Origin of the sequence: Flavobacterium notoginsengisoli (genome assembly GCF_042686225.1) — a bacterium.
GTDB classification, from domain to species: Bacteria; Bacteroidota; Bacteroidia; order Flavobacteriales; family Flavobacteriaceae; genus Flavobacterium; species Flavobacterium notoginsengisoli.
In genome coordinates, this window is the sequence record NZ_JBHUOT010000009.1 from 173,015 (window position 1) to 230,685 (window position 57,671).

Annotated in this window: 50 protein-coding genes and 1 tRNA gene (2 of these 51 running past the window's edge); 21 read left to right on the forward strand and 30 right to left on the reverse strand. The window is 32.0% G+C overall.

What is annotated here, in order from left to right:
• A protein-coding gene (gene trpS / locus ACFS3A_RS19565) for a tryptophan--tRNA ligase (protein ID WP_379827247.1) crosses the window boundary here: on the forward strand, positions 1 to 385 show its 3' end. It extends 590 nt beyond the left edge of the window; only the last 385 of its 975 coding nucleotides appear in the window; its start codon lies beyond the left edge, outside the window; it ends in the stop codon at positions 383 to 385.
• Between the two features lie 23 nt (positions 386 to 408).
• Positions 409 to 813 (forward strand): hypothetical protein, encoded by a 405-nt coding sequence (locus ACFS3A_RS19570; protein WP_379827248.1) that lies wholly within the window; start codon positions 409 to 411, stop codon positions 811 to 813.
• A 241-nt stretch (positions 814 to 1,054) separates the two neighbouring features.
• On the opposite strand, the gene dprA is transcribed toward ACFS3A_RS19570, so the two are convergent.
• Positions 1,055 to 2,155 (reverse strand): DNA-processing protein DprA, encoded by a 1,101-nt coding sequence (dprA, locus tag ACFS3A_RS19575; RefSeq protein WP_379827249.1) that lies wholly within the window; start codon positions 2,153 to 2,155, stop codon positions 1,055 to 1,057.
• 238 nt (positions 2,156 to 2,393) lie between these two features.
• On the opposite strand from dprA, the gene ACFS3A_RS19580 reads away from it, so the two are divergent.
• Positions 2,394 to 3,365 carry an HU domain-containing protein gene (locus ACFS3A_RS19580; RefSeq protein ID WP_379827251.1) on the forward strand — a complete coding sequence of 324 codons (972 nt, stop codon included), beginning with the start codon at positions 2,394 to 2,396 and terminating at the stop codon, positions 3,363 to 3,365.
• 161 nt (positions 3,366 to 3,526) lie between these two features.
• On the opposite strand, the gene ACFS3A_RS19585 is transcribed toward ACFS3A_RS19580, so the two are convergent.
• The 8 genes from ACFS3A_RS19585 to ACFS3A_RS19620 all read right to left on the reverse strand — a co-directional run bounded on the left by ACFS3A_RS19585 (position 3,527) and on the right by ACFS3A_RS19620 (position 15,397).
• Positions 3,527 to 4,288 (reverse strand): hypothetical protein, encoded by a 762-nt coding sequence (locus ACFS3A_RS19585; RefSeq protein ID WP_379827253.1) that lies wholly within the window; start codon positions 4,286 to 4,288, stop codon positions 3,527 to 3,529.
• Positions 4,289 to 4,366: 78 nt separating this feature from the next.
• Positions 4,367 to 6,646, reverse strand: a complete 2,280-nt coding sequence (locus ACFS3A_RS19590; protein ID WP_379827254.1) for a helix-turn-helix domain-containing protein — start codon at positions 6,644 to 6,646, stop codon at positions 4,367 to 4,369.
• Between the two features lie 103 nt (positions 6,647 to 6,749).
• On the reverse strand, positions 6,750 to 7,334 hold the full coding sequence (locus tag ACFS3A_RS19595) for an OmpH family outer membrane protein (protein ID WP_379827256.1): 585 nt from the start codon (positions 7,332 to 7,334) through the stop codon (positions 6,750 to 6,752).
• Between the two features lie 227 nt (positions 7,335 to 7,561).
• The gene (locus tag ACFS3A_RS19600; RefSeq protein WP_379827257.1) at positions 7,562 to 8,410 is read right to left on the reverse strand and encodes a class I SAM-dependent methyltransferase; all 849 of its coding nucleotides are present in this window, start codon (positions 8,408 to 8,410) and stop codon (positions 7,562 to 7,564) included.
• 85 nt (positions 8,411 to 8,495) lie between these two features.
• On the reverse strand, positions 8,496 to 8,966 hold the full coding sequence (locus ACFS3A_RS19605; protein WP_379827258.1) for a hypothetical protein: 471 nt from the start codon (positions 8,964 to 8,966) through the stop codon (positions 8,496 to 8,498).
• Between the two features lie 112 nt (positions 8,967 to 9,078).
• Positions 9,079 to 10,950, reverse strand: coding sequence for a tRNA uridine-5-carboxymethylaminomethyl(34) synthesis enzyme MnmG (gene mnmG / locus ACFS3A_RS19610; protein WP_379827259.1), 1,872 nt, complete (start codon positions 10,948 to 10,950; stop codon positions 9,079 to 9,081).
• Between the two features lie 629 nt (positions 10,951 to 11,579).
• Positions 11,580 to 11,999 (reverse strand): rRNA maturation RNase YbeY, encoded by a 420-nt coding sequence (ybeY, locus tag ACFS3A_RS19615; protein ID WP_379827260.1) that lies wholly within the window; start codon positions 11,997 to 11,999, stop codon positions 11,580 to 11,582.
• Positions 11,996 to 15,397, reverse strand: coding sequence for a hypothetical protein (locus ACFS3A_RS19620; RefSeq protein WP_379827261.1), 3,402 nt, complete (start codon positions 15,395 to 15,397; stop codon positions 11,996 to 11,998). Before ACFS3A_RS19620 ends, ybeY begins: the two co-directional genes overlap by 4 nt.
• A gap of 177 nt (positions 15,398 to 15,574) precedes the next feature.
• On the opposite strand from ACFS3A_RS19620, the gene gltX reads away from it, so the two are divergent.
• Positions 15,575 to 17,080: a glutamate--tRNA ligase gene (gltX, locus tag ACFS3A_RS19625; protein ID WP_379827262.1), complete on the forward strand. Its 1,506-nt coding sequence runs from the start codon at positions 15,575 to 15,577 to the stop codon at positions 17,078 to 17,080.
• A gap of 134 nt (positions 17,081 to 17,214) precedes the next feature.
• Positions 17,215 to 18,195 (forward strand): SPFH domain-containing protein, encoded by a 981-nt coding sequence (locus ACFS3A_RS19630; protein WP_289663972.1) that lies wholly within the window; start codon positions 17,215 to 17,217, stop codon positions 18,193 to 18,195.
• Between the two features lie 23 nt (positions 18,196 to 18,218).
• On the opposite strand, the gene ACFS3A_RS19635 is transcribed toward ACFS3A_RS19630, so the two are convergent.
• The 5 genes from ACFS3A_RS19635 to ACFS3A_RS19655 all read right to left on the reverse strand — a co-directional run bounded on the left by ACFS3A_RS19635 (position 18,219) and on the right by ACFS3A_RS19655 (position 23,135).
• On the reverse strand, positions 18,219 to 18,473 hold the full coding sequence (locus ACFS3A_RS19635) for a DUF6327 family protein (RefSeq protein WP_379827263.1): 255 nt from the start codon (positions 18,471 to 18,473) through the stop codon (positions 18,219 to 18,221).
• A 5-nt stretch (positions 18,474 to 18,478) separates the two neighbouring features.
• The gene (locus ACFS3A_RS19640) at positions 18,479 to 18,829 is read right to left on the reverse strand and encodes a competence protein (protein ID WP_379827264.1); all 351 of its coding nucleotides are present in this window, start codon (positions 18,827 to 18,829) and stop codon (positions 18,479 to 18,481) included.
• Between the two features lie 76 nt (positions 18,830 to 18,905).
• Complete coding sequence (locus ACFS3A_RS19645) at positions 18,906 to 19,232, reverse strand: YtxH domain-containing protein (protein ID WP_289663976.1); 327 nt, start codon at positions 19,230 to 19,232, stop codon at positions 18,906 to 18,908.
• Between the two features lie 93 nt (positions 19,233 to 19,325).
• Positions 19,326 to 19,805: a hypothetical protein gene (locus ACFS3A_RS19650; protein WP_379827265.1), complete on the reverse strand. Its 480-nt coding sequence runs from the start codon at positions 19,803 to 19,805 to the stop codon at positions 19,326 to 19,328.
• Between the two features lie 1,212 nt (positions 19,806 to 21,017).
• Positions 21,018 to 23,135, reverse strand: coding sequence for a glutamine--tRNA ligase/YqeY domain fusion protein (locus ACFS3A_RS19655; protein ID WP_379827267.1), 2,118 nt, complete (start codon positions 23,133 to 23,135; stop codon positions 21,018 to 21,020).
• Positions 23,136 to 23,286: 151 nt separating this feature from the next.
• Between ACFS3A_RS19655 and ACFS3A_RS19660 the strand changes: the two genes are divergently transcribed.
• The 4 genes from ACFS3A_RS19660 (at position 23,287) to ACFS3A_RS19675 (ending at position 24,331) form a co-directional block, all read left to right on the forward strand.
• Positions 23,287 to 23,508, forward strand: coding sequence for a hypothetical protein (locus ACFS3A_RS19660; protein WP_379827268.1), 222 nt, complete (start codon positions 23,287 to 23,289; stop codon positions 23,506 to 23,508).
• Positions 23,508 to 23,804, forward strand: a complete 297-nt coding sequence (locus ACFS3A_RS19665) for a hypothetical protein (protein ID WP_379684174.1) — start codon at positions 23,508 to 23,510, stop codon at positions 23,802 to 23,804. The genes ACFS3A_RS19660 and ACFS3A_RS19665 overlap by 1 nt, the downstream gene beginning before the upstream one ends.
• A gap of 2 nt (positions 23,805 to 23,806) precedes the next feature.
• Positions 23,807 to 24,166, forward strand: coding sequence for a dihydroneopterin aldolase (gene folB / locus ACFS3A_RS19670; protein ID WP_379827269.1), 360 nt, complete (start codon positions 23,807 to 23,809; stop codon positions 24,164 to 24,166).
• 94 nt (positions 24,167 to 24,260) lie between these two features.
• A tRNA-Cys gene (locus ACFS3A_RS19675) sits at positions 24,261 to 24,331 on the forward strand.
• 228 nt (positions 24,332 to 24,559) lie between these two features.
• Here ACFS3A_RS19675 and ACFS3A_RS19680 read toward each other — a convergent pair.
• From ACFS3A_RS19680 to rnr, 3 genes are read right to left on the reverse strand one after another with little or no spacing between them, the layout of a single operon-like run.
• Positions 24,560 to 25,237 (reverse strand): LysE family translocator, encoded by a 678-nt coding sequence (locus ACFS3A_RS19680; protein WP_379827270.1) that lies wholly within the window; start codon positions 25,235 to 25,237, stop codon positions 24,560 to 24,562.
• A gap of 15 nt (positions 25,238 to 25,252) precedes the next feature.
• The gene (locus ACFS3A_RS19685) at positions 25,253 to 25,921 is read right to left on the reverse strand and encodes a head GIN domain-containing protein (RefSeq protein ID WP_379827271.1); all 669 of its coding nucleotides are present in this window, start codon (positions 25,919 to 25,921) and stop codon (positions 25,253 to 25,255) included.
• Between the two features lie 25 nt (positions 25,922 to 25,946).
• Positions 25,947 to 28,127: a ribonuclease R gene (gene rnr, locus ACFS3A_RS19690; RefSeq protein ID WP_379827272.1), complete on the reverse strand. Its 2,181-nt coding sequence runs from the start codon at positions 28,125 to 28,127 to the stop codon at positions 25,947 to 25,949.
• A gap of 110 nt (positions 28,128 to 28,237) precedes the next feature.
• On the opposite strand from rnr, the gene ACFS3A_RS19695 reads away from it, so the two are divergent.
• Positions 28,238 to 28,471: a putative signal transducing protein gene (locus ACFS3A_RS19695; RefSeq protein ID WP_109191198.1), complete on the forward strand. Its 234-nt coding sequence runs from the start codon at positions 28,238 to 28,240 to the stop codon at positions 28,469 to 28,471.
• Between the two features lie 269 nt (positions 28,472 to 28,740).
• Here ACFS3A_RS19695 and ACFS3A_RS19700 read toward each other — a convergent pair whose 3' ends face one another.
• Complete coding sequence (locus tag ACFS3A_RS19700; RefSeq protein WP_379827273.1) at positions 28,741 to 28,875, reverse strand: hypothetical protein; 135 nt, start codon at positions 28,873 to 28,875, stop codon at positions 28,741 to 28,743.
• 400 nt (positions 28,876 to 29,275) lie between these two features.
• Here ACFS3A_RS19700 and rpiB point away from each other — a divergent pair, with 400 nt between their 5' ends.
• A complete protein-coding gene (gene rpiB / locus ACFS3A_RS19705) occupies positions 29,276 to 29,707 on the forward strand; it encodes a ribose 5-phosphate isomerase B (protein WP_091490132.1) in 432 nt (143 codons plus the stop codon).
• 142 nt (positions 29,708 to 29,849) lie between these two features.
• Here the strand turns inward: rpiB and ACFS3A_RS19710 are convergent, their stop codons facing one another.
• On the reverse strand, positions 29,850 to 30,119 hold the full coding sequence (locus tag ACFS3A_RS19710; protein ID WP_379827274.1) for a DUF1294 domain-containing protein: 270 nt from the start codon (positions 30,117 to 30,119) through the stop codon (positions 29,850 to 29,852).
• 114 nt (positions 30,120 to 30,233) lie between these two features.
• Between ACFS3A_RS19710 and ACFS3A_RS19715 the strand changes: the two genes are divergently transcribed.
• From ACFS3A_RS19715 to ACFS3A_RS19725, 3 genes are read left to right on the forward strand one after another with little or no spacing between them, the layout of a single operon-like run.
• Entirely contained in the window at positions 30,234 to 32,102 is a 1,869-nt protein-coding gene (locus ACFS3A_RS19715; RefSeq protein ID WP_379827275.1) for a DUF3857 domain-containing protein, read from the forward strand.
• Positions 32,102 to 34,024, forward strand: coding sequence for a DUF3857 domain-containing protein (locus ACFS3A_RS19720; RefSeq protein WP_379827276.1), 1,923 nt, complete (start codon positions 32,102 to 32,104; stop codon positions 34,022 to 34,024). Before ACFS3A_RS19715 ends, ACFS3A_RS19720 begins: the two co-directional genes overlap by 1 nt.
• A complete protein-coding gene (locus ACFS3A_RS19725; RefSeq protein ID WP_379827277.1) occupies positions 34,024 to 36,147 on the forward strand; it encodes a Tex family protein in 2,124 nt (707 codons plus the stop codon). The genes ACFS3A_RS19720 and ACFS3A_RS19725 overlap by 1 nt, the downstream gene beginning before the upstream one ends.
• A 107-nt stretch (positions 36,148 to 36,254) precedes the next feature.
• Here ACFS3A_RS19725 and ACFS3A_RS19730 read toward each other — a convergent pair whose 3' ends face one another.
• From ACFS3A_RS19730 to ACFS3A_RS19775, 10 genes are all read right to left on the reverse strand, one after another.
• Complete coding sequence (locus ACFS3A_RS19730) at positions 36,255 to 38,846, reverse strand: T9SS type A sorting domain-containing protein (RefSeq protein ID WP_379827278.1); 2,592 nt, start codon at positions 38,844 to 38,846, stop codon at positions 36,255 to 36,257.
• Between the two features lie 113 nt (positions 38,847 to 38,959).
• Positions 38,960 to 40,357: a glycosyl hydrolase family 8 gene (locus tag ACFS3A_RS19735; protein ID WP_379827279.1), complete on the reverse strand. Its 1,398-nt coding sequence runs from the start codon at positions 40,355 to 40,357 to the stop codon at positions 38,960 to 38,962.
• Positions 40,358 to 40,459: 102 nt separating this feature from the next.
• A complete protein-coding gene (locus ACFS3A_RS19740; RefSeq protein ID WP_379827280.1) occupies positions 40,460 to 45,979 on the reverse strand; it encodes an Ig-like domain-containing protein in 5,520 nt (1,839 codons plus the stop codon).
• Positions 45,980 to 46,003: 24 nt separating this feature from the next.
• The gene (locus ACFS3A_RS19745; protein WP_379827281.1) at positions 46,004 to 46,303 is read right to left on the reverse strand and encodes a DUF6916 family protein; all 300 of its coding nucleotides are present in this window, start codon (positions 46,301 to 46,303) and stop codon (positions 46,004 to 46,006) included.
• Between the two features lie 21 nt (positions 46,304 to 46,324).
• On the reverse strand, positions 46,325 to 46,822 hold the full coding sequence (locus tag ACFS3A_RS19750; protein WP_379827282.1) for a GNAT family N-acetyltransferase: 498 nt from the start codon (positions 46,820 to 46,822) through the stop codon (positions 46,325 to 46,327).
• Positions 46,823 to 46,834: 12 nt separating this feature from the next.
• Positions 46,835 to 47,350 carry a phage tail protein gene (locus tag ACFS3A_RS19755; protein ID WP_379827283.1) on the reverse strand — a complete coding sequence of 172 codons (516 nt, stop codon included), beginning with the start codon at positions 47,348 to 47,350 and terminating at the stop codon, positions 46,835 to 46,837.
• 48 nt (positions 47,351 to 47,398) lie between these two features.
• Positions 47,399 to 47,905: a phage tail protein gene (locus ACFS3A_RS19760; protein WP_379827284.1), complete on the reverse strand. Its 507-nt coding sequence runs from the start codon at positions 47,903 to 47,905 to the stop codon at positions 47,399 to 47,401.
• 23 nt (positions 47,906 to 47,928) lie between these two features.
• Positions 47,929 to 48,438 (reverse strand): phage tail protein, encoded by a 510-nt coding sequence (locus ACFS3A_RS19765; protein ID WP_379827285.1) that lies wholly within the window; start codon positions 48,436 to 48,438, stop codon positions 47,929 to 47,931.
• A gap of 33 nt (positions 48,439 to 48,471) precedes the next feature.
• A complete protein-coding gene (locus ACFS3A_RS19770) occupies positions 48,472 to 49,137 on the reverse strand; it encodes a hypothetical protein (protein WP_379827286.1) in 666 nt (221 codons plus the stop codon).
• Between the two features lie 226 nt (positions 49,138 to 49,363).
• Entirely contained in the window at positions 49,364 to 49,543 is a 180-nt protein-coding gene (locus ACFS3A_RS19775; RefSeq protein ID WP_008465789.1) for a Sec-independent protein translocase subunit TatA/TatB, read from the reverse strand.
• A 214-nt stretch (positions 49,544 to 49,757) separates the two neighbouring features.
• Between ACFS3A_RS19775 and ACFS3A_RS19780 the strand changes: the two genes are divergently transcribed.
• The 7 genes from ACFS3A_RS19780 to ACFS3A_RS19810 all read left to right on the forward strand — a co-directional run bounded on the left by ACFS3A_RS19780 (position 49,758) and on the right by ACFS3A_RS19810 (position 56,950).
• Entirely contained in the window at positions 49,758 to 50,261 is a 504-nt protein-coding gene (locus ACFS3A_RS19780) for a peptidase (RefSeq protein ID WP_379827287.1), read from the forward strand.
• Between the two features lie 11 nt (positions 50,262 to 50,272).
• Positions 50,273 to 51,757, forward strand: a complete 1,485-nt coding sequence (locus tag ACFS3A_RS19785) for a GH3 auxin-responsive promoter family protein (RefSeq protein ID WP_379827288.1) — start codon at positions 50,273 to 50,275, stop codon at positions 51,755 to 51,757.
• Between the two features lie 74 nt (positions 51,758 to 51,831).
• A complete protein-coding gene (locus ACFS3A_RS19790; protein ID WP_379827289.1) occupies positions 51,832 to 52,422 on the forward strand; it encodes a transposase in 591 nt (196 codons plus the stop codon).
• A 76-nt stretch (positions 52,423 to 52,498) separates the two neighbouring features.
• The gene (locus ACFS3A_RS19795) at positions 52,499 to 54,178 is read left to right on the forward strand and encodes a DUF6909 family protein (RefSeq protein ID WP_379827290.1); all 1,680 of its coding nucleotides are present in this window, start codon (positions 52,499 to 52,501) and stop codon (positions 54,176 to 54,178) included.
• Between the two features lie 7 nt (positions 54,179 to 54,185).
• A complete protein-coding gene (locus ACFS3A_RS19800) occupies positions 54,186 to 55,181 on the forward strand; it encodes a hypothetical protein (RefSeq protein WP_379827291.1) in 996 nt (331 codons plus the stop codon).
• A gap of 15 nt (positions 55,182 to 55,196) precedes the next feature.
• Positions 55,197 to 55,712, forward strand: coding sequence for a hypothetical protein (locus ACFS3A_RS19805; protein ID WP_379827292.1), 516 nt, complete (start codon positions 55,197 to 55,199; stop codon positions 55,710 to 55,712).
• Positions 55,713 to 55,744: 32 nt separating this feature from the next.
• The gene (locus ACFS3A_RS19810; protein WP_379827293.1) at positions 55,745 to 56,950 is read left to right on the forward strand and encodes an O-antigen ligase family protein; all 1,206 of its coding nucleotides are present in this window, start codon (positions 55,745 to 55,747) and stop codon (positions 56,948 to 56,950) included.
• Here the strand turns inward: ACFS3A_RS19810 and ACFS3A_RS19815 are convergent.
• On the reverse strand, positions 56,876 to 57,671 hold the 3' portion of the coding sequence (locus tag ACFS3A_RS19815; protein ID WP_379827294.1) for an O-antigen ligase family protein. It continues 413 nt past the right edge of the window; the window shows 796 of its 1,209 coding nt (coding positions 414-1,209); its start codon lies off the right edge, out of view; the stop codon is at positions 56,876 to 56,878. The two genes, ACFS3A_RS19810 and ACFS3A_RS19815, sit on opposite strands and share 75 nt — an antisense overlap.

Genomic DNA, 57,671 nt, shown 5'->3' on the forward strand with positions numbered 1-57,671 from the left:
TAATAATATTATCAATATATTTCTGGATGACAAAGCGTTACGCAAACAGGTAATGAGCATTGAAACAGACTCAACACCACTTGAAGATCCTAAAAACCCAGATACTTGTAATGCATTTGCCATCTATTCACTTTTAGCAAATGAAGAAGAAACTGCGCAGATGAGAGCCAATTACCTTGGCGGAAATTATGGTTACGGACATGCGAAACAAGCTTTATTTGAATTGATTACAGAAAAATTCAAAGACGAAAGAGAGAAATATAATTACTACATTAATAACCTTGAAGAAGTAGATGCATTACTGAAAAAAGGCGCTTCAAAAGCTTCTGTTATTGCTGATGGTGTTTTGGCAAAAGTGAGAGAAGTGTTGGGATTTGAGAAATAATAACAAATCACAAATTTATCTAGATGACGAAAGAAGATGCAATTGAAGAACTAATGTACCAAAGTGGTAATCATGAAAATAGTGAAAATGAAAGATGGCAAAATGGATTTCTAGGACAATTACGTCCATTTAAAGGAATTTTACATGAAGAAAACTATCACTTAATTATGAAATCTTTAAAGTTTCTTGCTCCAGAGATGGAAAAAGGTTCTGTCGATAAAAGAATAATTAATTCTCTTTGGGGAATATGTCATTTAGGCAGAATGTGGGCCGTACAACCAGAAGGAATGTTAAGAAGAAATAATTTGATTACAGAAGATCAAATCCAACAAATTGATAATTGGCTTACAGATATTTCATATACAGTGAGTTGTCTTTTAGATGGAGCTGGTACAGGAGAAGCTTTTTTTGAGTATAAAGAAAACTAATATAAAAGCCGTTAATTAATATAGTTAACGGTTTTTTTTATAAAGCCTATTTAATTTATTTTTTTGTAACTTCATATAAATTAATCCTTTAAATAAAAAAATATGGATAAATATGTTGAAGACTACGATGTACCTCCTTACTTATTTCAAGTATTAAACATAATATTTGGGTTATTGCTGATTTTCATTTTGTACAAATTATACAAACATTTTAAAAATAAATAAAATAGGGTTTTCTGCGTTAAATTGTTTCAAAAAGTTTTCCGGGAAGAGGTCTTATAACACCTTTTAATTCCATATTAACTAAAATAGAAGAAATTCTAAAAATTGGAAAATCACATTGAAGAGCAATAATATCCATCAATTCTTTTCCGTTTACCTGAAGAAAATCATATACTTTTTGTTCCTCCGGTTCTAACTCTACAAACAATTGCTTTTGAATTGCTTTAGGTTTTTCTTTAATATCCCAGTTAAGCATATAAACTAAATCAGCAGCATTAGTTAAAACATTTGCTTTCTGAGTCTTAATTAAAGTATTACAACCTTGACTGTATTTATCAGTTACTCTTCCCGGCACAGCAAATACATCACGGTTATACTCGTTTGCCATATTTGCTGTAATAAGCGAACCGCCTCTGTCTGCAGATTCTATTACAATAGTAGCTTCAGTCATTCCGGCAACAATGCGATTTCGACGAACAAATTTTTCTTTATCCGGATTAGAATCGCTCCAAAACTCTGTAATAAATCCGCCGTTTTCTTCCATTTTAGCCATGTACCTTTTATGCGACCTTGGATAAATCTGATTGAGTCCGTGAGCCAGCACTCCAATCGTTTGTAAATTATGATCCAATGCTGCCTGATGAGCTACTATATCAACTCCATAAGCAAAGCCGCTGACAATAACAGGATCTAGAGGTGCCAAATCTTCAATCAATTTTCTGCAAAATTCTGTTCCGTAAGAAGTAATCTGGCGCGTACCTACAATGCTAATTATTCTCTTGTTTTTAAAATCGATATTTCCGGCTGTAAAAATTAAAACAGGTCCATCGATACAATGTTTCAGACGCTCAGGATAACTTTCGTCCTGAAAAAAGGAAACTTTTATATTGTTATTGTTTATAAAAAATAATTCTTTCTCTGCTTTTTCAAAGACACTTTTATCTTTTAGATTTTTCAATAAAACTGCTCCAACTCCATCAATCCCAGCAAGCTGGCTGCTTTTTGCCTTAAAAATAGATGCTGCATCACCAAACGAATGAAGTAATTTTTTTCCCATTATATCTCCTACTCCTTCAACTTTAAGTAAAGCCAATAAATAAAATAATTCGTGATCGTTCATATTTTTAAAACATTATGTAAAATAGAAAAAATATTTTTACAATTTTGGAATCACAAATATCACTAAAACAAAGTAAATTCCTAATAAAATAAAAAATAAAAATAGTTCAGGATTTGTAATTCATCCTAAACATTGACCTAATTATTTGAAAACGAATTGTATAAAAATAAAACCTAATTGTTAATAAAAATTGTGAATAAAATTTTGATAACTATAAGCGATGCATAACTTTGTTACTATGAAAATCGAAGTATATATATCACAGTTATTGTATCGTTATCAGTGTGTAACGGTTCCAGGATTTGGTGCGTTTTTAACCGAAATTCATTCGGCACAGCTTAATCAAACCACTAATTCGTTTTTTCCACCAAAAAAAACTATTTCTTTCAACAGTCGTTTAAAAAATAATGACGGATTGTTGGCAAATCATATCGCACAGGCAGAAAAAACTTCTTATGGTTTTGCAGTAAGTGCTATTGCCTTTGAGGTTTTAAACTGGAAAAAAACATTAGAAGAAAATGGCGTAATTCTTTTAAAGAATATCGGAGAACTGCGTTTAAACTCTGAAAGTAATATCATTTTCACACCAAATGACCAGACTAATTATCTGGCAACTTCATTTGGATTAAGTCCTTTTGTTTCTCCGATGGTGAAAAAAGAAGTTTTCGAGAAAAAAATCGAAAAAATCGCTGCAAAAGAAAAAGATGCTGTTTTATTATACGAAAATGAAGAACAAACTAAATCTTCAAACCCATTCCTGAGATATGCTGCAATTTTAGTTTTAGGACTTGGAATTACTGGAAGTATTGGTTACCCATTATATCAAAATCAGATTGATAATCAAACACTTGTTGTAGAACAAGCAGTTCAGAAAAAAGTACAGAACAAAATTCAGGAAGCAACTTTTTTTATCAAAAGTCCTCTTCCGGCTGTAACGCTTGCGGTAGATTCTGCTAAGGTAGAAACTGCTGAAGCAACAATGCCTTATCACATTATGGCCGGTGCTTTTAGAAGCGAAGCAAATGCCAGAAAAGCTTACAACCAATTAATTAAAGATGGCTTCAAAGCCAGAATGCTTGGCGAAAACAAACATGGTTTATTTCCTGTTCTTTATGGAAGTTATGCCACAATGAAAGAAGCCGAACAAGCTCAGAAAGAAATTCAAAAAGGCGAAAATCCAGATGCCTGGATCTTAGTCGAAAATTTATAGAAAACTAAAAAATCCTGTTCAGAAGAACAGGATTTTTTTTGCCTTATTATCTTCATTTAAATTCACAACTTTACTTTTAGATTCTGATTAAGAAATAACTAGCTCCATAATTCATGACATTAAAAAAGCTGAATTTAATTTGAATTCAGCTTTTTTAATGTTTATCGTGAAACAATTGTCGCATCCTGTTGAAGAATTTTTTTATCAGACTGAAATACGAATAGCATCGCAGGCGGAGTTCCTTTTTCTCCCAAAACTATAAAATGACATTCGTATCTGTAATTTCCTTTTTTGAATTCGTAATGATGATTCCCTCCCGTTCCGTCAGCATGAAAGACTCCGTTTTCAATTACCAAATCTGGTTTCTCCGTCATTTTTTGTTTAGCAGACCAGGAAGCGTAACGATAATTGTCATTTCCTAGATCATCAATTCTGATTCTGAATTTTGAAGTCTCCAAAATAGCAACAGGTTCTTTAAAATTTGAAAGTGAAGCATTTACTTGTTTTTTCTGCGCTTCGATTAATTCTTTTTTCATTTTCAGTTCTTCATCAGATTGATGATTTATACTGATAATTCTTCCATCGGTATCAATCCACAAATCACCTCTGTTCAGCATAATTCCTCTCCAACCTACTTCTGACCAATCTTTTGCTGGATCTGATTTTGTTATTTTATCGATCAAAACTTTATCAAAAATTTGGTTGTATCTTTTTATAAAATCTGATTTGTCTTTTACTGACGGAATTGGGTATTCCCGTTTAAAAGGAAATTTAAAATGTTTCGAAACTGCTTCTTTATCATTATTTTTCACTTCCAAAATAAACTTCGAAATGAATTTTTGATATTCCGGTTTCAAATCTTGTGCGTTTGCAACTGAAGAATACAAGATTAAAAACATTAGTAATATTTTAATTTTTATCATATCAAAAATAGTTTAATACATTTAAAATTAGATTTTTAAAACCAAAAAAGAAGTGTTTCACGTGGGACGTTCAAAAATTTAATTAATGCTCGCTTTGAACATTTTTAATTCATCCCAGGTAAATTCATCTCCATGTTTTTCTTTTAAACCACTTAACGATTCTTCCTGGTAAAATTGAAATGCTTCTCTTAGTGCTAAAATTTTATCGTATGGCAAAACATCTGTAATTTCAATCTTTTTGGCTTGAATCAATCTGATCAAATGTCCTTCGATGGTTTGAACATTCAATTTACGCATTCTCGCAATATCTTCTACAGAATTTTTCTCGATCCACAAATCGTACGTTTCTTCAACTGTCGTTTTTTTAGCTGTTTTAAGCTCACTTTTCTCCGCTTTAGTTGATTTGTATCGAACAACGGGTTCTTCTGTCCTAAAAATGTCTGTATTTGTCGTTTTCAGCTCTTCCCGGATTCTTTCCGCTTTGTTGATTTTATAATTTCGAATAACTGGCGATGATAATTTTTCTTTGGAGATTGCTTCGCCGGAAACCACCACTTCAATCAGTAATTTGGCTTTCATCAGTCGTAAAACAGCTTTGGTCTGCAGGTCCTCCAAAAAATTAAGTTCTTCATAGAACTCCTTTACTTTTTTAAACTTCTGAATTTCATTTATTTTATAAATCAAATCATCAACCAACTTGTCCATCGGCTTGAAAAAATAATCGTAGGCCGCTTCTACCCTTTCTTTCACAAAAAACAAATCAACAGTTTCTTTGCTGAAAATTTTGTTGAGCTGTACAATGAATTTCTGCGAAGGTTCTAAAAGCTGTTCGATTGTATCCAAACGTTTATGCGCCCAAACGGAATGTTTTGATTTTTCGGAACCAGCTGCATTTTCGTTATAGCTGAAACGATGATTTCGCCATTCCTGCGCTAATTCGCTCCAATTAAAACTGTTTATCAAATAGTTATGGATAAAATTTTTGGTTTCAAAGTGAAGCGAGCTTTTCAAAACGTCTTCCGTCGCTCTGTTCAAAGCATAATCCATCACATCCTGGTCGTTTGAAATGCCATTCATCTGCATCGGAGAAAGCAAAATAAGCCCATTTAACGAACGCAAACGTGAAAGTGCTACATAGGCCTGTCCGGGCAGAAAAACTTGCGATACATCAAGCGCAGCTTTGTCGAAAGTTAAACCCTGGCTTTTGTGTACTGTAATCGCCCAAGCCAGCTTGATTGGATAATGCGCAAAAGTTCCTAAAACCTCTTCTTCGATATCTTTAGTTTGTTCGTTTACTTTGTATCTAATATTCTTCCATTCGTACTTCTCCACTTCGAGTGTCATGTTCTCTTCCGGAAAGTGAATAAAGATTTCTTCATCAGAAAGCGATTTCACAACTCCCATTTTTCCGTTGAAATATCTCTTTTCAAAAGATAAGTCATTCTTAACAAACATGATCTGAGCTCCAACCTTCAATTTCAGTTCTTCTTCAACTGGGAAAATCTTCTCCGGAAAGTCTCCCACTACAAAGGGCGTGTAAATATATTCTTTACCATCTAAATCATTGATTGACTGATTGTTAATAGAATCAGCCTTAGCATTATGTGTTGTAAGCGTGATATAACCTTTGTTTTCTTTGAAATCAAAATCCGGCTTAACGTATTGATTTAGAATGGCTATGTCCTGTGGAGTGATTTCGTTATTTCGCAGATTGTTCAAAACAGAAATAAAAGCATCATCTGTCTGGCGGTAAATTTTAGACAATTCGATATAAATCGGCGGATACTGCTGGAGTACATGAGAATGAAAAAAGAATTTCCCGCGATAGTAGTTTTTCAAAGTTCTCCATTCTTCATCACGAATAACTGGCGGTAATTGCAGTAAATCTCCAATAAACAAAACCTGAACTCCTCCAAAAGGTTGTGTATTTCTTCGAACGGTCTGCATCATGAAATCCACCGCATCGAGCAAATCGGCTCGCATCATACTTACTTCATCAATAACCAGAAGCTCCATGTTTTTGATTACATTTCGTTTGACGTTATTCATTTTGAAATGACGACGAAGTGATTCTTTATTTTCAAACTTCACCGTTTCAGTAAATTGTGCACTTGCTTCGTAAGAAGGAATAAATGCAGAAAACGGAAGCTGAAACATAGAGTGAATCGTGACACCACCCGCATTTAAAGCCGCAATTCCGGTTGGCGCAACAACCACAGTATTTTTGTGAGTTGTTGCAATAATTTCACGCAAAAGTGTAGTTTTTCCTGTTCCTGCTTTACCTGTGAGGAAAATAGATTTCTGCGTCTGATTGATGAATTGTAAAGTGTAAGCTGCCGCTTCTGAAACGTTTTGCATTGGGCCTGTATTAAAAAATGAAATTACCGCATTTTTATAAAAAGAAAAAACCTAAATCTTAGTGGATTTAGGTTTTCAGTAATTTAGTTAGTTTGGTAGTTTTTTATTTTTTTGCTTCACCTTCTTTAGTTTCAGCTGCTGGTTTTGCATCTGTTTTCGGTGCCGCTTTGTACTTATCGTTTAATTCTTTGATAATCTCTTTTGTGATATCGTATTTTTCTTCAGCATACAAAACTGTTGCAGCATCTCCAGTTCCGTAGATGTAAGAGTAACCGTTTTTCTTTCCGTATTCTTTGATGAATTTTTTAACTCCACTAACAAGAGAATCCATTTCAACTCCGCTTTCTTGCTGTAATTGTTGAGCTAATGCTTGTTGAGCATATCCTAACTGCTGCTCTCTTTTTTGTAATTCTGCACCTCTTTGCTGCGCCCAAGCCTGACCATTTGCTTGTGCCTGACTTTGAAAGTTAGCAGCGTCTTGTTTAAAACGTGAAATTTCAGCTTGTAATTGTCTCCCTTTTTCTTCCGCTTGAGCTTTATACTTTGCCTCTAGATCTTTTGCCTCAGTGTATTCTTTCATCAAAACCGAAGTATCCACGTAAGCTGTTTTTACTTCCTTTACCTCTGCTGTTTTGTTACAAGAAACTGCGAAAACTGAAAGTGCGATAATAACTAATGCTTTTTTCATTTTTTTTAATTCTAATTTTTTTAAGTGATTGAAGACAAAAATATAAAAAAATCAATAGCATCAGCATAAACTTTAAAAAATGCGTAAATTTTATCATATTGTTTTTATTTATAGAAAGAAAAATAACTATAAACCAACACTATTATTATAAAATTGATGTTTTTTGATCTTTTTTCTAATACCAAAAGCCATTTCATCCTTTTTGGAAAAATAGCTTTTAGATATTTTTATTTATTTTTTAAAACGTAAATATGTGACGAATATTCTTTTGTTCTTTTAGCTTTCCAGTTTGATTTTAATCCAACAAAAAAAGCTTTGATGTAATTCATTTTTCCTGTTTTGTATTTTTCTGATAAAAGACTCACATAAAAAGAATCAAACTTCATTGGAAGTATTTTTTCCAATTTCATCTCTACTTTTTCAAAAAGCAACTGAATTGATTTTTTAGAGAAATGCCAAAAGTGAATTGGCACATCATAAGCTGCCCAAAACGCTTCATAATGATTTGCATCAAACGATTTGTAATTTGGAACCGCAATAATTAATGTTCCAGTTGGTTTCAATAAACGCTTCAATTCATGGATCTGATGTTCCAAATTTGGAACGTGTTCCAAAACATGCCACATGGTAATTACATCCAAAGAATTATTTTCTAAACTGCTGATTTCTTCTACAAATGAAATTCCTTTTTGTTTGGCACTATTTTTTGCTCTTTCACTTGGTTCTACTCCAATGGTCTCCCAACCGTTATTTTTCGCCGTTAAAAGAAAATCTCCCGTTCCGGCTCCAATATCCAGCAATTTACCTTTTTGTGGTTGTTCGCTATTAATTAAATTCAATTTATTCTGAAGCGCTATATTTTTCACAAAATGATAGGCTTTTTCAAATAAGGAACGTTTGTTGTCTGTGTGCGAAATATAATCTTCGCTTTCGTAGTATTTACCTAAATTTTGAAGTTCAGGTTGTGGTGAAGTAATTAGCATATCTAATTCTTCATCATAATATAAATCGAAAATTTCTTTTGAAACAGAATGGTCTTTTACCGTAAGAAAGTGTTTTTTGTTTAAAACGTCCATTTTTAAAATTATAGATATTTGGGTTTAATTTATAGCAAATCCTAAAAACGAAATTTCATCATTTTTAGGATTTTTTTAATTTTTGTTATTTATTGTTTTTCCAATTGATCTTGACAGCCGATATTTTTTCATTTTCTAATCTGATATCATTCAAAACAGCAAAACCATTTAGAAGATAAAATTCCAATGGTGATTTGTATTTTTCATTATTTCGTTTAATATCTTTTTCATGATCGATTACCCAACCATTCAAATTCTGATTAATCTTTTTTATTTCTTCTAATAAAATTTTACCGTAACCTTTTCCCTGAATTTGATAATTCAACATAATTGCAAACCAAATTTCGCTATCGCGAAAAAAAGTATAAGCCCAGCCTTGAATCTCATTTTTTGAATCAATCAAAAGATAATTATCCATTTCTGAAATCGAATTTATATAAGCATCGAATTCCTGAAAAGTTTCATGACCAAATTGAATTGGATATTCATTATTTCGAAGTTGCCACAATGTTTCTTTTTCATTCTCTGAAAAACTATTTTGATGTACAACTTTCATTTTTTGGCTACTTTTTATTAAAAACGTTTCACGTGGAACATTTGTTTAGTAATCAGTCTCAGCTTTCAGTCTCAGTAAAACTGAAAACTAAATACTGAGACTGCTAACTCTTTTATCTTCCCATATAAATCAAAAGTACGGAAATATCACTTGGTGACACTCCGCTTATTCTTGAAGCTTGCGAAATGGTTACAGGACGAATCTTGCTTAATTTCTGTTTAGCTTCAATCGACATGGACTTGATTTTATTATAATCAAAATTGTCTGGAATTTTCACTTCTTCCAAACGATTTAATTTATCTGCATTATTTCTTTCTTTTTCGATATAACCAGAATACTTAACCTGAATTACGGCTTGCTCCACAATTTCTTCATCCAAATTATTTTCTTCGATATAGCTAGAAACTTTTTCAAATTTCAACATATCTTCCAATTCAATCTGTGGACGAGAGAAAATCTTAAACATTTTATCTCCCTGTAAAATCGGTGCAGATTCTTTCGCTTCCAAAATTGGATTTGTTTCTGCAATTGTAACACTGGTTTCTTTGAAGAATTGAACCATCTTTTCAGATTCGTTTAATTTCTTTTCCATTCTTCGTAAACGATCTTCAGAAGCTAAACCAATTTCGTATGACATTGGCGTCAATCTGAAATCGGCATTATCCTGACGCAATAAAGTTCTATATTCTGCTCTAGATGTAAACATACGATAAGGTTCTTCTGTTCCTTTGGTAATCAAATCATCAATTAGAACTCCAATGTACGCTTCATCACGTTTTAAAATCAATGGCTCTTTTTCGTGCACTTTTAAATGCGCATTGATTCCGGCCATCAAACCTTGAGAAGCTGCTTCTTCATATCCGGTCGTTCCATTAATCTGTCCAGCAAAATACAAACCTTCAACTAATTTAGTTTCCAAAGTATGTTTCAATTGCGTTGGCGGAAAGAAATCATATTCGATTGCATAACCAGGTCTAAAGAATTTCACATTTTCAAAACCTGCTACAGAACGAAGCGCTTTAAATTGAATATCTTCTGGAAGTGAAGTTGAAAATCCGTTTACATACACTTCACAAGTATTCCATCCTTCCGGCTCTACAAATAATTGATGACGCTCTTTATCTGCAAAACGATTTATTTTATCTTCAATAGAAGGACAATATCTTGGTCCTAAACTTTTGATTCTTCCGTTGAACATTGGAGAACGATCAAAACCTTCTCTCAAAATATCATGAACATCTAACGACGTATATGTCATATGACAAGAGCGCTGATGAACCAATGGAGAAGTCACATCTGAATAAGAAAACTTAGCTGGCTTTGTATCTCCCTTTTCTTCATTCATTTTAGAATAATCCAAAGAACGTCCATCTACACGAGGTGGCGTTCCAGTTTTCATTCTTCCAGCTTCAAAACCTGCTTTGATCAAATCTTCGGTAATTCCTGTTGCAGCACTTTCGCCTGCTCTTCCTCCACCAAATTGTTTTTCTCCAATATGAATTAAACCATTCAAAAAAGTACCGTTTGTCAAAACCACAGATTTGGAACGAATCTCCACACCAAGCGAAGTTCTAATTCCTTTTATCTTTCCATCTTCTATAATCAACCCTTTTACCATCTCCTGATAAAAATCAAGATTTGGAGTCGCCTCCAACATCATTCTCCATTCTTCTGCAAAACGCATTCTATCACTTTGAACTCTTGGCGACCACATTGCAGGTCCTTTTGATTTGTTCAACATCTTGAACTGGATCGCAGTTTTATCTGAAACGATTCCAGAATATCCACCAAGCGCATCAATTTCACGAACGATCTGTCCTTTTGCAATTCCCCCCATAGCAGGATTACATGACATTTGTGCAATGTTCTGCAAACTCATTGTAACCAATAGAGTTTTTGATCCCAAATTTGCAGCAGCGGCCGCAGCTTCAGATCCAGCATGGCCAGCACCAACCACAATAACATCGTATTCTTCTAAAAACATTTTGTTTTATTATTCTCCAAAAACCGCTAAAGCGGTTTCTAGAATTACATTTATTTTTTTTTGTTCCACGTGGAACGTATTTTTTTTTATTTTGTTTCAGGTTTCACGTTTCAGGTTCAAATCAGAATCTTCAAATCTTGAAACCAAATTAAACGTTCCACGTGAAACGTTTAAAACTTATCCAAACTAGAACTTCCAAACTAGAACTTCCAAACTAGAACTTTCAAACTAGAACTTTCAAACTAGAATTTTCAAACTAGAACTTTCAAACTAGAACTTTCAAACTAGAACTTTCAAACTAGAACTTTCAAACTAGAACTTTCAAAACAAAATGTTTCACGTGAAACATTTTTAAACTTCCATTCTAAACTTCCATTCTAAACTTCCAAAAAACATTTTAAAATCATGTTTCACGTGAAACATCTTATACTTTTTCTTTTAAATTCAAACTTAAAAAATCGTTCCACGTGGAACGATTTATTTTTTTATTCAAACTCTTTACATTAACGTTCCACGTGGAACGTTGTAAATTCTTTTATTTACTTTAAATATGTTTCACGTGGAACGTTATAAAAATTTAAAAAATCAAAACGTTTCACGTGGAACATCTACATTCAAAAGATGTTTAATTACTGTTCCACGTGAAACATCTTCATTTTCTCTTCTTCCTTGCGTCTCATTAATTGAGCTTCTTCATCGGTCTTATCTTTGTATCCACAATAATGTAGTATACCATGAGATAGCACTCTCTTAAGTTCTTCAGCGAATGAAACATTGAAGTCTTTTGCATTATCTGCAACACGTTCAACAGAAACAAAAATATCTCCATTCAGCTCGTTACCAACAGTATAATCAAAACTAATAATATCTGTTAAGGTGTCGTGGTCTAAATATTCTACATTAATCTTATGAAGATATTCATCGTCGCAGAATATGTAGTTTATCTCACCTTCATTCTTTCCTTCAGAAACAATTACAGCACTTAACCAGTCACTAAAAGCCTGCTCGTCTCCTAAAGTAAAATCTGTTTCGTAATTAAAATTTATCATTTTGTATTAAAGTATTCTTGAACTTTTTGATTAAAATTCGAGCGCAAAGGTAGTGATTGTCTGTTTAATATCTCTACACTGTTTAAATATTCCAATAGCGAACTTGGTAAAGCATTGGAACGATTCGTAAATTCTGCTTTATTCGTTTCAGATTGTCTTTGTGTATCCTGACCTTGTTGCTGAACTGCATTGTTTAATTTCCATAATTCTTGTTGAATATTTAGTATACGTTGCAGGTTCTCATTCTTAAATCCTTTATTCAAAATCTGCTTTTCAGATTGTTTCATTTGGTCTATTATAGATTTACCTTGAGAGTCTAAACCTTTCTTTGCTAATTCTTTTTGCAATGCTTCTCTAAGTTTAACTTGCTCTTTATATATTTCCATTATAGCTTCAGCATCTCCTTCTCCATCTTCTCCTTCATTACCGTTCTTCTCTCCTTTTCCACTCTTTCCATCTTTACCAGAAGAACCTTTATCTCCACTTTTGTTACCTTGTCCTTCTTTACCCTGACCATCTTTTCCTTGTCCATTTTGTCCTTGTCCAGACTTTCCATCTTTACCTTCTCCAGGTTTATCACCAGATTGCTGTCCAGGTTTCATACCTTCTTTCATCTTATCAGCAAGTCCTTTTTGTTTCTGAATAATATCTGGCAATTGCATTCCTTGTCCATCACCTGGTTTAGGTTTCCCGGCTCCCGGTTTAGACATTGACATCTGCATGTTGTTCAATAAATCACTTAAAAAATCTGCTAACTTATTGGCAGATGAAACTGCATATTGCTGGTGTGAAACTCCTCTTGGAATCTGCACATCGGTTAAAGTTTCAATCGCCTTATCCATGTTGTATTGTACGTTTCCAATTTCTTTGGTAACGTCTTCAGCTACCTTTGGATTACGTAATGAAAGTGCAAACAAACTATCATCTACATGTCTGAACTGCTGTTTCAAATTCTGCTGAATCTTGATGTTTTTTGTGAATGCAGAAGAACCTAATTTCATTGCTTTGAACTGTTTCATCACATCTTCTTGTGATAAAGAATATGCTAAAAGATTATCCAGAATCTGACGAAGCATTGCTACATCTTCTTCTAATTGTTCCTGTTCTCCACCTTCCATTTCACTCTGCATTTCCTGAGCCATAGACTTCATTTTCTTTGCAGCGCTTTTCTGTTTTGGTTTAGCTCCAGATGTATTCTTTTTACTCAATTCCTCAGAAGCTTTATTCAAATCATTGTCTACATCTTTTTCTTTTGAAGCATCAGATGGAATGTCTAAAGGTTTCTTTAAAGTTTTATTCTCCTCTTTCAAATCTTTTAAATCTTCCTGAATCTTATCAAAAGATTTATTGATTTCATCCTGCTTTTCTTTCGTATTTTCTTTCTCTTTATTTGATAACTGTTCCTGTTGTTCTGACAGTTTGTTAAGTTTCTCAGCAACCTGTTCTGCTTTCTTTGAAACATAAAAACGTTTGGTAAGCTCAACCAATTGTTCTAAATTACGAGATTGATTTTTACTGATTTGTTTGAACTTTTCCATCTTATCAAACAGTTCTTCACTGTTTAATTTATCATTCAGGTTCTTCAATTCATCTAATAATTTCTGATTCTTTTCTAAATCTTTCTGTGCATTATCTAAACGCTTTTGTAAATCATCAGCAGTTTTATCCTTCTTATCATCTTTGAATTTGTCCAAATTCTGATTCATTTTCTCAGAGAATTGTTTCATCATTTCGTCTTGTTGTTTCTGACGTTTGATAAAATCATTGATCTTCTGCTGATCTTTAAACTCTAAATTATCTTTTTCTTTTCCTGTATTCTGAAGTTTATCCATTTCTGAAATCTGCTTCGTTTGGTTCTTCAAAGACTTAGATAAACTATTGATGTTTTGATTTTGTTGTTGCAATTCCTGATCCTGAATTTCATCTGTGGTTGCTACACGATCTGAAAATGTAGAAGACTTTGTAGACTTAAATCCGTGTGGAACATCATTATCAAAAACTTCAAAATAGTAATCGTATGAAACTCCTTCTTCTACTGGAAGGTTACTTGGAAAATTAAAAACAAACTGATCAAATACTCCAGACTTCACCGGAATGTTTCCACGCTTAGCAGATTGTGGTTTGTTACGTTCATAGTATACAATTTGTAATTTCGAAAGCCCGTAATCATCACCCAATCTTCCTAAAATATAGTTCTTAGCCAGCTTCAAACTATCAGGTGCAGGACCAACATTGATGGTTGGAAACTGATCTTTGATAACAGAGAGCTGATAATCTAGTTTTTCGTAGTTTTTAACCTTATCATTAGACGTAAGTATTTGATATTCGGTATTTTGACTAATATTTTTACTCAATTTAAAGTCATTTTCAAACTTATTGAACTTAAATACTTCATTATCTCTTTTCCACTCAACTCCTTGTGTAGATTTAGTGTTCATTCTCCAAGTTACAGTTGTTCCTTCTGGTACAATTGCATTTCCAGTTCCTTGAATTGTCTCTGATTTTTTCTTCAGATAAGAAGGAAAATTTAAAACCATTTCGAAGTTGGCAATAGATGGAACTGTGATCACTTTCAATTCATATTCCTCTGAAACTACCGAATTTCCTTCAAAAGAAAACTGCATATCTTCTGAAGGCTTTTCAATTTTAAATTCAAACTTTCCAGGTTGAGAAGATTCCATAAAATAGCTTTCATCACCAATATGAATCATAACATTTTCTGGAACTACGTTTCCAACAGATTCCATTTTAATTACGAAATCTTTGTTCTGTTCTGCCTGCAAATTCGAATTTAAAACCACAAACTTGAAAGGAGCTGGTGGTAAAAATGCAGAATTGAAATGCACTACTCTATTCAAACTTTGAGAAATAATATTACTATTTCCAGAAATATAAAACACACCAAAAAGTAAAATTGGAACTAAAGCTAATGGTAAATACTTTTTATTAGCTTTAAAATTGATTGCATTTCCAAATGGAATTGGTTGTAAAGAATTTGCTTTTTGTTCTATCGAAGCCAAAACTAATTCAGAACTTTCAGCATTATTTTCAGAAGACAATTGTAAAAAGTTAGTCAACTTATCACTCACTTCTGTGAAATGATTTCCAATAATTTTTGAAGCTTGAGAATAATCAATTCCTTTTTGAAGTTTGAATAACTTAAATAATGGGAAAAGAATTAAACGGACTAAAAGGAAAACTTCCACGTCGACAAATAACCAAAACAGAAAAGTTCTACCTAAAGGTTTTAGCCAAAGAAAGTACTCTACAAAAAGCGTAAATAGAAAATATAATAAACCAAAACCAGTAAAAAGTAATATGCCTTTTATCAATTCGTTGGTATAATATTTCTTAATGAAAGCCTCTAACTTTTGATATATTGCAGATGATGTTTTCAAAATTAAATCTGTTTTAATTATAACCTATAAAAGTAGTAATTATAATAATACCTTTTTAAGATTCTAAGTTACTATCCCGATAGCTATCGGGACTAAGGTTCTAAGATTGAAAATCTGAAATCAACATTCCGAAATCTAAAATCATAAAACGTATCTTTGCAACAAAATTTTAAACAAATGTCAAAGCAAGTTCGTGTGCGTTTTGCACCAAGTCCGACTGGACCATTACATATTGGCGGAGTTCGTACTGCCCTATTTAATTATTTATTTGCAAAGAAACATAACGGTGTTTTTTATCTAAGAATTGAAGATACAGATCAGACTCGTTTTGTTCCAGGTGCAGAGGCTTACATTATGGAAGCTTTAGAATGGTTAGGAATTGCTCCTGAAGAAACGGTTGGAAAAAATGAAAAATTTGGTCCGTACAGACAAAGCGAACGTAAGGATTTGTACCAGCAATATGCAGATCAACTGATCAATTCTGGTTGGGCCTATTATGCTTTTGATACTCCGGAAGCTTTGGATGCACATAGAAAACAACACGAAGCTGAAGGAAAAACATTTATTTACAATCATCACAATCGTGAAAAGTTAGATACTTCTTTGGTAATTTCTGCTGATGAAGTTGCTAAAAGAATTGCAAATGGAGAACATTATGTAATCCGTTTTAAAACTCCTGTTGATGAAACATTACATTTAAAAGATATCATTCGTGGCGATGTGAAGTTTGAAACTAATCTTTTGGATGATAAAGTTTTGTTCAAAAGTGACGGAATGCCAACGTATCATTTAGCCAATATTGTAGATGATCATTTGATGGAAACTTCACATGTAATTCGTGGAGAAGAATGGTTGCCATCTATGCCACTTCACGTTTTATTATACAAAGCATTTGGTTGGGAAGCTCCGGAATTTGCTCATTTACCTTTGATTCTAAAACCAGTTGGAAATGGTAAATTATCAAAAAGAGATGGAGACAAAATGGGATTCCCAGTATTTCCTTTAGAATGGAAAACTGAAGAAGGTGTTTCATCTGGTTATAGAGAGAATGGATTTTTCCCAGAAGCAGTTGTAAACTTCCTTGCTTTACTAGGATGGAATGATGGAACTGAAAAAGAATTATTTTCTTTAGAAGAATTAGCAGAAGCTTTTGACTTGAATAGAGTTCACAAAGCTGGAGCTAAATTTGATCCAGAGAAAAACAAATGGTTCAACCACCAATATTTAGTAAAACAAAATGATGTTGATTTAGCCAAAACCTTCTCTCCTATTTTAGAGGAAAAAGGCATTGATATTTCTAAATATGATCTTACGAGAATAGTTTCTTTGATTAAAGAAAGAGCAAACTTCGTTTCAGAATTTTGGGATTTGACAGATTTCTTTTTCCAGGCTCCAACAGCTTACGATGAAAAAGCAAGTAAAAACTGGAAAGAAGAAACTCCAGCATTAATGCAGGAATTGATTTCTGTTTTAGAAAATATTGAAGATTTTACTTCTGCAAATATTGAGACAATTGTAAAGGATTGGTTAACTAAAAACGAAATAGGAATGGGTAAAGTAATGCAACCTTTCCGTTTAAGTTTGGTTGGAGCTTTGAAAGGGCCTCACCTATTTGACATTGTTGAAATCATTGGAAAAGAAGAAACTATCTCTAGAATCCACAAAGCAATTGAAACATTGTAATTAAAATTTCACTTAAAAATAGAAACGCTAAGTAACATCTCTAAAATGTTCTTAGCGTTTTTTTAATATTTAATAATTTTATTTTAGAAGAATTTTCGTAATTTACCAAAATCATAAATATAAATTAAATAACCATGGGTACAGCATTTATTATCTTATTAGTATTCGCATTCTTCATTTTAATGTCTTCATTTTTTACAGTGAAGCAGCAAACTTCTATCGTGATCGAAAGATTTGGAAAATTTCTTAGTGTTAGAAATTCAGGATTACAATTAAAAATTCCTATTGTTGATAGAATTGCAGGACGTGTAAATCTTAAAATCCAGCAGTTAGATGTTATCATTGAAACTAAAACCAGAGACAACGTTTTTATCAAAATGAAAGTTTCTGTTCAATTTAAAGTTATTCAGGAAAAAGTATACGAAGCATTTTATAAATTAGAATATCCACACGATCAAATTACTTCTTATGTTTTTGATGTCGTTCGCGCTGAAGTTCCGAAACTAAAATTGGATGATGTTTTTGAAAGAAAAGACGATATTGCAGTTGCAGTAAAACGTGAATTGAACGAAGCAATGTCAACTTACGGATATGATATCATCAATACTTTGGTTACTGATATTGATCCGGACATCCAGGTAAAAAATGCCATGAACAGAATCAACGCTGCCGATAGAGAAAAAACGGCTGCAGAATTTGAAGCAGAAAGTTCAAGAATTAGAATCGTTGCAAAAGCAAAAGCCGAAGCAGAAAGTAAACGTTTACAAGGTCAAGGTATTGCAGATCAGCGCCGTGAAATTGCAAGAGGTTTGGTTGAAAGTGTTGAAGTTTTGAATAATGTTGGAATTAATTCTCAAGAAGCTTCTGCCTTAATTGTCGTTACGCAGCATTATGACACTTTACAATCTATTGGATCTGATTCAAACTCAAACTTAATTCTTCTTCCAAATTCTCCACAAGCTGGAAGTGATATGTTAAACAATATGGTGGCATCATTCTCAGCTTCAAATCAAGTTGGAGAAATGATGAAGAAAAACAATAAAAAAGTGGAAAAACCAAAACAAGCACCAAGACAATCCGGTTATGAAGATGACATTCAACCAGATGTTCAATAATAATTACAAAATAAAAAAGAGGCTTAACTGCCTCTTTTTTTATTTATAAACCAATTGATTACAAATGGAATAATTGATTGTAAAATTTGTGGATATGATTTTTTTACATAATTGGTGTAAGAGGAAACAAATCCGTTTACTATATTTTGTGGTGTAATGCTTTCTTTAGTTCTCTGAAAACTCAAAACTAATTTCTGATAATTGATCTCTTTTTCTAATTTCAAGATTTCTAAATCTCTGTCGATTTCAGCATAAGAAGAGTATTTTTTCTTTTCCATAAGTCTTAGTCATTAAAAAATATTTCTGAAAATTTCTCTAAAATTGGCCCTTCCACCATCTTGTCTTTTATGAAGAAAAGTAAAATAGTAAACAAAAGATAGATCCCTCCTACTGCTAAAAATCCTAAAGCATTACTTTCGAACAAAGATCCAAAAGCGTACGCTGCTGCAAAAGATCCGAAAATTAAAACCATCGTGAAACACAACAAGATCAAAGTGAATTTGAAAATCAAGGTTGTAGATTTCATTGCCACTTTAAATCCCCAAAGTTTATAGTAAGCCAAATGACTGTCAATATAAATCTTAGTTTGATCCTGAATTTTCTCAGTGCTCTCTTTTAACTCTTCAAAAGCCATAATTATAAATTTAAAATAAAAAAAAGCACAAAACTTTCCTATAAAAATAAGCAAGTTATGTGCTTTTAAAAAATTATTATTTCTGAAGTTTAGCGTTCTGTGCTTTCAATTCAGCCAATTTAGTTTCTAAAAAAGTAATTACTTCTTCTGTTTTATGGCTTACATTAGAAAGTAAATCATTCAAAGTTCCATCAAAATTTTGAGTAGCACTTGTAAATTTTTCACGAAGAACTTCCGAGCTGGCATCAAAAGAATCTTTGATATTATGTTTGGCATCATCGATACCTTCTTTAATTTTTGCTCTAGTTTTGGATCCTTTATCCGGAGCAAACAAAATTCCGATTGCTGCTCCTGCCGCTGCAGCCGCTAAAATTGCAGCCGCTGTATTTAAATTCTTAGACATGATATTACAATTTTTAAATTATTATTAAAGATACTCATTTTTAAAATGATAAAACTTTGATTAATTGTTATTTACTATAAATTAACAATCTTATTAATACACATAAGTTGTAGCTTCATATTTACCATCACCTTTGTCTATAATACTAACAAAAGGAGATCCGTTTGAAGCCGACTTCGTTTTGATTCTCATAGCAGTCTGTTTTTGATTTGCAATTGGCGGTTCTCCTTTTGTCCTTGTCGAGACACCTGTAAAACTTGCTGCTTGTTTCAGTCCAATTGTTTTTTCCTGGGGCAAAACAGTTACCATTTTGAAATCGTCTTTTGAATCTACTACTATTTTATCAGAAACTTTTTGAGTTGTTTTTGTTTGTTTGTTCGTAATAGATGAAACAGCATGTTTGCTAATTTTTACTTCTTCAGAACTTCCGTTCAATGAATAGTAAATTAAACCATTTTCGTTTTTTATGAAATTAACATCAAGTTGTTCACCATTGTGTTTTGTAATTTGATGTGTTTGTGAAATTGCAACATTTGCAAATAACATCGCTAGCGTAAAATATAAAATTTTCATGATTATTAGATTTAAATTAAAAATGATCAGATTTGAAATTTTAAACTAAAGCTTCACACAAATTCAATGTTATGGAATTTTGTACATTATGAAATAATTTGAAAAATACCTTTTACGCGAAATATTATCAAAATTACATCACAATAAAAATGAGAACATAAAATTGTCTTTTCGGGAAATCAATTTTGAAAATTCACTGCTATAAAAATTACGAGTTTTTAAAAACAGTAAAATCCAGTTTAGTTTCCGTCACGGCAAATTTTAATTTTTCTTAAATCATCTCTGATTTCTGGTATTGAGTTAAAAATAGCAACTTTATAAACAATTGTGTGTTAACAAGCCGTTAAACTGACTAAAATAACAGCCAAAAGTTAAATAAAAGCTTCAAATAAACAATTATTTAAAAAATGAGTAATCTATCAACTAACTTTTAAAAACGCCTTAAAATCGATTTATGAAGGTTAAAATTAATATATTAAAACTATTATTTTATAAATTACTATCAATTTTACAAATAATAAATAAAAACTAAAATTTTAAAAAATCAATAATAATAATTTATAAACATAAAATTAAAATCAAGACCTTAAAAAAATAACAAAAAACTATAGATATAAATTTTATAGTAATTTTTATAAATAATAATTACAAACTAAATTTAAATCTATAACAATAATAAAAACTTATAATTGTAAAAATTGAAGTCAAAAAAATAAAAAATAAGAAAAAACTTTAATTTAAGTTTTTTTAGAAGAAAATTGGAAACAAAAAAGCTAAAAATAAAAATAAAGAGTTATAATGAATGAAAAATAAAAAAAGGTCTTCTCTATTCAACTATTTTTTATTCGCCTTTAAAATTAAATTATAAAAGTCACTTTTAATCTATAAAATAAATAAAAATACTAAATTTAATAGATTTTATAAATAATAGATAAAATATTGAAAATAAAATATTTTGAATAAGTAAAATTTATTATTAAGATTTAAAACAAAAATTGAACCGAAAAAAAGTAAAAAATCAAAATAAAGCTTTCTAATAGATTTAAATAAAAAAAATGAATTCCTTATCCAATAAAATTTTATTTTCGATTAAATTAAACTTATGAAAGTCACTTTTGATTTATAAAAATTATAAAATTTATTTTTTTAATAGTTAATCTATATAATAAAAAAAAGCGCTTATAAAAGCGCTTTTAATAAATTTATTTGATATTACTTCTTCACCATTTCAGAAAGAATTTCAATTTCTCTTTCAGAAGCATTTTTTGGAGGATTTGAGTATAGTTTTAAAATTTCATCATCAAATTGATTTTTGAAACTTCCACTTTCAATATCTCTTAAATTTAAAAGTGCTTTTGATCTTACATAAGTCGATTCACTCTTTAAAGACATTGAATATAACTTCTTAACATCTTCTTCTTCAAAATCTGTAGATTTCCAGTTTGAATATTTCAAAATAAACTGAGAAAACAACAGCGAAGCCTTATTATTGTTGATATTCTTCTTTAATGAATTTTGTAATAAAGAGAAACTAGAGATATTTTTGATGTTCTCCCCTATTGCACTTTCAATTGCAATTCTTTCTGGTTTAGTCTCAACTTTAAAATATTTGTTGATATCTTTCAAAGAATTATTGATGCTGTTTTCCTCTTTTTTACCTTTTTCTTCCCAGGCATCTTTTAGTCCAACAGTTTTGTTAAATACTAATTTTGAAGTAGTTGAGTCTTTATCAACAGTAAAATATCCTAAACGTTGAAACTGAAATTTATCTTCATTTTGAGCTGTTGATAAACTTGGCTCAACATATCCAGTTACAATTTCTAATGAATTTGGATTCACAAAATCTAAGAAATTTTTGTCTTTATAACTGTCCGGAGCTTCATCTGTAAACAAACGATCGTACAAACGAACTTCAGCTTCCAATGCATGCTGAATTGAAACCCAATGTAAGGTTCCAGACACTTTTCTTTGGCTTGCTTCAGTTCCGCTTCCACTCAAAGAATCAGTATCATACGTTACATGAATTTCAGTAATATTACCTTCTGAATCTTTTACAACTGATTCACCTTTAATGATATAAGCATTTTTAAGACGAACTTCTTTTCCTAGAGTCAAACGGAAAAATTTAGCCGGAGCTTCTTCTAAAAAGTCTTCTCTTTCAATGTATAATTCACGAGAAAAAGGTACTTTTCTGAAACCAGCACTTTCATCTTCCTGATTGTTTTCAGCTTCCAACCACTCCTCTTTTCCTTCTGGATAATTTGTAATTACCAATTTTACAGGATCTAAAACTGCCATTACACGAGGTGCAATTTTGTTTAAATCTTCACGAATACAAAATTCTAAAACCGATACATTGATCAAATTATCACGTTTTGCAATACCAATTGTATTCGCAAAATTACGTAAAGATGCAGCTGTATAACCACGTCTTCTTAATCCAGAAATAGTTGACATTCTTGGATCATCCCAACCGTTAACATGCTTTTCTTTAACTAGTTGCTGTAATTTTCTCTTACTAACAACTGTATGTGATAAGTTACGTCTTGCAAATTCTCTTTGTTTTGGACGCAGTTTATTGTCATCAAAAATCTGATCTAAAAACCAATCGTATAATTCACGATGAGGCAAAAATTCAAGTGTACAAAATGAGTGAGAAATCTGTTCTAAATAATCACTTTGTCCGTGTGCCCAATCGTACATTGGATATATTTTCCAGGCATCTCCGGTTCTATGGTGATGTTTGTGTAAAATTCTATACATAATAGGATCACGCATCAACATATTGGTTGATTTCATGTCAATTTTTGCACGAAGAATATGTGTACCAGCCTCAAATTCACCATTTTTCATTCTTTCGAATAAATCTAAATTTTCTTCAACAGAACGATTTCTGTATGGACTATCAGTTCCTGGAGTTGTTGGAGTTCCTTTCTGGATCGCCATTTCTTCAGAAGTTTGACTGTCAACATACGCTTTATCTTTTTTAATTAATAAAACCGCCCAGTCGTATAATTGTTGGAAATAATCTGATGCATAACATTCTTCAGCCCATGTATATCCTAACCATTCCACATCTTTTTTAATAGCATCAACAAATTCCTGTTCTTCTTTTTCAGGGTTTGTATCATCAAAACGTAAATTCACAGGAGATTGATAATCAATTCCTAAACCAAAATTTAACGCAATAGAACTAGCGTGTCCAATGTGTAAATAACCATTTGGTTCTGGTGGAAAACGAAAGCGAAGTTTAGTATTTGAAAGACCTGATTTTACGTCTTCCTCTATGATTTGTTCAATAAAATTGAGTGATTTCTCTTCTGATGCCATTATTTTATAGTAATTTTAGCAAAGATAAAAAAGTTTATAGTTTATAGTTTATGGTTTATGGTTTTCTTTGGAAACTTACTGAAAACATGAAACGTTAAACTCAAAATCTTTAATTAATTTATTTAGTATTTTTGTATAAATATTCAGAATTATGAGACAATTAACTGTTACAATTCCAGACGATTTCTACGAAACTTTTATTAGTTTTTTCAAACATGTTCCAGACGTTTCTATAGATGAAAATATTGAGAATGAAATTCCACTATGGCAACAAGAAATGGTTTTGGATCGTATAAAAAATGCTAAACCAGAGGATTTTATAAGTTGGGAAGAATCTAAAAAAAGACTCAATGCTAAATGGAATAAGAAGTAATGTTCGAAATAAATATTCTTTTAAGAGCTGAATTAGAAGTAGATGAAATTGCTGAATATTATGAATCTCTTTCTGATGGTTTAGGAACAAAATTTTTTAATGAATATCAAAAGTATGTAGATACTTTAAATACATTTCCATTTTTTGAAGAAAAGTATAATATAATTAGGACCTTACCCTTGAAAAAATTCCCATACACTATTCATTTTACAGTTGATGAAATTAACAAAATAGTTACAGTATATGCTGTAACATCCAATTATCAAAATCCAAATACTACAAGAATAAAACTATAAAAATGGGAGTTATTAAACTGAAAAACATTCGTACTTTTTCGTATCACGGATGTTTAATTGAAGAAGGAAAAATTGGATCTGATTACACTGTTGATCTAAAAATTAAAACCAATTTACAGAAATCAGCAGAAACAGATCATCTTTTAGACACTGTTGATTATGTTCATTTGAACAAAATTGTAGCCGAAGAAATGGCAATTCGTTCGCATTTATTAGAACATGTCGCCAAAAGAATCAATATTCGTGTACTGGCAGAGATAGAAACGGTAGAAAAAACAACAGTTTGGGTTTCTAAAGTTAATCCGCCTATTGGTGGTGATGTTGAGTCAGTTACTATAAAAATGACGGAAACTAGAAAGTAATTTTTAAAATTAAAATCCTAAAATTTTAAAATACTTTCTATGAAACTTTTGAAATTTAAAGATTTTAGTTACTTTTGCCAACCGTTCAAGTAATGGCGTCGTGGCCGAGCGGCTAGGCTGGGCTCTGCAAAAGCTCCTACTCCGGTTCGAATCCGGACGATGCCTCAAAACCTTCAAAGCAATTTGAAGGTTTTTTTTATATCTAATTTTTGCGCAATCTTGTCATTCTGAGGAACGAAGAATCACACTCGTAACTCAACAAAGATTGGCGATATAGCAGGTAGAATTTCTAGTGCGATTCTTCGTTCCTCAGAATGACAAAAAGAACATTATCAACACAAAAAAACCTCTGAAATTTAGAGGTTTGATTTTATATTTTTGAGTTATTAACAACTACTTTTCAATCTTCTCAAAAGCGTTTTTAACCATTTCTTTTTCTTTTGGAAACCAGCCCTGAACCATTAAAGCAACTCCAAAAACCATCAGAACAATACTTATTCCTTTTTTAATTTTTAGAATATTAGTTGGTGTCATTTTAGATTTTAACTGTTTGGCTAATACTATTTTAAGGCAGTCAACCAATAAATAAGTGATAATTACAGCCGTAAAAAAGGTAAACATTCTGGAGTTTTGCATTTCTAATTTTGGTCCAACAGAAATAATTACTGCAAGCCAGAAACCTAAAACACCAATGTTAATAACGTTCAATAAAAAGCCTTTTATAAATAAACTTCCGTAATTTCTTTTGATAATATCACGGTCGATTTCTTCATCATTAATTTTTGCTTCTTTTTTTAATCTCACAAAAGAAATTATACCATAAGCCAGCATTATAATGCCACCAAAAATAAAAAGTGCAGGTTTGTCTTTTAAACTGGAAATCAATCTGTAACTTCCTAAATAAGCAATAGCTATGAAAAAGATATCACCTAAAACTACTCCAAAATCAAAAACTATTGCAGCTCTGAATCCTTTAGTAATACTGGTTTCTAATAGTATAAAAAATACCGGACCTACCATAAAGCTTAGAAAAAGTCCCCATGGCAGTCCAGCCAGAATATCATTTATCATCAAAATACAACTTGATTATTTTACTTCTTCAATTTTACCTCCGAAAACGGTTTTCTGATTAATCTGCTTTGGTTTTCCATAAATGTAAATAGAGCCTCCTGCGCTCACTTTTGCATCGACAAGGGTCGAAGCATTCACATCAGCTTTTCCGCCCGCAGAAACGCTTACTTTAGTCTGAGAAGTGACTAATTTACTTCCAAGGAAGTATCCGCCTGCTCCTAATCCTGCATCTAGGTTATCAGCTTTACCAGTTGCCGTGATTTCTCCGCCCGAAACTGAACTTACTTTTAGCTTATCAACATTCAAATCTACATTAATTTTTCCTCCTTCTTGTGCACTGACTTTAAAAGAAGTAGCTTTTATAGTTTCTTTACTTACCACTTCTGCTCCTTCATTAACATCAATCAGTTCGATATGTTTATAATACAAAGTAACTTCAAGATCATTTCCTGATAATAGTTTTGGAAAAGGCATTCTCAGTTTTAAAACACCGTTTTTATTAACAGCTTCCAGTTCTGCTTCTCTTGTTCCCTTTATAACAACTTTATTTTCAGAAGACTGAACTAGTTTTACACTTAATTTATCGTAAACTTTTACGGTATCAAAATCGCCTAATTCTTTGGTAACCTGACCAAAAGACATTTGTACAAATAAAATTGCTGCTCCAATTATTAGCTTTTTCATACTTTTATTTTTTTAAATTAATACTTTATTCTGCTCGTCGCAAAAAATGAAAATCCAATTGTTTTTTAACCAAATCAGCATTTTTTACTTTAACATAAATTTCGTCTCCCAATTGTAAAATGCTGTTTGAAGTAGCTCCAACCAAAGCATATTGTTTTTCGTCGAAAGTATAATAATCATCTTTTATTTCTCTGATTCTTACCATTCCTTCGCATTTATTAGAAACGATTTCAACATAAATTCCCCATTCGGTAACACCAGAAATAACTCCCAGGAATTCTTCGTCCTGATGATCCTGCATGTATTTAACCTGCATGTATTTGATACTGTCACGCTCAGCATTTGTTGCTAAACTTTCCATGTTAGAACAATGCAGACATTTAGTTTCATAAGTTTCTTCGTCTACAGAAGCTCCTCCATCCAGATAATATTGCAACAAACGGTGTACCATAACGTCTGGATAACGACGAATTGGCGATGTAAAATGGCTGTAATAATCAAAAGCTAAACCATAATGACCAATATTGTCTGTCGAATATTTGGCTTTACTCATACTTCTAATTGCAAGAGTATCAATTAAGTTTTGCTCTTTTTTACCATTTACTTCTTCCATCAATGAATTCAAAGACTTAGAAATATCGCCTTTGTTACGGAAATCAATTTTATAACCAAATTTAGCTATAACAGTCTGCATTGCAATTAGTTTATCTTCATTTGGTTCATCGTGAATACGGTATACAAAAGTTTTCTTTTGTTTTCCAATGTATTCCGCCACTTTTCTGTTAGCTAAAAGCATGAATTCTTCAATCAAATGATTGGCATCTTTTGAAATCTTGAAATAAACACCTTCCGGTTCTCCTTCAGCATCTAAATTGAATTTTACTTCTACTTTATCAAAAGAAATGGCACCTTGCTGCATTCTTTTCTTTCTTAAAATCTTCGCTAATTCATCTAGTTTTAAAGTCGCTTCGGTAATTTCATCTGAAACAACATAAGATTCTCCGGTAATGGAAACATCAACCGGAATAGTATTGTCTTTTGTTTCAATGATATATTGCGCTTCTTCGTAAGCAAAACGCTGATCGGAATAAATTACTGTTCTTCCAAACCATTGGTTAATAACCTGAGCTGTTGGCGAAACTTCAAATATGGCAGAGAACGTATATTTCTCTTCATTTGGACGAAGCGAACACGCAAAATTAGACAATACTTCAGGAAGCATTGGCACTACTCTATCGACTAAATAAACCGAAGTAGCTCTTTGATAGGCTTCATCATCCAGGATTGTTCCTTCTTCCAAATAATACGAAACATCGGCAATATGAATTCCAATTTCGAAGTTTCCGTTTTCTAACTTTTTAAAAGACAACGCATCATCAAAATCTTTTGCATCTTTTGGATCGATGGTAAACGTAAGTGTATCACGCATATCACGACGTTTTGCAATCTCAGATTCCTGAATCGAGGTATCCAGTTTTTGAGCATACACCTCTACTTCTACAGGGAAATCAGATGGCAATCCGTATTCAGCTAAAATGGCATGAATCTCTGTATTATGTTCTCCTGGTTTTCCTAAAACTCGAATTACAGATCCAAACGGACTATCGGCTCTTTTGGGCCAGTCTTCAATCTTAACCAACACAACATCACCGTTTTCTGCTTCTCCCAATTTATCCTTTGGAATAAAAATATCGGTATACATTTTAGGATTCGCAGTAGAAACAAAAGCAAAGTTAGGCTGCATATCAATTACACCTACAAACTCTGTTTTATCTCTTTCAAGGACTTCAATTACTTCACCCTCAGGTCTTTTTCCTTTTCTTCTGTTATAAACATAAACCTTTACTTTGTCTTTGTCTAAGGCACGATTCAAATTATTGGTTGGGATAAATACATCTTCTTCAAAATCAGGACAAATAAAATAGGCCGTTTTTCTGCTCGTCATATCTATCGTTCCTTCGTAATAGTCCTGACTAACTGCTTTAACTAAATATTTTCCTGGTTCTGTTTCAACTATTTTCTTTTGAGCAGCCAGAATCTTTAGATCTTTTATAATCTGGTTTCTACTGTTTGTATCATCAAGTTCTAACTTTGCTCCTATCTGTTTGTAATTAAATGGCTTATTAGCATTTTGCGATAAAATCTTAAGGATCTTCCCAGAGAAATCTTTCTCTTTTTTTATCGGCTTTCTAATTTTCTTACTCATATATCTTTTCTTATAAGGTTTAAAATTACAAATAAGAAATCAGATTATAGATTTTAACAATTAGAATTATTAAAATTATAACTTTTCGTACATTTACAAAAACAGCCTTTATGGAAAGCTTTCAAACTATTGCCGTATTCAATTATCAGCACGAAACAGTGGTTCTCAAACACTTACTAGAGCAAGAAGAAATTCCATACTTTTTCGAAAACGAAATGACCCTTTCCGTTATGCCTCTTTACTCCAATGCACTGGGCGGAATCAAACTAAAAGTACATCCGGAAGACTTCGAACAAGTTCAGCAAATTCTGGACAATCTCAACAATCCACTTAAAATCGTCTGAAACAAAATTTCAAAACAAATTCAAATCAGAATAAAATTCAAAGTCAAATAAATTTTTTTTCTCTTTCAACTTTTTTAGTTTTCAACATATATTAAATACAACAAAAAAGATTTTTAAAAATTTAAAAAAAATTTATGGTTATTATAGCTTGTTAATATGTCGAATAAATTTTTTTTTGAAGTCATTGAATTCTCGTTTTACTTAGTTATTCTGAGTTATCAACATAGTTATTTTTAGTTAAATGACTTATTTATAAGACTTTTTGTATTTTAATTAACAACGGTTGACAACCAAAAGTGAATTGATTTTGTAGATAAGTTAACATGTTGATAGTTGTTGAAAATGGTGTTTTTGGTATTGATAACTTTTCCAAAAATTCCCGAAACTTTTCTTGCGTATTTCATTCCGGTTTTGGATTAAGGTTTTTTTCGACACAACCAAAAAAAACTTCTAATTTTCTTTTCGAACTTATTAACATTTTCTGTTAACTTAAAGTTAATTGAATATCAAGCAATTACAAACTGCTATTAACACCTCAAAATTTTAACAAATATTCTGTTTATTCTTTATTGATTATGAGATACTTATGGAGTTATTAAAATTGTTAATAACTGATAATATTTTGACTTTAAGATAGTTGTGATTATTATTTTTCTGCCACGAATTTCACGAATGTACACTAATTATAATTGCTTTGTTGATATAGTATTCGAAAAGAAAAAAATTTGTGAAAATTAGCGTAATTCGTGGCAAACATTTATTAATTGAGTAAATTTGTACTACACAACTAAATAGTATAGAAAAATGAAAATTTCAATAGGAAACGACCACGCCGGCCCAGAATATAAAAAAGCAATTGTTGCCATGCTTGAAGCAAAAGGTTATGAAGTAACCAATTACGGTACAGATACAGATGCTTCTGTTGATTATCCTGATTTTGGACACCCAGTTGCGAATGATGTATCTGAAGGAAAAGCTGATTTTGGTATCGTAATCTGCGGAAGCGGAAACGGAATTGCAATGACTGTTAATAAACACCCAAAGGTAAGAGCTGGCTTATGCTGGACTAAAGAAATTGCTTATTTAACACGTTTACACAACGATGCTAATATTGTGAGTATTCCGGCAAGGTTTACTTCTATTCATCAGGCTGTTGAAATTGTTGAAACATTTTTAGAAACTGCTTTTGAAGGTGGAAGACACCAAAACAGAGTGAATAAGATTGCTTGTTCGTAAAAAAGCCAAAAAAATTCGGTGTTGCGCACCAGTAACATAAAAACACCGGGCGGATTTTTAAATTCATCCGGTGTTTTGTTTTAAATATCTTAAAATCAATAATTTGTGTTTTTTAAATTAAGGATATTAACATTGTTAATATCTAAATATTATGAGTCATTTTTAAATAGATAACTACAATCTGTACAATAATAATATAAGAGAACTTCATAATAAATGTAGTTTTACTTGTTTTATGTCTAAAGAAAAACATTCCTGTTAATAAACCAATTGTTCCACCAATAAAAGCGAGAATAAACAATACACTTTCTGGAATTCGCCTATTGTGTCTTCGGGCTTGAAATTTATCATAGCCTGTAATAAGGAATGTGAAGATGTTTATAATTAAAAAATATAGGAGTAAAACGGTCATTAGTTTAGGAATTAAATAACATAATTTTTGGAATCTAAAATATAGGCATTTATTTACATTAAAAGTATATTTTTGCCCAAAATTAACACTAAGATTATTATAGATTTAGACTACATGAAGAAAATATTTTATCTTACCCTTATATCTTTCCATTTTTTAACCGCTCAGGAAAAATCAAAAATATTATATAGAAATGAGGTAGTAACCATAACAAATAAAAGTAAACTGGAAATAGAATCTTTTATTGAAGAACAGCGGGAAATAGCTAAGAGTAAAAATGTCGAAGAATATTCAATAAATATACCGTATGACAATTTTAGCGAGATTTCGAATATAAAAGGAGCTTCAATAAATCCGGTTACCAACAAGAAAACTAAATTATCTCAATACGAAATAAGTACTAACGAACTCAAAAGCAGGGATATTTTTTACAGTGATAATAAGTACAAACATTTTGATTTTAATTCTGTTGTAGATAAATCGAAAATTGAATATTCGTATAAAATAAAGCAAAATGAGCCTCGATTACTTTCGTACTTTACTTTTCAGCACGAACTACAGATGGTTGCTTCAAAATTTGAAATAAGAGCAGATGCATCAGTAGAAATTGGTTATAAGCTTTTTGGAGAAAATCAGGATAAAGTTGTTTTCACTCAAACCAAAGAAGGAAATACAAATGTTTATACCTGGACTGCTGTAAATGTACCGGCATTTAAAGAGGAAAACAGATCTTTAAACTATACTTATTTCTTGCCGCATGTAGTCTATTATATAAAAAGTTACACCAAAGAAAACCAGAAAGAAGATATATTTCCAGATGTAAAACATCTTTATAAGTGGTATTATTCTTTGGTAAAAGAGGTTAATAAACTAGATCAAACAGCAGTAAAAAACAAAACATTAGATTTAGTTAAAGACAAAACCAGCTCAAAAGATAAAGCAAAAGAGATTTACAACTGGGTGCAGCAAAACATTCATTATGTTGCTTTTGAATATGAAATGGGAGGATTTATTCCGCGCGATGCAGCTTCGGTTTTTGATAAAAAATATGGAGATTGTAAAGACATTTCTAATTTATTAAACGAAATGTTCAAATATGCCGGCATTGAGTCCAATTTAGTTTGGATTGGAACCAGAGATAAACCTTATAGCTTTTCTGATGTTCCTACACCGTTAGTAAACAATCACATGATTACTGCTGTAAAAATTGACAAACAAAGATATTTTGTAGACGGAACAGATTCTTTTTGTCCATTTGGATTTCCATCTGCTATGATTCAAGGAAAAGAAGGACTTATTGGTATAGCTGAAGAGGAATTTGTTATTGAAAAAGTGCCCGTTGTCGATGTTAAAGACAACAAATTGAAAGTCGATTTGAAATTGAAAATTGCAGATAATAGCGTTTTTGGTACGTCTAAAATAGAATTATCAGGCTATGAAAAAAGTCATTTTTTAAATGTTTTGGCAGCCAACAAACAGAAGGAAGATGAGATTTTAAAAAATGGAATGGCAAGATTTAATGAAAAGATTGAAGTAGAAACCATTGATGTAAACAAACACGAATACGAAAATAAAGAAACTACTTTGTCTTATAATCTTAAACTTGACGGATGGGCTAAAAAAATAGGAGAGAAGATCATCGTTAAGCCTATTTTATTAGCGCCTTTTAAAGAATATATAATTGATTTGAAGGAAAGAAAATTACCTATTGAAAATGACTCTAAGTTTATAAACGAATTTAATTATATCTATGAAGTTCCGGAAAATTATCAATTGGAATTTATACCCGAAAACAGCAAGAAAGAGAACGAAACATTAAGTTATGAAATCGCTTATAAAAAAGACAAAAAGAATTTAGTAGTATCTCAGAAAATTATTTTAAAAAAATTACTTATTGAAACCAATACGTTTGAAAGTTGGAATTCAGTAGTAAGCGAATTGACCCAACAATACAACCAATCTATAATCTTAACCAAAAAGTAATGAAAAAATTTGCCCTGATTTTAGTGTTTTTTTCTTTTTTAAAAACACAAGCACAAGAAATAAAAAGTTATACCTGGGATGCTGTTCCATCTTTTAAAGCAATTCCGGAAGAATATAAAAAAATGCCCGCAGTTGTTTTGTTTGATAAAAGATGGGTTCATACCAGAATTAATACCAATATGTACGGATTTGCAAAATTTAAAATGGAACATTTTGCAGTTAAAATAAACGAAGCTTCAGAAATCAACAAATACAATAAAGTTACCGCAGATGATAATAATACAATTCGTGACACAAAAGATTTTCATGCAAGGGTAATAAAACCAAATGGCGACGTAAAAGTTTTATCAGAAAGCCAGATCGTAAATTCTGATGTAAAAAATGTAAAATCGATTGTTTTTGAAGGAGTGGAGAAAGGCGATATTTTAGAATATTATTTTATTGTAAAAGAAAATCCTACGTCAAATGGAGTTGAAATTTACCAAAAAGAAGCACCAGTACTTCACGCCGAATTTACGCTAACAGATTCAGGATCTGCTGCGTCAAGATTATTTGCTTCTCCTGAATTTACAGACAATCATATTAAAAATAAAATATTTTATACCGCAGACAATATTCAGCCAATTTCAAACGAAAGAAGTTCAAAGAAATTTAAAAATCTGGTTAAAGTTTTTTACTTAATTGCCGGAACCTCACAATCAATGGTAGCGAAACAATGGAATCCATTTTTTAAAGAGTATATAAAAAACCTAAAACCGTATGCTTTTTCCAATGGTGATGTGAAAAAACTGCTTCAAAAGTTAAATATAAAAGATAAAAGCACCGATGAGAAATTAACCATTTTAGATGAATATATTAAAACACATTTTGAGTATTATTCTGATGGAGAATCTATTTTCAATGATGTAAAGATTGTTGACGGAACAGGAAAATTAAGTCATAAGGATTTTATGTGTATTTATAAACTTTCATTAGATGCATTGAAAATTCCTTATGAAATTATTGCAAATGAAGACCGGTTTATAGGAGAACTAGACGATGAAATGATGACATTTTATGAGTTTACGGAGTTTAACTTTTATATCAGAGAAACCAATAAATTTATTTCTCCGAATGCAGGATATCTTCCATATGGAAATTTAGGATACGAATATCAGGATACAAAATCAAAAGGATATGATGTAAATAAAAAACAAAATACCACTATTTTTATTCCTATTATTGCATCAGATTTTACTAAAATAGAATCAGAATCAGTTGTAAATTTGTCAGCAGATTTAGCAAAAGTGACGATAGACAAAAAATTATCAAATACAGGCTACGTAGGACAAATTCTGCGTTATTCGTACAAGGATTTGTCTAATAATGATGAAAAGAAAGATCTAACAGATTTTGTAAAAGAAGTTTCAATAAATGGTGTTGATGTGAAACTTTTGGAACACACAGTTGAAAATTTAGAATTTAAAAATAATTATACAAATACACCGTTTGTTATAAATTCAAAGCTGGAATCAGTAGAATCATTTACAGAAAAAGCCGGAAATTTACTGATGCTTAATTTAGGAAAAGTAATAGGAAACCAAGCTAATCTGTATCAGGAAAATACAAGAAAAACGGAAATCGATTTAAAGTATGCAAATGAGTATCATCATACGATTGTTTTTAACATTCCAAAAGGATATCAAGTAGATCATTACAATGATTTAGTGATAGATAAAGAAATGAAGTATGATGAAAATAAAAACTGCTTATTTAAGTCGACTGTAAAGGTTGTTGGAAATCAGGTAATTGTTACCGTTGATGAAAAATATAAATCGATAAATTACCCAAAAGATATTTATCAGGAATATAGAAAAGTGTATAACGCTTCGGCTGATTTTAGTAAAGCAAGTATCGTGTTAAAGCCCATAAAGAAAAAATAATGACTAATATTCAATTCATTGCCAAGTCTGTTCAGGCGCCGGCAGTAAGCATTCAAAACACAGTAAAATTATTAGAGGAAGACTGTACAATTCCGTTTATTTCCCGATACAGAAAAGACGCAACAGGAAATCTTGACGAAACTGTAATTGAGCAAATTGCAAAACTTCAAAAAGATTATGATACGCTTATAAAACGAAAAGAAGCGGTTCTGAAATCTATTGAAGAACAAAAAGCACTTACACCAGAATTGAAGAAAAAAATCGAAGAAAGTTTCGATTTACAAGAGATAGAAGATTTTTACCTTCCATACAAAAAGAAGAAAAAGACAAAAGCCGATGTGGCCCGCGAATTTGGTTTAGAGCCATTAGCTAAACTGATTATATCTGAAAGTGATGCTGATATCGATTTTATTTCGACACAGTACATTAATGAAAATGTTATCAATGAAGAAGCAGCGATTCAAGGTGCGAGAGATATTGTGGCAGAATGGATTAACGAAAATATCTATGTTCGTAAACAGCTTCGTAGATTATATCAGCGAAAAGCGATCATTGCTACTAAAGTTGTAAAAAAGAAAGCGGAAGAAGAAGGAGCGCAGAAATTCAGTCAGTATTTTGATTGGGAAGAACCGTTGACAAAAGCACCGGCACACCGTTTACTGGCAATGTTACGTGCAGAAAATGAAGGTTTTATCAAAATGAAAATAGATGTTGATATCGATGATGCTTACGATGTTATTGATGAAATCATCATTAAAAAACAAAACAATACAACAGCTCATTTGCAGTTAGCAATTGAAGATAGTTACAAACGTTTATTGAATCCGGCAATTGGAAACGAAACCTTGCAAGAGGCAAAAGCAAAAGCTGATGCTAATTCCATTCAGGTTTTTGCTAATAATTTAGGTCAGTTATTACTGGCTCCGCCGTTGGGAGAAAAACGCATTTTGGCAATCGATCCTGGATTTAGAAGCGGTTGTAAAGTGGTTTGTCTGGATGAAAAGGGCGATTTATTATACAACGAAACCATTTATCCGCATGCGCCTCAAAATGAAGAATCAATGGCGATCAAGAAAATCCGTTCGATGGTGAATGCCTATCAGATTGATGCAATTTCTATCGGAAACGGAACCGCTTCAAGAGAAACGGAATTTTTCATTAAAAAAATCGCTTTCGACAAACCAATTCAGGTTTTTATTGTTTCTGAGGCTGGAGCTTCGGTATATTCAGCTTCAAAAATTGCGCGTGAAGAATTTCCAAATTATGACGTAACCGTTCGTGGTTCTGTTTCTATCGGGCGACGACTCTCAGATCCTTTGGCCGAATTGGTAAAAATCGATCCAAAAGCTATTGGAGTAGGACAATATCAACATGACGTTGATCAGACGAAATTAAAAGAAGAATTGGACAGCACTGTAATTCGTTGCGTAAACTCGGTTGGAATCAATATCAACACAGCAAGTAAACATTTACTAAGTTATGTGAGTGGAATAGGAGAGAAGCTGGCCGAAAATATTGTACAATACCGTTCTGAAAACGGCCCTTTCGAAGATAGAAAACAATTGAAAAAAGTGCCTCGTTTAGGTGATAAAGCATATCAGCAAGGAGCAGCGTTTATTAGAATTACCAATGCTAAAAATCCGCTGGATAATTCGGCGGTACATCCGGAAGCTTATCCGGTTGTGGAAAAGATGGCGAAGGATTTGAATATTTCTTTAAATGAATTAATTGCAAACAAAGAAAAAACAGCGCTTATTAAGCCCGAAAAGTATGTAACACATGAAATTGGTTTATTAACGCTTAAAGACATCATAAAAGAGCTTGAAAAGCCTGGATTGGACCCACGAAAGTCCGCTAAGGTTTTTGAGTTTGATGCAAATGTAAAATCAATAAAAGATTTGAAAACTGGAATGATTTTGCCAGGAATTGTTAATAACATCACCAACTTCGGCTGTTTTGTTGACATCGGAATCAAAGAAAGTGGATTAGTACACATTTCACAGTTAAAAGCCGGTTTTGTAAGCGATGTAAATGAAGTGGTAAAACTGCATCAGCATGTTGATGTGAAAGTTACTGAGGTTGATGAAGATAGAAAAAGAATTCAGCTGACGATGGTTTTGTAGAAATTTCAATTTTTAAAATTCCAAATTCCAAGATTATTGAAATCATTAAATAAAAAATGCCCAAATTACAATTGTAGTTTGGGCATTTTTATTATATAATTCTAAAACTATATTTTTATAAATTTTTGGGAGGTTTCTCCGCTTCCGGCTTTTATTTTAATTAAATATAAACCTGATGTAAAAGAGCTTACATCTATTGAAGTATTTACATTTTCTTTTGTGTAAATCAATCTTCCTAATAAATCATAAATTTTTATGGAGTAATTTGAATCTTGTAATGAATTGATGTTTAATGTATTTTTTACAGGATTTGGCCATACAGAAAATGATTTGTTTTCTTTGATGAAATCTTCGTTTGATAAGACAACTTCAGTTCCTTTTAGACGTATAAGGAATGCAGAGAAATTATCTTTTTTATAACTGGAATAAGAACCGCTAACTAGTATTTTTCCATTATTTTGTAGAGTAACTGATCGAACACCAACTTTATCATTATCCGAAATTAAATTATATAAAAGACCAAATTCAGTTCCGTTAAATGAGGAATCTAAACTTCCATCTGAATTTAACCGCGCTAGGCGATCAGTAAAATAATTTTGGTAAACACTAAAATCACCACCAACAATTATTTTTCCATCATTTTGTAAAGCTATAGAATTCACATAAAAATTAAATCCGCCTTTACTATTAAATGAAGAATCTAAACTCCCATCAGAATTTAACCTGGTTATATAGTTTTGATTAATATCTTGATAGAACTTAAACGTTCCTCCAACAATTATTTTTCCATCTTTTTGTTCTTCAATTGTTAATACATCATTTAATGTATAAGTGCTACCAAATCCTTTTCCAATATCAAAAGAAGTATCTTTACTAGCATCTGATTTTAAACGAATTATACCTTTTTGACTAACTCCTTGATAAGTTGTAAACTCACCTCCTACTAAAATTTTTCCATCAGAAAGCAGTTTGACAACTCTTACAGATTTATCAAATCCTCTTCCAACTGCAAAAGATTTATCAATACTTCCATCTGCATTTAAACGGATTAATTTACCCATATTTACTCCTCTATATTGAGTAAAATCACTTCCAACTATTATCTTTCCATCTGGTTGGATTACTATTGATTGAATTTTATATGCTCCATTTGCGCCAACAAATCCATTGTCGGTATCTGTATCAAAAGATTTATCAATGCTTCCATCAGTATTTAAACGGATTAATGCCTTTTGCCAATAACCTTGATAATCAGTAAAACAGCCACCAATAATTATTTTTCCATCAGCTTGTTGCGCTATAGCCTGAACAAGTGGAAAGCCTCCAGAATAATTACTAAATCCACTTCCAACATTGAAACTATAATCTTTGCTCCCGTCAGAATTTAGACGAACCAAACACTTATGAGAACTTCCGTTAAATTTTAAAAATTGTCCTCCTACTAATATTTTTCCATCGCTTTGCAAGCAGGTTACAAGTACGGTATTACTAAATCCATTTCCTATATTAAAACTAACATCTTTTGATGCATCAGGGTTTAATCGAACTAAACGATTTTCAACTGTTTCTTGATAAGTACTAAAATCTCCAGCAACTATTACTTTTCCATCATTTTGTAATGTTAGGCAATAAACAGAAGAACCATTTGACCCATAATTTATTCCTTTTTCTATTTTAAAAGAATTATCAATACTTCCATCTTTATTTAACCGAACAATATCTTTTTTATACAAATTCTGATAATATTCAAATTGTCCTCCAACAATTATTTTTCCATCATTTTGAATTATTATTGAATTTACAAAAGTATAAGAACCAAATCCTTGTCCAATTGCAAATGTAGTGTCTTTAGTACCATCACTATTTAAACAAATAAATCCTTTTTCAATTTTTGCACTGTACTTATAGAATTGCCCACCCACTAATATTTTTCCATCCTCTGTAATTGCTATAGAATTGACTACATCATCAAATCCACTACCTAGCATTTTTATTGTAGTATCTTTGCTTCCGTCCTGATTTAAGCGAGTTAAACGATATTGTACTAGATTATTGTATTTAGTAAAATTACCTCCTATAACAATTTTATCATCGTTTTGTATAGCAATAGTTTTAACAGTATTATCAGGACCAGTTCCAATGTCAAAGGAGTCATCTTTACTGCCATCACTATTCAACCGAATTAAATTTTTTTGATCCTTGTTTTTGTATTTAGAGAAGTTGCCACCAATAATTATTTTTCCATCCTTTTGTATTGCAATAGAATAAATAACACTATTTTTAGCATCAAACCCTGAACCTATGTCAAATGAAGTGTCTTTACTTCCATCAGCATTTAGTCTAATCAGACAATTCTGAGATTTGCTTTGGTAATTAGTAAAAGCACCTCCTACCAATATTTTTCCATCTTTTTGCAACACTATAGTTCTTAGTCCACTATCAAATCCTGTATCTATTTTAAAGGAAGAATCTTTACTTCCATCAGGATTAAGACGTGTTAAATAATTTTCAGTAGATCCTTGATATGAATTATAAGCACCTCCTACAAGTATTTTTCCATCAGACTGAACAGCTGTAGAATAAATGTTTCCATTAAAGCCTGGATGTGGACCAAAGTTAATATCCACATCTGTTGGATTCTGAGCGGAGATTGTGTAAGTAGATAAAAAGTAAATTAAAAAAAGTAAAGTTTTTTTCATACAAATAAATTTTGCCAAATATATAGAAATTTTCTTTCAAGTATATCTGGGAACTTTGCAAACAAAAAACACCCAAATTAAAATCTATAATTTGGGTGTTTATATGTTTAAGATTATTTCAAAATCACTTTTTTAGTGACACTTTTAAAATCATCATTGGATATTTTTACGAAATAAACGCCAGATGCTTGATTGGTCAGATTAATTTCGGTGTTTTCTGAAATTGTTTTTTGTTGATGAATAACACTTCCCGAAGGAGAAATTACTGAAATAGTCGATTGCTGAGGCGCACTAATTGTGATTCGATCAGCGCTCGGATTTGGGAAAAGCGTAACAGTAGATTTTTCAATATCAAAATTTTCATTGGACAGAGTAGCAGTTGGGGGCAGATAAAAATTACCAGTTAATAAAAAAGAGTATAATGTTTTTAGGGTATGATTAAAATAGCTGTTTGGCTCGTTGAGGTTTTTTAAATCGGTATAAGAAGCATCTAAATGCGCTTGATTTTCACCAGCCATAGCAGCGCAGGCAAATGCGCCAACAAACGTAGCATTGTGCCATTGTCCGCTTACGGTTCCGTTTTGGTTGTAACCATCTTTAATGCTGGTTGTTCCGCCAAGATTGATACGAACAAAATCAGATGATTTTTTAGCATAAGTTTTAGCATCCGCAGTTCCGTACCAAACATAATCTACAGCAATTCTCCAGGGAGTTCTTGCGGCGTCATAAGTATATAGTTTTCCAGCGTTTGCATAATTTCCAGCTTGAGAAGAATACGCTCCGGAAGCTTCGCACCAATCTGAAACCAAACCACCAACAGCATTGTTTTGTATCAAATTATTGTTGATAATGGTGTAAGCCTTTGCAGCAACTTGATTCCAATAAGCGGTGTCATTTGTAAAAACGCCAAAAGCACGGTAATAAGCAGGAGAGAAGTAAGAAGGGTTTGTAATCTGGCTTCCGCCGAATTGATCACCAGGCTTTAAAACATAAGTATTGGCTTCAACTTCATAATTTTTAATAGCCGTAATTAAAGCGGTTGCATCACTTTTGTAATTGATAGCTCCCGTGCTTGCCCATTGATAATCGGCAACAATAAGAGCGAAGGCGGCGTCGAGTTCAGCATCTGTAGCTCCATTGTAACCAATAGTTCCGGAGCATCCGCTGATTTTCCAGTTCATCACTTTATTGCTGTTTACATTGTCTTTGTAATACAGCCAAAGGCCATCAAAAAGTATTTTATCCGCTTTATAAGCAGAAAGTAACATACCGTAGGCAATTCCTTCAGAAACTGTTTCAGCAGAATTATCGAATTTTACACGATATCTTCCGTTAGAACAGGGTTCTGTAAAATTCATTTTCCAGGTATCATAATTGGTTTGAGCATCCTGACTGTTTCTGGGGACAGCCATAAGTCCGTTTCCATATACCTTGTTGGCAGGAAAAGACTGCGTTTGTGATTGGCTTTCTATAGCTAGCAAAAAAGCAATCACGAAAAATAGGTTTTTCATATCTTAAAAAATTTAGGGTGCTTAAAAGTAAGATTTTTTAGATATAAAAAAAATCCCAAACTACAATTTGTAATTTGGGATTAATAAAAAAGTCAAAAAGGATTATTTTTTTAAAATAAATTTCTGAGCTTTAAATGTATTATGATCAGTGTTTTGAATTAAATAAACACCATCAGCAAGATCTTCTAAATGAATTGTATTAAGAATATCTGCATTTAAATGTACTGATTTTACAAGCTTTCCTGCAGCATCTACTATGATATATTTTCCGTTATACTTAGTAACAATATTTAAAATTCCTCTACTTGGAACAGGATACATTTTAAATTGAGAGACTTTAAAGTCATCAAGACCTAAATTAGTTACATTCATACAATCAGAAACTGTTGTACATTCTCCAATAGTAATTGCTACCTTATAATCTCCCACTACAGAAGGTGTAAAAGATTGATTGGTTTCATTGGTTAATAATGTATTTGGACATTTATACCACTGATATCTAGCTCCGGAATGATCTGCTGTTAATATTCCGGAATTTAAGCTTACTGTTTTTACAATATCAGAAGGATTAGTAATTGTTAATACTAATGTTTTTGTGTCACAACCAACAGTATGACTATAGACTCCGGAAGTTGAAAAAGTTGTACCATTTATTGGCCAAACGTAAACTTCACAAGCTGTTACAGTTTCTGTAGAATTAGTAGAATTAGTAATTATTAAACTTAGAGTTTTGGTATCACATCCTACAGAATAATTATATGTTCCAGATGATGTATAGGTTATTCCATTTACTGGCCAGGTGTAACTATCACATGCGTGTTCTACAACTGTATTACTAGTAGTATTAGTAATTGTCAATGCTAATATTTTTGTGTCACAACCAACGGTATGTGTATAAGTTCCTGATGTTGTATAGGTATTGCCATTTACTGACCAAGTATAGCTATTGCATGCAGATTCTGTCTGAGTAGAACTTGTAGATTTTGTAACAGTTAATGCTAAAGTTTTCGTATCACATCCTACATTATGTATATAATTTCCCGAAGTGGTATAGGTAACACCATTAACTGGCCACGTATAACTGTCACATGCCGTTTGTGATTCAGACGAGTTTGTAGATTTTGTAATAGTTAATGCTAAAGTTTTTGTATCGCAACCTACTTTATGTGTATAATTTCCAGAAGTGGTATAGGTAACACCATTAACTGGCCACGTATAACTGTCACAAGCCGTTTGTGATTCAGACGAGTTTGTAGATTTTGTAATAGTTAATGCTAAAGTTTTTGTATCGCAACCTACTTTATGCGTATAATTTCCAGAAGTGGTATATGTTATACCATTCGCTGGCCACGTATAACTATCACAAGCATTTTGTGATTCAGACGAGTTTGTAGATTTTGTAATAGTTAATACTAAAGTTTTTGTATCGCAACCTACTTTATGCGTATAATTTCCAGAAGTGGTATATGTTATACCATTCACTGGCCACGTATAACTATCACAAGCCGTTTGTGATTCAGACGAGTTTGTAGATTTTGTAATAGTTAATGCTAAAGTTTTTGTATCGCAACCTACTTTATGTGTATAATTTCCAGAAGTGGTATATGTTATACCATTCGTTGGCCACGTATAATTGTCACAAGCTGTTTGTGATTCAGACGAGTTTGTAGATTTTGTAATAGTTAATGCTAAAGTTTTTGTATCGCAACCAACAGTGTAATCATAAACTCCTGAAGATGTATAGGTCATTCCGTTTACAGACCAGTTATAGCTGTCACAGGCAGATTCTGTTTGCGTAGAGCTTGTAGATTTAATAATAGTTAATGCTAAAGTTTTCGTCTCACATCCAACTTTGTGCGTATAATTTCCAGAAGCAGTATATGTTAGTCCATTGACCAGCCATGTATAACTATCGCAGGCAGTCTGTGTTTCAGAAGAGCTTGTAGATTTTGTAATGGTTAATGCTAAAGTTTTTGTATCGCAACCTACTTTATGCGTATAATTTCCAGAAGTGGAATATGTTACGCCATTCACTGGCCATGTATAAGTGTCACAAGCAGATTCTGTTTGTGTAGAACTTGTAGAATTAGTAATGGTTAACGCTAAAGTTTTGGTATCACATCCAATTTTATGTGTATAATTTCCAGTAGTGGTATATGTTACACCATTTATCGGCCATGTATAGCTGTCGCATGCCGTTTGTGATTCAGCAGGAGATGAGGTTGAAGGAGTGATAGTCAGAATCAATTTTTTTGTATCACATCCAACCACAGTTGTATAGGTTCCGGAACTAGTATAAGTTGTTCCATTTGCACTCCAGGTGTAAGAATCACATGCAGATATAGTTTCTGGTGTTGAAGTAGTAGATGGAGTGATAGTTAAATTCAAAGTTTTTGTATCACATCCAACGACAGTTGTATAGGTTCCGGAACTAGTATAAGTTGTTCCATTTGCACTCCAGGTATAAGAGTCACAAGCAGACATAGTTACTGCTGGTGATGTTGTTGATGGAGTTCCCGTTACCGTTTTTACCAAAACTCTGTCACTTGCACAATAAGCTGTTTCACAAGCCACACAATAAGTAGTATTATTTGCTGTAGGAGTTGCCGAAACGGAAGCTCCGGTTGCAAAACTTGTTCCTCCGCTCATTGCAGTATACCAAGTTGCTGTTGTTCCTAGTGGACAAGTAGCATTTAAAGTAACTGCCGTACTTCCTAAACAAGGAATATTTTGTGTATCAGCAGTAGCAATAGCACTTCCTGGTTTGATTGAAGTTGTTGTAATATTTGAATTTACAGTTGAGAAATTAGAACCATTAACAGTTGCCTGATTGGTAACGGCACAAGTATTTTGAGGCAATGTACTGGCAGCATTAATTGTAGCACTAAATGTAATTACAGTAGATTTTCCGGCAGCTAAAGTAAATGGTCCTGCAGAAAGTGTTGTTGCAGTTGCATTAACAGCTGCACTTTTTGCAGTAACCGAATTATCATTTATAGCAGAATTGTTAACAGTTGATTCTGCAGCTGGTTTTGTTTCCTCCTGAACATCGTTTTGAGGAGCCATTTTTGAAGCAGTTCCATTATCAGGAAGAGTTACGGTTCCAGAGATCACTTTTCCGGAACCTGCTTCGTCAATTGCAGTTCCATTATTATTGTTATTTGCTTTCCAAAAATTTGTTAAAGCCAGGTTTTTATCAGACCCTGAAGCATATGGAGAAGTACCTTGTAAAATAACTTCACAATTAGGACCCTGAGATAACACATCAAAATTACCTGCGGCTAATCCGGTTGCAGCATTTACAATATTTCCAGTAACCTTTGCAGCACTTTTCATAGTGCTTGAACTATTATCTGCATAAGAAACAATTCCAATATGGGTGTAGGCATTATTTATGACGCTTATATTATTATTTGTTATTGAGGCATCAATTCGACCAGAACCTATAGTTCCATTATCGTTTGCTTCAGAAAAAATCCCATAATTTGCAGCATTAGTAATTGTATTATTTGCAATTTCAGTAATATGTTTGGCATTTCCGTAAGCAGAAACAGTTATTCCGTTTCCAATTGGCGAGCTTCCTCCGTCAATAGTATTATTATTTATTCGTCCTTTTATAGTTCCTAAACCCTGATTTCCTACACTCAATGCAGAAAGAGAAGAAAAACTGGATTTTATGGTATTATTTATAATATTGTAATTTACAGTTGCAGTTCCGTTAACTTGTAAAGATAAACCATTACTTCCCGGGTTTGATGATGCAGCATTTATAGTATTAGCATCTGTTGCAGCAGTGTTACCACCTATTTGAACAGTATTTACAGAAGAGCCATTAAAGTTTAAAGCTAATCCCGTAGTTTTTGGATTAGAAAAGTCATTTTTCTTAAAGACTAAAGTATTAATTGAAGTTCCTTTTGCCTGAAAAATAAAGTTACTGTCACCATTTGATTTATTGAAAGAGTTTTTAAATTGAGAGTCTGTTACTGTCAGGCTTAGAGTTGGATTTTGTGAAATTCCATTATACCCAAAAAAACCTCTTCCCCAGGAATCATTAACAGTAGTATTTGTGATAGAACAGGTTCCTTTCAAATCAAGGGCAAATATTCCACCAACATTTACATTTCCTCCATTTGCACTTCCACAACCAGTTATAGCACTATTACTTAAAACAAAATTGTTAACATCATTTAAATTTATTCCTATTGAGTTTGTAGTACCTGAAACAGCAATATTATCTAATGTAACTCCTCCCGATATTGTTTTAAAATGCAAAGCTGCAAAGGAATTTGTATTATTATTTTGAGGGTTTGGAACATTTACATTTACTCCAGAAGTGCTTGAATTAGTAAAATTCATGTTTTTAAGAGTAACATTTGTACATGAAATAAATTCAGCCCCTCTTTGTTGAATATTTTGAATTGTACCTCCAGAACCTGTTGTAGTTCCGGAACCTGTAATCTGAAAACTTCCCGGCGAATTAACAGAAATTCCTTTTACAGGGTTTCCGTTTGCCGAAATACTTGAAAAAACACAATCTATAGTTCCAGTTCCCGTGATATTTACTGCCTGAAGGTTTGTTGCATTGATAGAAGTATTTTTAATTTTTAATGTGCCTACATTTGAGCCGGATAAAGTTCCGGTCATCGTTACAGCCTGAATATCATTATTAGATTTTAAATTAATACCGGCGATAGTAGGATTTGCTCCACCTGTAGAGGGTAATGTATTACTATAGGTTGGCACAGTAATATTCAGTATAGAAGCTAGACCTGAAGTTGCTCCCTGACCAATTACTTTTTGATTATCATTTAAAGTCAAAAGTCCGGTAACAATTCCGGAGTATATGAAAATAGGGTTTGTACTAGTCCCTGTAATGCTATTTAAAGCTTTATAAGGCGTTGTTAAAGTTCCGTTTCCTGCAGTTGAAGCGGCACTATTTACAAAGATTATAGGAGTACTTACCGTAATATTGACCGTTGCAGTTGAGGTTTTGCCATTAGTTGAGGTTAGCGTATAAGTAAAACTATCTGAACCCGAATATCCTGCAGTTGAATTATAAGTAAAAGAACCATTTGGAGCCAAATTAACAGTACCATTAGTTGGAGCAGTTAAAATAGTTGCTGTTAAAGCAGTCGCGTCCGGACTTACATCATTTGCCAAAACACCTCCGGCAGCGTCTACGGTAATTCCAACATTTCCGATACAGGAATAAGAGTTATTGTTTGCAACTGGTGTAGCCTTAAAAGAATTAGCAACGAGAGTTAAATTAGAATCTAAAATATCCTGAAAGGTCATCCCCAGAGCATCATCTGCACCTGAATTTGTAATGGTAATAGTATAATCTAACTGAGACCCAGGTTGTGCATTTCCACCACCATTTACGGCTACAACATTATTAACAGTGACAGTTGCAGCCACAGCAGAGGAGAGATTTGCTTTTTCTTTAACTTCAGCTTTTTTACTTTTATTATTGTCTTTTGTAGCAATAAAAGGTTTTTCAGCTTTTGCTAAACTTTCAACTATAGGAGCAACAACATTTTTGTTAATAATATTATTGTACTTCATTCCAAAACTTAGAAATCCTAATAATACTATTACAACTAAGAGTTTGTTATTTTTCATTTTTTTCGCTTTAAATTGGCCTAATTAAGAAAACACTGCTTCATATTTCATTCCCGCTTCATCAAAACCAAGCGGAGTAAGAAATAATTCTAAATTGCCTTCTTCGGGATGTATAATAGTAAAAATACCCTGTTCGTAATATTCATTTTTTTGCTGCGTACGAAAAACTATAGAAAATGGATTTCTTTCTAATGGGGAATAACTGTTGAATTCGGTAGCCGAAATTAATTCTGCGTCAAGTTGAATTTCTTCCGAAATTTTAATAATAAATATTTTATTGAGTAATGAATTAAAGTTATTTACAGAGAGTAAAGATATATCCATATAGTTTAATTAATCGTTATTTTATTTGGCAGAATTCCATTCCATTAAATGGTAAACTCCATTTGTTTCGCTTATTTTTTTAAATCCTAATCTTTTATATAATTCCATAGCAGGATTAAAACTTTCAACATGAATCGTAACATTCAAATTGTTGTTGGCTGCTTTATTTAAAATTTCATTCAAAACAGAGCTGCCAATACTTTTATTCCTCCATTGAGGCAGAATTGTAATGTCTATAATGCGAATGCCTTTTTGTTCAAAAAAGAAATCAATATATAATCTCCCAATTGTTATGTTCTCTTTTTCAATTATATAGAATTTTGCGCCCAGATAATTTTTCTGATAATATTCATGCTGAGCAGAAAACTGATGTTCAATAAAAAGTCTTTTTTGTTCATCGTTCCAGTTTGTTCCTTTATCTAGTTCTTCTTTCCGGGTACTTCCATATATTTCACAAAGAATAGGAAGATCGTAAGATTGAATGTCACGAAGAATAGTATCTTTTATTTTTAATTCCAAAACACAATTATTTTACGATCTGGCAGGAAAAACTCCCTGAAGAGCAATACAAAAATTCATTGTCAAATAAGGCATCATATTATTGTGAGGAGCATTTTCTCCTGAAAGAGCGATACTACTTATACTCATATCAGTATTGGTACTACCTGTCGAATAAACTCTTATAGGATTTCCTCTTCCCAAACTATTGTTTGCAGGAGAAATTGACTGCGAATTTAAAGTTGCAGCCATTAATGAATGATTATGAGATGGAATTTCAGATTCTAACAAAGTAACTGTTTCAGACCCTCCTGTTTCTCCCAAATCATGTAAAGATAATCCAGGACCTTGTCCAGGCTGCATTGGAGTTCTTCCCTGTATATCCGGTAAAGCAAAGGTACTCCTTCCGTCACCGCCATAAGTGGTTCCTAATAATGAAAAGAGAGCGGTTTGTTGTGATAATGGCAAAAGTTGCCCATTACAAAAAGCCCAGCCTCTTGGTGGGAAATTAAATGAAAATATGCGTATTTCGGCCACAAAAGGATCCATAATATATCGTTTTATTATATTAAAAAAAATAGTGTAAAATTTGATTTTCTAGGTTTGACTAGGAAATATTCCAAACAATGAAATAATAAAATTTACACACAAATAAGGTTGAAAATTTTCATGTGGCTGACTTCCACCTGTAGCTGTAATTGATGTTACATTTAAAGGAGTTGCAGGAGTTGCACTTGAAAATATTTTATTTCCTGGCGGATTAGTACTCAACAGAGAACCTGCAGGACTTGCAGTATCTGCTAAATTTGTTGTTGCCAGTAGTGCGTGATTGTGAGTCGGAATCTGATTTACTGTAAGAGTGACTTGTTCAGCACCTCCGGTTTCTGCCAGTATAAAACCCTGACCAGAATGAATAGGAATTCTGCCTTGTAAATCAGGTAATGCAAAAGTACTTTGGCCATCGCCTCCATAAGTAGTACCAATTAATTGAAATAGAGTTTCATTCTCAGAAATAGGAAGTAATTGTCCTTGACATAACATCCATCCGGCAGGGGCAAAATTTCCTGCAAACATTCTGATTTCACCAACGTAAGGTTGTGCCATTTTTTAATTTTTACAATTAATAATTAAGTTGCTGATGGAAAAATTCCTTGAAGAGCAATACAAAAATTCAGGGTTAAAAAAGGCTGCATGTTTAAATGCGCCTGGCTACCACCAACATTTGATAGCGTTCCGGAACTCATAGCTGTTAAATTTTGATTTTGCCCACTATAAACAAGATTAGGCATAGCATTAGCTAAAACGACTGTATTATCCGGAATATTTGTAGTAGCAAGATCTGTTTTAGCTTTTAAAGAATGAGTGTGTTTTGGTATCTCAGAAATAGTTAAGGTATGGGCTTGTTCACCTCCTTTTTCTCCTAAATTATGACCATTTCCAAAATGGATAGGAGTTCTGCCACGTAAATCAGGTAATCCGAAGTTAACTCGTCCATCTCCACCAAATGTAGTTCCTAATAAGGAAAACAATCCCTGATTTTGATTTATAGGTAAAAGTTGTCCATTGCACAATGCCCATCCTTTTGGAGCAAAGTTAAAAGACATTATACGGGTCTCGGCTAAAAATGGTTCTGCCATAATAGAATTATTTTTTTTAAGATAAAATAGTGATTAAACAAAAGAAGATTGGACAACAAGACTATGTTGAGAGATTACTTCTTTTTGATATACAACATTATTACCTTCTTTTATGATAATTTTTGTTGTTGTTTGTTCAGAATCTAAGATAGTTTGCAGATATACACTTCCTTTTCTTGTATCAAAACCGTATGGATTCAATTGCTGAGAAGGAGCAGGAAATAAATAGTGAGATAAATTAACCTCGTTACTATGTATCTTTAAATCGTTCATGGCAACAGTAATAGCTTCCAAATCAAATCCTGATAAAGACCTTAATGATTTCCATTCTCCATTTGAGTTTTTCCCAAAACACAGTAGAACATCATCTACTTTTCCGGTAGTTTGGGTATGAAGATGCATTGGAAACATTTTTAAGAGTCCATCAGAAGAACTGTAACAATAATTTCCTGAAGAAACATAACCTGTTTTTTCCCAGGTTACAATAACTTTCTTGTAACAGTCCGAAAGAGACTGATCTAGCAGAAAAGCATCAAAAAAAGTTACTTTAGAGAATTTAGAAAGTATATTATTTTCCTTATTTTCAGTATTTGAGAAATTTTTTAAAGTGTTTTGAGCAACAAGTGAACCGCAAAACAAAGTTGACGCACCTACGAATCCAATATTTTTTATAAAGTTCCGTCGCTTTAAATCGATCATATTCAATGGTTTTAGTAAAAAGGACGAAGTAAAAGTACTAAAAACATTAAATGTCTGCTAAAAAAACAAAAAATTTTGTTAAAAAATGCAATAATAATCGACAAACTACGTTTATGCTGCGTTTTATTAAGAAAAACAGGATGTTTATATAGGTAAGATGTTAAAAAAATAAACCCCAAACTACTTTTAGTAATTTGGGGTATTAGTACAATAATAAAAATTGATTTTATTTCGTTTCTTCCTCTTGTTTTTTAGAAGCAGCAGGTTGATCGTCTTTAGCAGCGTTTTTAAATTCCTTAATTCCGCTTCCTAAACCTTTCATTAATTCTGGAATTTTTTTACCTCCAAAAAGTAATATCACAATACCTACGATAACAAGGATTTCTGTAAGACCTAATCTTCCCATGACTATTATATTTAATGCCGAAGCAAATTGTTTTCTAAAATTATTCCGCAAAGGTATATAGAAATATACGAAATAAAAGTATTTTTAGTTTAAAATATTTGGATCAGACCACGTTAAATATTTTATAAAATCCTGAATTTAGCCAATTCATAAAACAAATCCGAGCTTTAGCAATATTATAAATTGCTATATTTGCTCCTATTAAAAGAGTAATATGTCAAAGAAAAAACATAGTTTCAGAAGAAAATTATTCACCAAGAACCGATTAATAATTTTGAATGAGGATACTTTTGAAGAACTATTTTCTTTTAAACTTAACTTAATGAATGTCTTTGTAACGTTTACTCTAGGAGGCATTTTTTTAATTCTGATTACCACTTTCATAATTGCCTTTACACCACTCCGCGAATTTATTCCAGGATATTCTTCAACGGAGTTAAAAAGAAATGCAACCCAATTGGCAATAAAATCAGATTCCCTTGAAACAGCTTTACGACAAAATGAAGCTTATATAAAAGGAATTCAGAAAGTTTTAAAAGGAGAACTAGAATATTCAAAATTTAATAAAGATTCTATTTTAGCAGAAACAGTCGAAGACCCCGCAGACTTTAACATGAAAGCTTCTGATGCTGAAATAAAACTAAGAGATGAGGTGGCTAAAACTGAAAAAGAACAGCAGGCAAAATCTCAGAAGAAAAAGAAAAGTGACAAAAAATAATACCATAAAAAATGTCTATTAAAGCTGTAGCAGCAAAATTATTTGCTAGTAAGATATATCACCAAACTCAAACCTGGGCCCAAAAACCAGTCGAAACGCAACAAAAAGTTTTTAAAAAACTAATAAAAAATGCCAAAGAAACGAGTTTTGGTAAAGATCATCATTTGGATGAAATAAAAACAATTGAAGACTTTCAGAAAAACGTTCCGGTAAGAGATTACGAAGATCTAAAACCTTATATTGAAAAGGTAATTAAAGGAGAGGAAGATATTCTCTGGAAAGGAAAGCCAATGTATTTTGCTAAAACTTCGGGAACAACATCAGGAGCAAAATTTATTCCGCTGACAAAAGAATCAATGCCTTTTCATATTGAAGCTTCAAGAAATGCCATCTTGCATTATGTTTACGAAACCGGAAATACTGATTTTATAGATGGAAAAATGATTTTTCTGCAGGGAAGTCCTATTCTGACAGAGAAATACGGTATCAAGTTTGGCAGATTGTCCGGAATTGCAGCGCATTTTGTGCCGAGATACTTGCAAAGAAACAGAATGCCATCGTGGGAAACCAACTGTATTGAAGACTGGGAAACCAAAGTTGATGCCATTGTAGACGAAACAATTTTAGAAGATATGTCGGTTATTTCGGGAATTCCGTCCTGGGTACAGATGTATTTTGAGCGCTTGCAACAAAAAAGCGGAGGTAAGAAAATAGGCGAAATATTCAAGAATTTTAACCTCTTTATTTATGGAGGAGTGAATTACGAACCGTATCGCGCCAAATTCGAAAACATGATTGGCAGAAAAGTAGACAGCATCGAATTATTTCCAGCTTCTGAAGGATTCTTTGCTTATCAGGATTCGCAAAAAGAAAAAGGAATGCTTCTATTATTGAATTCAGGTATTTTCTACGAATTTATAAAAGCAGATGAATTTTTTCAAGAAAATCCAAAAGTACTTACAATTGGCGAAGTAGAAATTGGAGTAAATTATGTTTTGATTGTTTCTACCAATGCTGGGCTTTGGCGTTATAATATTGGAGACACCGTTCAGTTTACTTCTTTGTTTCCGCATCGTGTGATAGTTTCCGGACGTATTAAACATTATATTTCGGCTTTTGGAGAACACGTTATTGCTAACGAAGTAGAAAATGCAATGAAAGAAGCTGTAGCATCAACCAATATCGTAATCAACGAATTTACAGTAGCGCCACAGATTAATCCTCAAAGTGGACTTCCGTATCATGAATGGCTGGTTGAATTTGAAAAGGAGCCGGAAAACATGGAGATTTTTGCTGAAACAATTGATAATTCAATGCGTAAGCAAAACATTTATTACGATGATTTAATCACAGGAAATGTTTTAAGAAAAGTAATTGTAACCAAAATTTCGAAAAACGGATTTCAGGATTACATGAAATCACAAGGGAAATTGGGAGGACAAAACAAGATTCCTAGATTATCAAATAATAGGGATATTGCGGATAATTTGAGGTAGCATTTAGATAATATTTTTCATATTCATAAGTTATTTACTACATTTAATAAAAAGAGAAGTAAATAAAAAAATTAATGAATCAAGGAAAATTTCAAAATAAATACCGTGTTTCTTCAATAAGAGCTCAATGGTGGGATTATGGTTGGAACGGAGCTTATTTCATCACAATTTGTACGCAAGGTAGAGAACATTATTTTGGAGAAATTCAAAATGATAAAATGGTTTTATCAGAGGTTGGTATTATTGCTGATATATTGTGGCATCAAATTCCTGCGCACCATAAAAACGTTGAATTGGGTGATTTTGTGGTCATGCCAAATCATATTCACGGAATTTTGATTATCGATAAACAATTAGATGACGTTGATACAGATACAGGGCGTGTAGATACAGGGCATGCCCTGTATCTACCATCGCCAGAATCACCAGGTTCACAACGTTTTCAAAACATCGGAAAAAACACCATTTCGTCAATTGTTGGGTCATATAAATCTGCGGTAACCAAACATGCCAACAGATTAGGATATCCGCATCAATGGCAAAAATTATTTTATGATAATATAATTAGAAACAATAATGATTATCAAAAAATTTCTGATTACATTGTTTCCAATCCTGAAAATTGGGCAAAGGATAAATTTAAAACAGAAGATAAATCAAAATGATTTTTTAAAAAATAATGTTGTAGACACACGGCATGCCTTGTATTTAACTACATTTGAATTTATAAAATAAAATAGAATGAAAGAAACCAAACATATATCAAGATCTAGAGCGCAGGAATCATCTGCGGCTATAGAAAAAATGTACATTACAATGCGCCATTTGTTCAACCGTGGTTTTTATAAACCTATGGGAGTTTCCGGCGACAGTTTACGTGAATCATTATTAGCATTAAGACCTGAAATTTATGGAAATATTGCTGAAGAAAAAGTGGAACTAAACGGACTTTTATACGTTATAGAACGTCTTCCTGTAGGGATTGAGCAATGTCGTTTTATCAATTTGACTTCAGACGAAGGTTATTCTAAATCACATTTTCAGGCAATTGTTCCTCCAAAAAGAAGAAGAAACTGCTATAGAATTGACGAAGAACAAATGAATGTCGAAATCACAAGAGGACGTTCTGATATTTATGATATTCTAACGCATTTGACTTTCATTTTTATTGAATCTCATAAAATTAAAAACAGAGTTTTAATTGATGATGGCGGAGAAGTTTCCCGCGACTGGCAGAAATTGGAACAAGCGGTTATGCAGACCAAAAAGCTTTCTTTGGTAGAAAAAGAAAAAGCTATTTCGCATGTTGCTAATATTTTAGCACGAACTTTTGAAGAAGTTTTAGATATTTACGATGCTTTTGGTTCTGAAAATGCTCCGGACCGTTTCTTGCACGTAATTTATTGGTTAGGAAAATTAGCTATTGAAGAAATTGTTGAAAACAATAAACGTACGATAACATTCAGTCCTGTTTTACGTGAACGCTTAGGACACCACATTCACGGAGAAATATGGGCTACAAACATAAAAGAAGTTTTAAAAGCAAATGATCTTTTACAAAGACCAATTCACGTTATCAGTGCGAATATGCACAGCGTTATGAATTCGATTTTTGCGACGCCTTTGCTCAAAACAAAATTCAAAGGCAAAACAGATTTCTTTATTTATGAAGAATTAAGCAGTTCAGGGTCAAAAGAGATTAGAAGTGTTGTGGAAGAATTGGCCTTGAAAAACGGAATGATTTCATTACCGGATTGTTCAGGAACCAATATCGATGTTCAGATTTTTGATACAGCAAAAATTGACTGGTCGAAAACAGCTTTTTCGCATGCTAATGTAGGAGAAGACAAACCAGTAATCATTGTAATGGATTACGCTTTTGGAGAACAGGCGTATGAAACGATCGACGAGCTTTTAAAACCATTCAAAAAAGAAACATTACTAAATGTAAAATCGGTTTCGATTATGGGTAAAGCCGGAATTCTCGAAGGAGGAAAAGGAGATATCATGATTCCGACAGCGCATATCAACGAAGGAACAGCGGATAATTATTTCTTCGAAAATGAATTAACTGGTGCGATGTTCGAAGGAAATGAGATTGATATTTATGAAGGTGCAATGGTTACAGTTCTTGGAACTTCATTACAAAACAGAGATTTGTTGAAATTTTTCCACGAATCGACCTGGGGTGTAATTGGTTTGGAAATGGAAGGATCTTATTACCAAAAAGCAATTCAGTCGGCATCCAAAATTAGAAAAAGTGTTCCGCATGATATTAAAGTTCGTTATGCTTATTATGCATCAGATAATCCTTTGGAAACAGGAAGTACACTGGCTTCAGGCGGATTAGGAACAACGGGTGTTAAGCCGACTTATTTGATTACAATTAAGATTTTAGAACAGATTTTCAACATCAAATAAATCATAAATGAGTACAAAAGTACCGCAGAATCAGGAAGATCAGGAGATTGATTTAGTTCAGATTTCTAGAAAGATTAGTAATTTTTTCGACAAGATTAATAGTTCTATTTTTAGAAGTATTCAATTCTTTCTGAGAAACTGGATTATAGTTTTAATATTAATCGTTACTGGTTTTGCAATTGGCTGGTATTTAGATACAACAAGAAAATCATATAGTAATCAAATTATTGTAGAACCAAATTTTGAGAGTGTAGATTATTTATATTCTAAAATTGATCTGCTACAATCCAAAGTAATTTCGAACGATACCGTTTTTCTAAAAAAGGTGGTTGGAGTTAAAAACCCGAAACTGATTAAAAAAATTCAAATTAGACCCATTGTTGAAGCTTATAAGTTTGTAGACAATAAAGAGCGTAATTTTCAATTATTGGAACTTATGGCCGAAAATGGTGATATCAATAAAATTTTGATAGATACCTTAACCAGTAAAAATTACAGATATCATACTGTTTCCTTCACGACGAGCGAAGTGGGAAATGATAAAGACTATGCCGCTCCAATTTTGAATTTTTTGAACAATTCGGAATATTTTAATACGATTCAGAAAATCGAATTGAAAAATTTACAGGGAAATATTGTTCAAAATGATTCTATAATCAAACAGATTAATACCGTTTTAAGTAATTTTTCCAATATAACAAAAGGAACTCAAAAGAACGATAAACTGGTTTATTATAATGAGAATACACAGTTGAATGATCTTATAAAAACTAAACAAGCTTTAATTGAAGAACAAGGAAGGAATCGACTTAAGTTAATCAGTTACGAAAAAACGATTAAAGAAATCAGCAGTACAATTAATGTGGAGAGTAAAAAATCTATTAATAGTAAGCTGAAATTCTATCTTCCACTTTTATTTATTTTTCTTTTTGTATTATTAAATGCATTTAAAGCATTTTACAAAAAACAGCTTTTACTTGTAGAAAACGAAAAAAACAAATAATATAATTTTTTTAAAATGAAATTTAAAATCATTTCGATCTGTCTTCTAAGTGCTTTATTAATATCATCTTGTGGAAAAAAGGAAGAAAACATAGTTAGGAAAAAAGATGTTTTTACCATTACTATTGAAGCTGTTTTTGCAAAGAATGATAAACTACAGATTTTTTATTTGCCGGAAGGCGGAGAATGGAAAGACGAAAATTCAGTTTTTAGGCCTGTTTATGCATCAAACGAAATGCAAAAAATTGTAATCAATTTTCCTGATAAGGTTTTTCCTGAAAATATTCGGGTAGATTTAGGTTATAATACTACTCAGCAAAATATTACTATCAAAAATATCTCTGTAAAACACAATTCAAAAGTGATCAATGGAGATTTTGAAGCTTACAAAAAATATTTTTATGGTAACGAATTTGTTACCTGGGATCCAAATTATTTTGGTTACAAACTAAGTCAGGTTAATAATCAATATGACCCTTTTTTGATGGGTAATAACGAGTTAATGGACGAATTACAAAGGCTTAAATATTAAATACATACCTATTAAAAACAACTAAAATAAAGATGCGTTTTAATTTTAAACTTATTCTGAATAACGAAAAAATTAGAGAGTATCTTTTTTTTATTGGTCTGTTATTTTTAGTCTATCTACCAAAAGGAGGTTTTAAAATTGCGGGAATTCCATTCACTTGGGGATATTTGTATTTAGGTTTAATTTTTCTACTTTTAATCATAATATTACTCGAAAAGAAGAGCTTTTTAGTACAGTCCAAGCATCTTATTTGTTATCTGGCGACACTGCCATTTGTATTGTATTTTTCTCTAAATCTGATTTTTAGAGGATACGAAGGTTCACTGGGAAATCTGGTCGCTTTTTATGTAAGTTTTGCATTTCTTCCTTTATTTTTTTATCTTTTTTTAAGTCCATTTTTAAGGAAAATAGACTCTTTATATATAGAAGAAAAAATAGTTCAGGCCGTTTTTTTGGTTTCCTTATACGGTATTTTTCTATTTGTTTTCAAACAAGTTACAGGGCACTATATTGAAATTCCCTATGTTACTGTAAACGCAGGTGATTTGGGAACACTGGAAGGAAAGTACAATATGAGAGGCTCACTTTACAAGCTGATTTCTACTTATAATAATGGAAATATTTTCGGGGTTTGTATTTTAATGTTGTTTCCAATTTTCCATCAAAAAAATACTTCTAGAATAAAATTAATGATTGTAATTCTGGCTTTAATACTTACTTTATCAAGAACCGTGTGGCTTGGATTATTGTTTTATTTTGTACTTATTTACAAAGACAGCATTTTCAGACTGATTAGAATTTATGCTTTGTTGGGATTAATTTTGATTGTTATCGGAACATTTTTCATGAATCGATATTTTCAATACGGATCATTGTCAGGATTCATTTTAGATTCAAAACTAGGAGGGAGAATTGAGCAAATTAGACAATTAAGCGGTTTAAGCTTTTTTGGTAGTCAAACTTTCAAATTTATTGAAGAAATCGTCTATCTGTCTATTTTCAAACAACTTGGTTTTGTCGGCATAATTTTGTTTTGTCTTTCTTTTTTTATGCCGGTATATATTGCTATTTCAACCAAAAACAATAATTATCTTTATTTAGTTGGTTGTATGATTTATTTGTTTGTTTGTTGCAGTGATGGCTGTATGTTGTACATACCAACATTAGTGTTTTTCTATTTCATTTCTACTATGATTTTTATTTCCAAGAATAGAACCGAGGAACAAAATATCACATAGAAAATAACTGTACATTCCATATTGTCTCACGAGAACATTTTCTGTGATAAACGAAATAACAAATAAGATTGTTAGAGATAAATACAGATAATTTTGCTGTTTTATAGAATATTGTATTTTTATAAACAAGGTTGAGATAAAAGCCAAAAGCATAAAAATTCCCCCTTTTAGCATGTAATCAAGATATTGGTTGTGGGAATTAATCTTAAATTTTTCCAATTCAGGATTATGGAACGGAGCGTAACATTCGTTTAATTTATCCTGAATTAAATTAAAATCCATTCCCATAAAATTGGAATCGTAAATGAGCTTTGAACTGCACGACCAGGCAGCGTATCGAGTGGAATTTTTAAACGAATTGTCTAATAGAAATTGAATATCTTCTATATAACGTCTGGACAATAAAACCACAGCTAAAACGGCAAATAATACTAAAAAAATCAGTTTTTTTGAAATCGTTGTGTTCTCTTTTTTTAATAATAGAAATCGAACACCGGAAATAATAATAAGTCCGACAATAATATTTCTTGAATTATAAATTATTAGTCCTGAAAAAAGAAGGACGAACATTATAAAAAACAGCGCCTTTTTATGAACAGGAAACTGTTTAAAAGATGAGGTCAAATCTGCTAAAAATAATATGGCAATGGCAATCCATAAACAGATATAAGTTCCATGTATTTTATTATAAAATTCTAAATTATAACGTGCTAAATACCAA

Coding starts and splice junctions, on each gene's coding strand:
- ACFS3A_RS19650 (WP_379827265.1), bottom strand. CDS start 19,805: ATGAAAATTTTATATTTTACGCTAGCGATGTTATTTGCAAATGTTGCA.
- ACFS3A_RS19600 (WP_379827257.1), bottom strand. CDS start 8,410: ATGGACGTTTTAAACAAAAAACACTTTCTTACGGTAAAAGACCATTCT.
- ACFS3A_RS19640 (WP_379827264.1), bottom strand. CDS start 18,829: ATGGCTTTTGAAGAGTTAAAAGAGAGCACTGAGAAAATTCAGGATCAA.
- gltX (WP_379827262.1), top strand. CDS start 15,575: ATGTCAAAGCAAGTTCGTGTGCGTTTTGCACCAAGTCCGACTGGACCA.
- ACFS3A_RS19805 (WP_379827292.1), top strand. CDS start 55,197: ATGAAATTTAAAATCATTTCGATCTGTCTTCTAAGTGCTTTATTAATA.
- ACFS3A_RS19720 (WP_379827276.1), top strand. CDS start 32,102: ATGAAAAAATTTGCCCTGATTTTAGTGTTTTTTTCTTTTTTAAAAACA.
- ACFS3A_RS19770 (WP_379827286.1), bottom strand. CDS start 49,137: ATGATCGATTTAAAGCGACGGAACTTTATAAAAAATATTGGATTCGTA.
- ACFS3A_RS19695 (WP_109191198.1), top strand. CDS start 28,238: ATGGAAAGCTTTCAAACTATTGCCGTATTCAATTATCAGCACGAAACA.
- ACFS3A_RS19590 (WP_379827254.1), bottom strand. CDS start 6,646: ATGCAAAACGTTTCAGAAGCGGCAGCTTACACTTTACAATTCATCAAT.
- ACFS3A_RS19715 (WP_379827275.1), top strand. CDS start 30,234: ATGAAGAAAATATTTTATCTTACCCTTATATCTTTCCATTTTTTAACC.
- ACFS3A_RS19755 (WP_379827283.1), bottom strand. CDS start 47,350: ATGGATCCTTTTGTGGCCGAAATACGCATATTTTCATTTAATTTCCCA.
- ACFS3A_RS19765 (WP_379827285.1), bottom strand. CDS start 48,438: ATGGCAGAACCATTTTTAGCCGAGACCCGTATAATGTCTTTTAACTTT.
- ACFS3A_RS19595 (WP_379827256.1), bottom strand. CDS start 7,334: ATGAAAAAAGCATTAGTTATTATCGCACTTTCAGTTTTCGCAGTTTCT.
- ACFS3A_RS19725 (WP_379827277.1), top strand. CDS start 34,024: ATGACTAATATTCAATTCATTGCCAAGTCTGTTCAGGCGCCGGCAGTA.
- ACFS3A_RS19700 (WP_379827273.1), bottom strand. CDS start 28,875: ATGAAATACGCAAGAAAAGTTTCGGGAATTTTTGGAAAAGTTATCAAT.
- ACFS3A_RS19660 (WP_379827268.1), top strand. CDS start 23,287: ATGAGACAATTAACTGTTACAATTCCAGACGATTTCTACGAAACTTTT.
- ACFS3A_RS19790 (WP_379827289.1), top strand. CDS start 51,832: ATGAATCAAGGAAAATTTCAAAATAAATACCGTGTTTCTTCAATAAGA.
- ACFS3A_RS19775 (WP_008465789.1), bottom strand. CDS start 49,543: ATGGGAAGATTAGGTCTTACAGAAATCCTTGTTATCGTAGGTATTGTG.
- ACFS3A_RS19655 (WP_379827267.1), bottom strand. CDS start 23,135: ATGGCATCAGAAGAGAAATCACTCAATTTTATTGAACAAATCATAGAG.
- mnmG (WP_379827259.1), bottom strand. CDS start 10,950: ATGTTTTTAGAAGAATACGATGTTATTGTGGTTGGTGCTGGCCATGCT.
- ACFS3A_RS19580 (WP_379827251.1), top strand. CDS start 2,394: ATGAAAATCGAAGTATATATATCACAGTTATTGTATCGTTATCAGTGT.
- ACFS3A_RS19635 (WP_379827263.1), bottom strand. CDS start 18,473: ATGGAAAAGAAAAAATACTCTTCTTATGCTGAAATCGACAGAGATTTA.
- ACFS3A_RS19570 (WP_379827248.1), top strand. CDS start 409: ATGACGAAAGAAGATGCAATTGAAGAACTAATGTACCAAAGTGGTAAT.
- rnr (WP_379827272.1), bottom strand. CDS start 28,127: ATGAGTAAGAAAATTAGAAAGCCGATAAAAAAAGAGAAAGATTTCTCT.
- ACFS3A_RS19810 (WP_379827293.1), top strand. CDS start 55,745: ATGCGTTTTAATTTTAAACTTATTCTGAATAACGAAAAAATTAGAGAG.
- ACFS3A_RS19785 (WP_379827288.1), top strand. CDS start 50,273: ATGTCTATTAAAGCTGTAGCAGCAAAATTATTTGCTAGTAAGATATAT.
- ACFS3A_RS19800 (WP_379827291.1), top strand. CDS start 54,186: ATGAGTACAAAAGTACCGCAGAATCAGGAAGATCAGGAGATTGATTTA.
- ACFS3A_RS19585 (WP_379827253.1), bottom strand. CDS start 4,288: ATGATAAAAATTAAAATATTACTAATGTTTTTAATCTTGTATTCTTCA.
- ACFS3A_RS19685 (WP_379827271.1), bottom strand. CDS start 25,921: ATGAAAAAGCTAATAATTGGAGCAGCAATTTTATTTGTACAAATGTCT.
- ACFS3A_RS19735 (WP_379827279.1), bottom strand. CDS start 40,357: ATGAAAAACCTATTTTTCGTGATTGCTTTTTTGCTAGCTATAGAAAGC.
- ACFS3A_RS19630 (WP_289663972.1), top strand. CDS start 17,215: ATGGGTACAGCATTTATTATCTTATTAGTATTCGCATTCTTCATTTTA.
- ACFS3A_RS19760 (WP_379827284.1), bottom strand. CDS start 47,905: ATGGCACAACCTTACGTTGGTGAAATCAGAATGTTTGCAGGAAATTTT.
- folB (WP_379827269.1), top strand. CDS start 23,807: ATGGGAGTTATTAAACTGAAAAACATTCGTACTTTTTCGTATCACGGA.
- ACFS3A_RS19605 (WP_379827258.1), bottom strand. CDS start 8,966: ATGAAAGTTGTACATCAAAATAGTTTTTCAGAGAATGAAAAAGAAACA.
- ACFS3A_RS19665 (WP_379684174.1), top strand. CDS start 23,508: ATGTTCGAAATAAATATTCTTTTAAGAGCTGAATTAGAAGTAGATGAA.
- dprA (WP_379827249.1), bottom strand. CDS start 2,155: ATGAACGATCACGAATTATTTTATTTATTGGCTTTACTTAAAGTTGAA.
- ACFS3A_RS19710 (WP_379827274.1), bottom strand. CDS start 30,119: ATGACCGTTTTACTCCTATATTTTTTAATTATAAACATCTTCACATTC.
- ACFS3A_RS19795 (WP_379827290.1), top strand. CDS start 52,499: ATGAAAGAAACCAAACATATATCAAGATCTAGAGCGCAGGAATCATCT.
- ACFS3A_RS19730 (WP_379827278.1), bottom strand. CDS start 38,846: ATGAAAAAAACTTTACTTTTTTTAATTTACTTTTTATCTACTTACACA.
- ACFS3A_RS19745 (WP_379827281.1), bottom strand. CDS start 46,303: ATGGATATATCTTTACTCTCTGTAAATAACTTTAATTCATTACTCAAT.
- ACFS3A_RS19645 (WP_289663976.1), bottom strand. CDS start 19,232: ATGTCTAAGAATTTAAATACAGCGGCTGCAATTTTAGCGGCTGCAGCG.
- ACFS3A_RS19780 (WP_379827287.1), top strand. CDS start 49,758: ATGTCAAAGAAAAAACATAGTTTCAGAAGAAAATTATTCACCAAGAAC.
- ACFS3A_RS19680 (WP_379827270.1), bottom strand. CDS start 25,237: ATGATAAATGATATTCTGGCTGGACTGCCATGGGGACTTTTTCTAAGC.
- ybeY (WP_379827260.1), bottom strand. CDS start 11,999: ATGATAAATTTTAATTACGAAACAGATTTTACTTTAGGAGACGAGCAG.
- rpiB (WP_091490132.1), top strand. CDS start 29,276: ATGAAAATTTCAATAGGAAACGACCACGCCGGCCCAGAATATAAAAAA.
- ACFS3A_RS19740 (WP_379827280.1), bottom strand. CDS start 45,979: ATGAAAAATAACAAACTCTTAGTTGTAATAGTATTATTAGGATTTCTA.